Source organism: Streptacidiphilus sp. EB129 (assembly GCF_041262645.1).
Classification (GTDB): Bacteria; Actinomycetota; Actinomycetes; order Streptomycetales; family Streptomycetaceae; genus Streptacidiphilus.
This window is the reverse complement of the sequence record NZ_JBGCCS010000001.1, coordinates 280,150-337,820: the sequence shown is the minus strand read 5'-3', so window position 1 is coordinate 337,820 and position 57,671 is coordinate 280,150. Positions and strand designations below refer to the sequence as shown.

Here is a 57,671-nt window from a genome sequence, read left to right as displayed (position 1 = left end):
GCCCTGGCTCACGGTGGCGCTGACCAGGTCGTACCGTCCGGCGAGCGAGGCGTGTACGGCGGCGTCGACGGCCAGACCGGCCGCCGCCGCGACCCGCAGGACCAGGTGTGCGACTGCCATCGCCGGCTCTCCTCAGCTCACCGTGAGCATGCCGTGCATGAACGGGTGGATCGTGCAGATGTAGGGGTAGCTGCCCGGCTTGGTCGGCGCGGTGAACGTTCGGCCGGCTCCGGCGTCGACCCGACCGGTGTCGAACGCTCCGGCGGTGGTCGAGGTGACCGTGTGCGTCGTGGAGTCGTGGTTGACCACCGTCACCTTCTGCCCCGGGGAGACCGTCAGTACGGTCGGCTGGAACGCGAAGTTGCTGATCACGATCTGCGCCGCCCCGGACGGCAGCACCGTGCCCGACGACTGAGTGCCCGGCGACTGGGCACCCTGAGCGCCGGCACCGGTACTCCCGGCGGGAGCAGGTGCGCTGCTGGAGCAGGCCGAGAGTGCCGCCGCCACCAGGACTGCGGTGAGCGCGGCACGCAAGGGGGACGATCTCACCGGCTGTTGCCTCCGATCGGCGGTGGGTGGTGCGGCGTTGGAGTTCGGTGGCGCAGAGAGGACGCGTCCTGCCGCCGCCGTGGGCCGGCCTCGTTCGGACGGTGCCGGCCCGGCTGCTGTCACACCGTCAGCAAGCTGGGGGACGCGGCCTTGTCGACGGGCAGGAAGTCGTCCGGCACCGGGTACTGGCCCAGCACGAAGTTGAGGATCGCCGAATGCATCGCCTCGACCGGCGCGATCGAGGCGGCGGTGGCGATCCCGCCCGGGCTGGTCACGTTGTAGGTCGCGAACAGGTACGTCTGCGCGCCCTGGTCCTCCAGCTGCAGGGCGAGCCCGGCGACACCGGCGACGTCGGTCACCGCACCCAGCGCCTTCAGCACCAAGGGCTGGTTGGACAACGGAACATTGGTGATCGCGGGCTTACCGGCCCCGATCAGCACCGCGTTCCAGGCCTTGGCGTGGTCGGCGTGCTGGGCCATCACGGTGGTCGCGAAGGTCGCCACCGCCGGCGGCACCGTGCCCAGCCTGCCCGCCTTCGCCGCGGCGAGCGCCGCCGCATAGGCGCCCACGGCCTGGTTCTCCAACGCCGTGGCCAGCGCCACCAGCTGAAGGTCGCCGGTGTACATGCTGCTGGAGGAGGCCGAAGCGGCCGTGCTGCCGGCCCCTGCCCCGCTACTGGCCCCGGCCGCAACCGCGCTCTTCGAGGACGAGGCGCTGGAGCAGGCCGCCAGCGCGAACGCCGCCACCGCACCTCCGACCCCCAGCAGGACCCGGCGCCGCGAGGCCGCCGGCACGAACGGGGCGGGACCGCCGTGCTGCTGCTCCCGGATCTGCTCGACCAGATCGGCGGCGGAGGTGTTCATCACCGGCAGATACGCCTGGTGCGCCTGGTCCAGGTCCCTGGTCAGCCGGGTGAGCTCGTGCTCGCTGATCGGCAGCTCCCAGCCGCCCTTGCGCTGCGTCACTTGACCGCTCCTTCGCTGACCGGGGAGGCGTTCTTGGTCGGGTAGAACGTGTCGGGGAAGGCGACACTGCCGGCCGCGGCGGGAAGCTTCGCGACATCGGGCGGGAGGACGATCAGCTCCGGGTGGCCGCCCGCGAGCAGCGCCTGCACCGCCAGCAGCGTCGCCCGGTGCTGCGCCTCCACCGGCGCCACCGAGGCGAACAGCTTCCGCAACTGCGGGCTGCTGACCTGGGAGACGTTCCTGGTGTACGTCTGCGCGGCGACGTCCTCCAGGGTGATCGCGAGGTTCACCACATCGGCCGGGCTCTTGATGGAGGGCAGCGTCTGCTTGACGATGGCCGCGTACTTGGGGTCCGGGTTGTTCTGCGCCGCACCACCCGCCTGGGTGGCGGCCGCGTTGAAGGCCTGCCCGTGCGCGGTGTGCTGAGCCGTCGTCTTGGTGATGAACGCGGCGACCGTCTTGTTGCCGTCCTTGATGAACGGCAGCGCGGCCGCGGTGGTGTACACGCTCACCGCCAGGTTCTCGATCGACGCCGCGGTCTGCAGTGCCATCACGTCCACGCTGTTCGCGGCCGCCGTCGCCCGCACCGTACCCAGCAGCGCCGCGCCACCCGCCATCGCCGCCAGCGTGCCACCGCGCTGCCACCAGCGCCGCTGCCCCGCCTGCTCGGTGTAGTCCTCCAGCGCCTCGCGGGTGATCCGCAGAGCATCGCTGTTGAGGTCCTGCGACTGCTCGGTCAGCTCGTCGAGCAACCGGGTGTCGATGCGCTCCTGGCCCATCACGCCCCATCTCCGTCCAGGTCAGCCCGCACCATCGCGGGCATCTGCACCACCATTCGGGACGGAGGGCCGAGGAGACGGGTCGCAGCGCCGGAGGCGTGGTCCCAGTTCACCCGGGTGGGCGAGCACCCGGGTGGGCGAGCACCCGGGTGGGCCAGCGCGGCGCCCCGGTCGCCCGGCGGACCCGCCGCGTCAGGCGAGGAGGCGGCGCAGGTCGGCCTGGGCGCGCTCGACGAGACTTCGGGCGGTGTGGCCGGACACGCCGAGCTCGCGGCCGATCTGCCGGAACGAGCGCTCCGGCTGGTCGTCCAGGCCGTAGCGGAGCACCAGCGCGTCGGCCTGGCGCGGCTCCATCCGTGCCAGGGCGGCGCGGGCCGCGCCGATGAAGTCCCCTGCCACGGTGGCGTGTTCGGGGTCGGTGAGGGTGTAGCCGGGTGCGGGCAGTTCCTCGTCCTCCTCGGGACCGGTGGTCCGCAGTTGCCGGTGCAGCCCCGCGACGGTGGCGGGTGAGATGCCCAGGGCGGCGGCGGCCAGGCTGAGGCTGTCGGAGTGTTCGTCCAGCGCGCGCCGCAGGGCGACCGTGCGCCCGACGAGGTCGGCGGGCAGGACGGCGGGGAACTCCTGCTGGGAGATCGCGCGCTGGATCTCCTTGCGTACCCAGGTGTGCGCGTACGCCCCGAACGGGACGGCGCGCTCGGGTTCGAACCGGGCCGCCGCGATCAGCAGCCCGAGGATCCCGGCCTGCCGCAGGTCCGCCCGGTCGAGATGCCAGGTTCGGTAGCGGGCGGCCTCACGTTCGACGAGGTGGCCGTGCCCGGCGACGAGGCGCTCACGCTCCACGACGTCCGGGTCGGCCGGATGGCTGCTCACCGCTTCGCCCTCCTGGGGTTCGATGCCGGTCCGGGTGCACTCGCTCTACCGATACCGGGCCGCCCACCGAATGCGAGGTTCGCATCGCCCGCTCTCGCCGGTATCAATCCCGGAGACCGAGCACCACCCCACTCCGGAAGGCCGGCTCATGTCCGATGTCAGCAGCTCCCCCTGGCAGGCGATCCACCTCGTCCCGTACGGGGCGATCCTGCATGTTCCGGCGGGATGGGAGGCGCTGCCTCCCGTTCCGGCCAACGGGCCCGAGATCATGCGGGCGACCGGCGGTCCCGGCCGGAACCTGATCGTCTTCAAGGTCCCGGCCCGGGACCTGACCGCGGCGGGCGTCGCCGACACGGCGCAGGAACGGCTCTCCGCCCACGGGTACGGCGACTTCACCCGCACCGAGGTCCGCTTCGCCGACCGTCCGGGCGTGGCGCTGGACTTCGTCACCCGCAGCAGCAAGGGCACCGTCATCTACCGGACCCGGGAGTACTTCGCCGTACGCGACAACGCGGCCTTCGTGTTCGGCATGGGAAGCGCGACCTGGGAGGAGCACCTGCCGTTGATCGAGGAGATCGCGGCGCGCTTCGAACTCGTGGACTGAGCCGTACGGAGCAGCCGCCGCGATCCGCGCCGGGAGGCGCCCGTCGCCAGCGTTGCGTCAATGCCGCCCCCGTCCCTGTCAACGTCGCGTCAGGGAGGGCTCCGGCCTCTGGATCATGGGGTTAGCGTCAGTCCCGTGCCCCGGCGGAACGTTCCGGACCGGGGCCCCGATCCTGCCTCAGCAAGGAGACCGCCATGGTGGCGCACCTGTACGGAGACGACCCGGAGCCCGACGAACCGTGCCCGGCCGGAATGCTGCTGGTGCCGGTCCGGTCGGGTCCCGCCGGGTTCGTGGCCCGGGTGTTCCGCACGCCCCTCGGCGAGCGGACGGCGGTCGGCTTCACCACCCGTACCCGGCTGGCGGCGACGCTGGGCCCGGACCAGGCCTGGCTCCCGCTGTCCGAGGCGGCACTGCGCGACCTCACCGTGCCGCTGGGCGTCGCCACGCTCACCGTGGACCCGCAGTTCGCCGCGTCCCCCGTGACCCCGGTCCCCGCGCCCGCCCCCTGGCCGGCCCACGGCACCCGACCCGCCGGCGCGCTCCGCGCGCACGCGGCCTGAGGAGAAGGCATGATGGCTGTTCCGCTGACCGCGCCCCGCACCGAGCCGCACGCCGTCGACAACTCGCGGGTCCACAACTCGCGGGTCGACAACTCCCGGCTCGACAGTTCCCCGGCCGACGACTCCCTGTCGGTCTGGCCCGCCTCCGCCCGCCCGGCTCCGCACGGCGACGTCACCGTGGCCGGTGTGGCACTGACCGAGATCGCCGACCGCTTCGGCACCCCCGCCTACGTCCTGGACGAGGGTGAGGTGCGCCGCCGCTGCCGGCAGTACCGCCAGGCCTTCCCCGACAGCGACGTGCTCTACGCCGCCAAGGCCTTCCTGTGCCGGGCGATGGCCAACTGGGTCGAGGACGAGGGCCTGGGCCTGGACGTCTGCTCCGCGGGCGAACTGGAGCTCGCCGTCATCGCCGGATTCCCGCCCGAACGGATCGTGCTGCACGGCAACGCCAAGAGCCCCCAGGACCTGGACGCCGCGCTGCGGCTGGGCGTCGGGCGCATCGTCGTCGACAGCGCCGGCGAGATCGCCCGCCTGGCCGCGAACGTCGCGGACGGCACCCGGCAGAAAGTCATGGTGCGGGTGGTTCCGGGCCTCGCCGCGGGCAGCCACGCGGCCCTGCGCACCGGCACCGAGGACCAGAAGTTCGGCCTGTCGATCACCGACGGCTCGGCCCAGCACGCCGTGACGCGGATCCTGGAGCAGCCCCGGCTGGAACTGGTGGGCCTGCACTGCCACCTGGGCTCGCAGATCACCACCGCCAAGCCGTACCTGCTCGCGGTGCGCCGGATGGTCGGTCTGATGGCACGCATCAGGGACCAGCACGGCGTGGCCCTGCCGCAACTGGACCTCGGCGGCGGGCACGCGGTCGCCTACCGCCCCGGGGAGGAGGCCCCGGACATCGCCACCCTGGGCGCACGGATCCGCGCCGAGCTCACCGCAGGCTGCCTGGCCGCCGGGCTGCCGGAACCGCGCCTGGCCATCGAGCCCGGCCGTGCCATCGCCGGCCCGGCCGGGGTGGCCCTGTACCGGGTGCTGGCCGTCAAGCACACCGGCCACCACACCTTCGTCGCCGTGGACGGCGGCATGAGCGACAACCCCCGCCCTGCCCTGTACGGAGTCCGCTACGCACCCCGCGTGGTCGGCCGACCCGTCACCGCGACCACCACCGTGACCGTGGTCGGCCGGCACTGCGAAGCCGGTGACGTCATCGCCGCCGACGTCCCGCTTCCGGCCGACACCCGCCCCGGCGACCTGCTCGCCGTACCCGTCGCGGGCGCCTACCACCTCTCCATGGCCTCCGGCTACAACCTGGTCGGCCGCCCGCCCGTCGTCGCCGTCGACAAGGGCCGGGCCCGGCTGCTGATCCGGCGTGAATCGCTGGCCGACATCCGCAACCGCGACGTCGGACTGTAGCGAGGCGCTCGGCCCGCCTCACACGCCGGCGGGCTCGTTGCGGGCGTCGACGCAGGCAGGGGTGGCGGCGGCCGCCGGCTGCCAGGCGTGCAGGGGGCCGACCCACACGGCGGTGACGGCGCTGATGTAGCGGGCGCCGCAGCTGTCGGTGGGGACCACGAGCTGCGGTCCGGTCGCGTCGAGCGGACGGCCGTCGATGCTGGTCGCCAGCAGGAACTGCTGGCCGCTGAACTCGGGGTCGATCTCGGCCCAGGACAGCAGCGCGAAGTGGCCGTCCGCGCCGGTGACGGTCAGCAGGTGACCCAGTCTGGCCTTGCGCGTGGCGGACTCGGGTCTCGGCCGGGTGGTGTGCAGGACGTCCCAGAGCCGGGGCCCCTCGAAGGTGTGGTGCTGCGGCCAGCTGGTGCGGCAGTCGAAGGTGACCCGGGCGTGGTGGGAGGGCAGGGCGCGCAACTGCTGCACCGTCAGCTCCGCGGGCTGGTCGATGTGGCCGTGCCAGCGGACGGCGGGGGTGGAGCGGTTCATGGCGGGACCCCTTTCCAAGCGGCACGTTCCGAGGTGGCACGCAGCACGGCTGTGGATGCCGTACCCAGCCAGGGACAGCGTGAACCGCATCCCGTACGGCAGCAGGGGCAAATCCCTCGCACATGCCAGGCCAGACGGGCTTCTTGCCCTGCATCCGCCGCCACCGGTCCGCCGGGCCACCGCGCCACCGCGCCACCGGGCCACCGACGTCACCGCGCCGCCGGCCCCGGCCCAGGGTGTCCTGGGCGGGGCCGGCGGCGCATCGGAAGGGACGCGGGACCGGTTCAGCCGCTGCGGCGGGTCAGTCCCAGCCGGGAGCGGGTGAGGCCTGCGGCCAGCAGCCAGGCGAGCAGCGGCAGTCCGACCGCCATCAGCACCAGATCCGTCCAGGGCACCACGAGGGGCTGGGTCCCCAGTTCGATGGCACCGCTCGTGTCGAAACTCGCCATGGTGCCGAGGTTCTGGACCCGCTGGATCGCGACCGCGGGCACGAACCCGGCCAGGACCCCCATCACCGCGCCCATCGCCGCGATCACCCCGCACTGGAACCCGGAGAGCCTGCGCCGGATTCCCGGCGCCGCACCCACCGCGGCGAGCGTGGCCAGGTCGCCCTGGGAGTCCGCCGAGGCCAGCCCGGTCGCGATCCCGGCCGCCGCGACCGCCACCACCGAGGCGATGACGGCGAGGCCCAGCACGATGGCGCTCCTGTTGCTCGCCTGATACCCGCGCTCGACGCTCACGGCTGCGTTGTCGTTGATCCTGGCGACCGCTGCCGAGGCCCGCTGCTCGTCCGCCGAGGACGGCACCGCGGCGGGCAGCCACACCGAGTCGTCCGCCTCGACCGTCAGACCCGACGAGGCGGCGAGGGACGCGGGCAGCACCGCCTGCACGAACGGCAGCTTCGCGTCGACCGCGACTCCGGGCACGTCCAGCGTGCTGGACTTGTTGCCCTCCGGCCCGGTGGCGCCGAATCGGATGAGCGCCAGGGTCACCCTGCCGTTGTTGAGGAAGCGCGGGTCGAAGACCACGGCCTTTCCTGCGGCGAGCGCCCGGACGGCGGCCGGGTCGTCCACGCCGAGCAGGTTGTGCAGCACGGTCGCGTCGCCGGTGATCAGCGAGTCCATCGCCGTGGACACCGCCCGGCTCGGCCGGCAGCGCGGGTCGGTCGCCAGCAGCCGCTTCGCCTCGTCGGTCGGGAGCGTCCCGGAGATGTAGCCGTTCGTCTGTTCCGTCCCCGGACACATGGCCGCGTCGGCCACCTTCAGCGACGCCGACCCGCAGGAGCCGCCCGGCGTCCCGTCGCACTTTCCGTAGGTGAGTTCCTGCAGGTCGGCACGCCGCCCCAGGCCGGGTATGGACTGCTCCACCGCCGACCGGAGGGAGTCGGCACGACCGCTGTGGTCGATCAGGGTCACCGCCCCGGGCAGAGCCGAGGGCGCGTAGTTGGCCCGGCTGGCGGCGTCACTGCTCGACTGGAAGATCAGCACCGCGACCGCCCCCGCGACGGCGGCGAGCACGGCGGCCACGGCCGGCGCGGTGCGGCCACGGTTGCGGGTCGCGTCGCGCAGGGCCAGCCGCGGGCCCAGCGGCAGCAGCGGGCTGAGCCTGCCGAACAGGCTCACCAGGAAGGGGGTACAGGCGACGAGGCCGAGTTCCGCGAGCATGGAGCCGGCCATCACCACCCGGCTCCGCTCCCCGGCGACCGCCCCGAGCAGTGCTAGCGCCGTGCCGCCGGCGAAGGCGACGATGCCGAGCAGGGTGAACCACTTCGCCGGCGGCCGGGTCTTGCCGCGCCCGGTCAGCGCCAGGACCACATTCTGCCGCGCCGCCTGGATCGCCGGGACGATCGCCGCCAGCATGCCGGTGACGACGCCCAGCGCGACGACCGCCACCAGGTCGCCCGGTGCCAGTACGAAGCCGCCGAAGCGCGACCCGGCCTTGGTCTCCAGCCAGTTCCGCCCCAGCGCCACCGCGACGGCGCCGAGCACCATCCCGACGCCGGCTCCGGCGACGCCCAGCACGACGCCGCCGCCGAGGACCACCCCGCGGATGTGCGCGCGATCGCCTCCACCCGCCGCGATCAGGCCGAGCTGCCGCCGGGAGCGGCGCGCGCCGACCGCGAAGGCGGGACCGGCCAGCAGGACGATCTCCAGCAGGGCCATGCCGACCACGGTGCCGAGGATGGTCTCCGTCTTGCTGCTCATCAGGCCGGAGTCGTTCAGCAGGCCGGGCTGTGTCCGGTAGATCGGAACGGCGCTCTGCGGCGGCGGATCGGCGAGCACCGCCCGGGAGGCCACCATGAGCCCGTAGGAGTTGGCCTGCTGGACCTGGCTCCAGCTGAAGGCCGCGTGGCCGGGGAGGGCGACCAGCCACGCCTGGGCGGCACCGTCACCGCCGGGCGCGGCGGCAGCGTTGCCGCCGGCACCGCCGCCGGGGCCCGACGCGGTCGGCGAGGCCGAACCGTTCGGGCTCTGGGCGGCTGCGGAGCCGCCCTTGCCCGCGGCCCCGGCGGCGAGCAGTCCGGCCAGTTCGCCGGGCCGGCCGACCAGCCGCACCGTGCTCAGATCGCCGGGGAACTCGATCTCCGCGGTGATGGTCAGCGCCTGGGTGGTGCCCTGGAGGGTCGTGGTCTGACCGACCTTCAGGCCCGACTTGGCCAGGAACGCCGAGGTCGCCGAGATCTCGTAGGGCGCCTTCGGCCAGGCTCCCTGACGGAGCGTGACCAGACCGCTCGCGGCCGGATCGGCCAGGTCCACGCCCTCGGTCTCCACCCGGTCCTGGCCGTAGGACGTGCTCGTGGTGGCCATGCCGCCCGGCGGGTCCACCGGCAGCAGCCGGGCACCGGTCGGCAGCGCGGCGTTGAGCAGCTGGTCCAGCGGCATCTTCGCCCGGGCCGCCTCCTCGGCGGTGGGCTTGGGCTGCGGGCCCTTCTCCGACAGGTAGTCGATCGAGATGGTCGGATCAGGCGTCTGCTCCAGCCGCCAGCCGGGCCGCGAGCCGACGCTGACGTAGGCGTCGGCCGCACCCATCTTCCGGGTGGCCACCTCCTGCGCTGACAGGCTCGTGCTGCGGGCGGTGACGTCGGCGGCGGTGACCCCGAGGACCGGAATCGCGATCATCGCGACGACCAGGGCGCTGCGCCCCTTGGCCCGGAGGGCGTCGCGGCGCGCGATGCGCAGGGCGACGCGTAGTGCGGAGAGCTTCACCGGCCGTGCCCTCCGTGGGAGCGCGGCGGCACGACGCTGAGCAGCGCCTCGGCCGGCTGCGGCGCGGACTCGTCCACGAGCCGGCCGTCGCGCAGGAAGACCACCCGGTCGGCCCAGGCCGCGTGCCGCGCCTCATGGGTCACCATGACCACCGCCGCCCCCGCGTCACAGCGCGTGCGCAGCACCGACAGCACCGCCTCTCCCGTGGTCGAGTCGAGCGCACCGGTCGGTTCGTCCGCGAGCAGCAGGCGCCGCTCGCCGATCAGGGCGCGGGCGATGGCGACCCGCTGCTGCTGGCCACCCGACATCTCGTCGGGGAACCGGTGGGCGAGGTCGGCGATGCCGATCTCGCCCAGGGCCGCCAGCGCTTCGGCGCGGGCCTTGCGCCCGGACAGCCCGTCCAGCTCGCGCGGCAGCGAGACGTTCTCCGCGGCCGTGAGCGCCGGTATCAGGTTGAAGTCCTGGAACACGTAGCCGATCGCGCGGCGGCGCACCGCGGCCAGGCCCTTGCGCGACAGCGTCCCCAGGTCCTGCCCCTCGACCAGGACCTGGCCGGAGGTGGCGCCGTCCAGCCCGCCGGCGATGGTGAGCAGTGTGGACTTGCCGGAGCCGCTGGGCCCCATCACCGCCACGAACTCACCCGGGAGCACCCCCAGGTGGATACTGCTCAGCGCGTGGACCGCGGCCTCGCCCTGCCCGTGCACCCGGGACACGTCCTGCAACCGCAGGATCGCTCCCCCTGTTTCCCGCTTCTGTGTGCTGGTCGTGCTCATCGTCCCTTGGTTCCCTTTCGTATGGCCCCGGACCTGGTACGGGTCAGTGCGGCGGGCTCGGCGGCCTGGGCGGCCCCGGCGGCCTGGGCGGGAGCGTCCCCCGCCTCCGACGCGGCTCGCGCTCTCCCTGCCAGACCCGCGTGTCGAACGAGCCGGGTCTCGCAGTGATCCAGCCAGCGGACCTCTGCCTCCGCCTGGAAGATCAGCTGGTCCAGGACCAGCAGCCAGGCCAGGTCGCGGCTCTCCGCGGCCGGGTCCTCCAGCTCGGCCAGCGCGCGCGCCTTGAGCCGGGTGTAGTCCTGCAGGGCGTGCACGGTGTGGACGCGCTGGGCCTGGACGACCGCGGCGACGTCGACGCCGGGCACGGTGACGGCCATCGCGAGTTTGATCGCGAGCTCGTCGCGCGGCGGGTTGTCGCGCCGGACCGGGGTGTCGAACCAGCTGTGCAGTTCCCTGCGTCCCTGGTCGGTGATCGTGTAGTAGACGTGCCCCTCGCCGTCCTCACCGGACGGGCTGACCAGGCTGTCGCGTTCGAGGCGCCCGAGGGTGGTGTAGACCTGGCCGACGTTCAGCGGCCAGGTGGCACCGGTGCGGGCCTCGAACTCGGTTCTGAGCTGGTAGCCGTAGCGCGGCCCCTGGTCGAGCAGCGCGAGCAGGCCATGACGGATTGACATACTCAGTATGTATACCCGGTATGCACGCCCATCACAAGCGAGGACCCCGGGCCGGAGCCGATCGGGTGGCCCGGGGCGCGTGCTCGCCGGAATCGGCGGCCGGTCTGACTAGCGTGGGCCCGGTGACGACGGCTGCGGCGTACCAGGGGCATCTCGGTCGGCTGGGACGGTTCTGCTACCGACGGCGCCGGCTGGTGCTGCTGCTGTGGGTGATCGGAACCATCGCGGTCCTGGTCGTCGGGTTCGCGTTCGCGGCGCCCGCCGACAACGACTTCGCCGGCGGCCGCTCCGAGTCGGCGCAGGCGCAGAACCTGATCAAGCTTCACTTCCCGGCGCAGAAGGGCAGCTCGCTGGTCCTGGCGATCCGGGCCGGAGCAGGAATCGCCGACCCGGCGGTGCAGAGCCGGGTGAACGCCCTGGTGGCGCAGCTGGCGGCGGCGACGCACATCACCGCGGTGCAGTCGCCGTACACGGCGCCCGGGCAGATCTCCCGCGACGGCACCGTGGCGTTCGCAGGGCTGCAGTCCGACACCAACCCGCTCTCCGCGAACGAGGTCAAGCAGCTGATCCGGCAGACCCGCGACGCCACCGGCGGCGGTGTCACCTTCGCGCTCGGCGGCGCGGACGTGGTCGCCGCGGAGACCCCGTACGGCGGCGTCTCGGACGGCATCGGGGCGCTGGCGGCGATGCTCGTCATCCTGATCGCCTTCGGCTCACTGCTGGCGATGGGCCTGACCATGCTCACCGCTCTGATCGGCATCGGCAGCGGCCTGGCGCTGACCTTCCTGCTCGGGTACCTCTTCCCGGCGCCGTCCTTCAGCCCGATCGTGGCCACCCTGCTCGGTCTGGGCGTCGGCATCGACTACGCCCTGTTCATCGTCACCCGCTACCGCGAGGCCCTCGCCGACGGGCTGGAGCCGCAGGAAGCCGTGGTGGTCTCGATCGCGCGGGCCGGACGCTCGGTGCTGTTCGCCGGGGCGACCGTGGTGATCGCGATGCTCGGCCTGTTCGTGGTGCAGCAGCGGCTGCTCAACGCCACCGCCGTGGCGGCCTCGGTGACCGTGCTGATGACGATGATCGCCGCCATCACCCTGCTGCCGACACTGCTCGGCTACGCGGGCCGGGGCATCGACCGCTTCCGGCTGCCGTATCTGGGCCGTACCGGCTCACGCAGCCCGATGGCCGAGCGCTGGGCCCGGGTGATCCAGCGGCGCCCGGTCACCGGGCTGGTCACCGGAGCCACCGTCATGATCGTGCTCGCCATCCCGGCCTTCTCGATGCGGCTGAGCTTCGAGGACAACAGCACCGAGCCGCGCGACACCAGCGGCTACGCCGCGCACCAGATCCTCAGCCAGGGCTTCGGCCCCGGCTTCGACGCGCCCTTCGTGGTGGTGGCCGAGCTGCCGCCCGGCGCTTCGGCCGCGGCACTGGATCCGCTGACCGCCGCGGTGGCGCGGACCCCGGGCGTCGCCGCGGTCACGCCCGTGCAGACCAGCCAGGACGGCCGGGCCGCGCTGTTCGTCGCCTATCCGACCACCGCGCACCAGGACGCCGCCACCCCGGGGCTACTGAGCCGGCTGCGGAACCAGGTGATCCCGGCCGCCGTCCAGGGCACCGGGGTGCCGGGCGGCAGCGTTCAGGGCGGCGGCATCCAGGGCAGCGGCATTCAGGTGCATGTCGGCGGCCCCACCGCGGGCGATGCCGACTTCGCGGCGGAGGTCTCCGCGCGCCTGCCGTACCTGATCGCGGCCGTCATCGGGCTTTCGCTGGTGCTGCTGCTGGTCCTGGTGCGGTCGGTGGCCATCGCGATCAAGGCCGCGGTGATGACCCTGCTGTCCGTCGGCGCGGCGTTCGGCGTGCTGACGGCGATCGTGCAGTGGGGCTGGTTCGGCTCCGCGCTCGGCTTCCCGACCACCGCGCCGGTCACCGCCTGGGTGCCGCTGTTCATCTTCCCGATCCTGTTCGGGCTCTCGACCGACTACGAGGTCTTCCTGGTGTCCCGGATCCGCGAGGAGTACGACGCGGGCAACGACACGCCCGAGGCGGTCGCGCGGGGCCTGGGCCGGACCGCGCGGGTCATCACCGCGGCTGCGGCGATCATGGTGACCGTCTTCCTCTCCGTGCTCGCCACCCCCGACATCGCGGTCAAGGAGTTCGGCCTGGGCCTGGCGGTCGCGGTCTTCCTCGACGCCACCCTGGTCCGGATGGTCCTGGTCCCGGCGATCATGCAGCTGCTCGGCAGCGTGAACTGGTGGCTCCCCGGTCCGCTGGACCGCCTGCTGCCGCAGATCGGCTGACGCGACCGGGGACACCACAGTGGCCAGGGGGTACGGCGCCGGTCGGCGTCATCCGGCCGCCGGGACGCCGAGGGCGGTGCGGTAGGCCTCCAGCCGCTCGACGAGTTCCCGCGGACGGGACAGGGCCGGGAGGTGGCCGCCGTCCATCTCGTCCGGGGTGAAGCCCAGCCGCTCCCGCACCACGCGGCGCTGGAACTCGGCGGGGAAGAAGCGGTCCTGACGGCAGAGCAGAAACCTGGTGGGCACCGGCGGCCAGCTCCGCAGCGGCCAGGGCTTGAGGAAGGGCACCTCGGCCTGGCCGCGCGGCGTGGCCTCCATCATGGTGGCGACCAGGTCGACCGGAAGGTCGTGCAGGAAGGTGACCCGCGGATCGAACTCGGCGTCGGGGTCGCGTCCCTCGCGCTGGTCCAGCTCGCGCCGGGCGGCGGGCTGACCGGTATTGGCCCACCAGTCCCCCGGCGTCTCCCCCGGCACCGGGACCATGGCCGCCACCAGCACCATCAGCCGCACCGGCAGCCGGTCGCAGACCAGCGGGGCGGTCAACCCGCCCATCGACTGCGCCACCAGCACCAGGTCGTTCCGGTCACCGACGGCGTCCACCACCGCCTCGGCGTACTCCGCCAGCCCCGCCTCCTCGTCCTCGCACGGCAGGTCCACCGCGACCACCTCGTGTCCCCGCGCACGCAGCAGCGGCACCACCCGGTGCCAGTACCAGGCGTCCGAGCCGGCACCGTGGATCAGCACATACGTCGCCATCGTCAGTCCTCACCGCCCGGCGGCCCGCCGATCGAGCCGCTCTCCACTGTGGACGCTGCGGCGACCCGAAACTCATCGCCCCTCCGGCGCGCGGGTGGCCGGCGCGCCGGGTGGGCCGGACGGTCTCCCGGCCCACCTGCGCAGCCGGCCCAGAGGCGTCAGTAGTGGGCGCCGAAGCCGTGGCCGCAGGACTGGCACTGCTGTGTGCCGTCCCCCCGGTAGCCGTGGCAGCCGCAGAGGTTCCAGGACCGGCAGATGCCGTACCCGAGGGTGCGCGTCCCGGGGGCGGAGGTCCCGGGGAGAAAGGCTCCGGGGGGAAGGGTTCCGGGGACGGGGGTTCGCGAGGGGGTTCGGGTCAGCCGGGCGGAGCCGGCGCGGTCGGCGCCGGAGAGTCGCGGGTAGTCGGGAACGAGCATGTCAGCCGCCTTTCCGAAGCCCGGAAGCACGGGCGGATCAGGACCGTGCGGGGCACTTCCGACAGGTGCGCTTCATGGTTTCAGCGGGCTGTACGGCTGTCGATCCTCGGGGGCCCGCAGCCGTCGCCGGCTGGATCGAAGGCGCGCGTCCGGCGCATGGCGCCGGACCCCACGCCGGTGGACGGCGCCGTGCGCACCCGGAGCGCCGCGACCCACCGTGGTCCAGGACACCCACCGTGGTCCGGGACAACCGCCGGGTCCAGTCCAACCACCGGGCTCCAGGACGCCGCGCAGCCCCCGCGACCCGGGCGGCATCCGGGGGCGGGGGCTGCGCGATGCGGCGGTCAGTCCGTCGCGATGGCCTTCAGGACGTTCATCCGTCCGGCGCGGAAGGCCGGGAAGAGGGCGGCCAGCAGTCCCACCACCGCGGAGCCCAGGAAGACGACACCGATCGTGGTCCAGGGGATGCTGAGCACACCCAGCCCCGCCAGGGCCAGCAGCTTCTGGGCGGCGATCCCCCAGCCCATGCCCAGGGCCACCCCCAGGACCGCGCCGAACAGGGCGATCACCACCGACTCCAGACGGACCATCCGGCGCAGCTGGCGGCGGGACATCCCGATCGCGCGCATCAGCCCGATCTCCCGCGTGCGTTCGACGACCGAGAGGGCGAGGGTGTTCACCACGCCGAGGACGGCGACGATGATGGCGAGCGCCAGCAGGGCGTAGATCATGTTGAGCAACTGGTCCAGCTGCTGCTGGATCATGTCCTTGTACTCGGCCTGGTCCCGGATCTTGACCTGCGGGTACGCGGCCGTGGCCGCCTTGAGCGCGGCATCGGCCTGGGCCTGCTGGCCGGGCACCGCCGCGGCGAACATCATCACGTTCTCCGGGAACCTGTCGGCCGGGAGGTACTTCCTCGCCTCGGCGATGTTCGTGTACATCGCGCCCTTGTCGAAGACCGTGTCGTCCGAGGTGATCGCCCGGACCGTGAGCCGGGCCGTGGTGCCGCCGGTGAAGGCGACGTCGAGCCGGTCTCCGAGGGTGACCTTGTGGTCCTTGGCCCAGCCCGCGGGGACCGACATCGCACCGGGTGCGTAGGCGTCGATCAGTTGTCCCTGCACGGTCTTGGCCTGGAGGTCGTCGGTGTAGGAGGGCGTGGCCGCCGCGATCTCCGTCTTGTCCACGGTTCCGTCGGGCGCCGTGACCGTGGCGGCCACATCCGTGCGGTCGGTGACGTGGGACAGGTGGCCGGCCGAGTGGACGGCCCTGGCCGCGGCCGGGCTGATGGGCTGTCCGTTGCCGGCCTGGATGATGAAGTCGGCGCCCACGGACGTGTTCATCTGGGCGGTCGCCGAGGCGACCATGGAGTCGCCGACCACCGACAGGCCCGCGACCAGCGCCAGGCCGATCATGAGCGCGGCGGCGGTGGCGCCGGTGCGGCGCGGGTTGCGCAGCGCGTTGCGCTCGGCCAGGCGGCCCACCGGGCCGAACATCCGCAGGGTGACGGCGCCCAGGACCCGCACCACCAGCCCGGCCAGCAGCGGTCCGACCACGACGAAGCCGACCAGCGTCAGCAGGACGCCGATGGCCAGCGGTCCCGCGCCGGCCGAGGCCGAGGCCGAGGTGGCGGCCAGGGCGAGGGCGGTCCCGCCCGCCGAGGTGAGCAGGATGCCGATCGCCGCACGGATCCGTCCGGCGCGGGCGTCGGCGGGGGTGCCGGCGTCCCGCATGGCGGCCATCGGCGAGATCGCCCCGGCACGGCGGGCCGGCAGCATCGCGGAGACGACGGTGACCACGACGCCGACGGCCAGGCCGATCAGCGGAGTCGCGGGCTTGATGGTCAGGCTGGCGGTGTCCAGGTGCATCCCCAGCGCGCCCATGACCTTGATCAGGCCGACGGCGAGCCCGATTCCGGCGCCGATCCCGGCGAGCGAGCCGACCACCCCGAGCAGCACGGCTTCGACCAGCACCGAGCGGTTGACCTGCCGGCGGCTGGCGCCGATGGCCCGCATCAGCCCGATCTCGCGGGTGCGCTGGGCGACCAGCATGGAGAAGGTGTTGACGATCAGGAAGATGCCCACCAGGACGGCGATGCCGGCGAATCCGAGCAGCACGTACTTCATCGGGTCGAGGAAGGAGCCGATGTCCTTCTGGTTCTGGGCCGTCACCTCGGCGGCGGTCTGCACTTGGTACGTCCCGCTGCCCAGGGCCGCGGTGACCTGCACCTTCAACTGGTCGTCGCTGACTCCGGGCCTGGCGGCGAGGGCGTAGTCGGTGTAGGCGTCGTGCGAACCGAGCAGTGCCCGCTGGGCGGTGGGGGTGTCGAGGTAGACGACGGCCGCGCCGGGGTTGGTGGTCCTGAACGTGGCGATGCCGCTGATGGTCACGGTCACGTCGCCGGGACCGGCGATGACGCGGAGCCGGTCGCCGATGCCCAGGTGGTGCTTGGCCGCGGTGTCGGCGTCGAGCACGGCGTCGCCCGGGCCAAGCGGAACATGGCCCGAGGTGATGTCGACGGACTTGGTCTGGGTCGGGTTCCAGTTCGCCACGATGGTGGGCGCGCCGGTGCTGGAGCCGACGTCCTGGTTGCTGCTGTCGGCGACCGTGGCCAGCTGGCTGCTGACCTCGGGGACCACCCCGGCGACGCCGGGGACCTGCGCCAACCGGGCCTGCAGCGACGCCGGAAGGGAGTCCGGCGTCCCGGTCTGCTGCGCGTTGTCGACCTTCTGGGGGCTGACGGTGACGTCGGAGGCGGTCGTCGCGAAGAGCTTGTCGAAGGTCGCGTTCATCGTGTCCGTGAAGACCAGCGTGCCGCAGACGAACGCCACGGACAGCAGTACCGCGACTGCGGAGAGGGCCATCCGGCCCTTGTGCGCAAGGAAGTTGCGCAGTGAGGTCCTGAGCACGGTCATGACGTCCGACCCCGGGAGTCGAAGGACTTCATCCGCTCCAGCACGGCGTCGGCCGTGGGGGCGTGCATCTCGTCGACGATCCGGCCGTCGGCGAGGTACAGCACCCGGTCCGCGTAGGAGGCGGCGACCGGATCATGCGTCACCATGACGATGGTCTGGCCCAGTTGGTCGACCGAGTGGCGCAGGAAGCCGAGGATCTCCGCCCCGGCGCGGGAGTCGAGGTTGCCGGTGGGCTCGTCACCGAAGATGATCTCGGGACGGGCGGCGAGGGCGCGGGCCACGGCGACGCGCTGCTGCTGACCGCCGGAGAGCTGCGCCGGGCGGTGCTTGAGGCGTCCCGCCAGTCCCACCGTCTCCACCACCCGCTCCAGCCACTCCCGGTCGGGGGTGCGGCCGGCGATGTCCATGGGCAGGGTGATGTTCTCCAGCGCGGTGAGCGTGGGCAGCAGGTTGAACGCCTGGAAGATGAAGCCGATGCTGTCCCGGCGCAGCCGGGTGAGCTTCTTGTCCCTGAGCTTGGTGATCTCGGTCCCGCCGACCCAGATCCGGCCGCCGGAGGCGGTGTCCAGTCCGGCCAGGCAGTGCATCAGCGTGGACTTGCCGGAACCGGACGGACCCATGATCGCGGTGAACCGGCCGCGGGGCATGTCCACATCCACCGCGTCGAGGGCGACCACGCGGGTCTCACCGCTGCCGTACGCCTTGGTGAGTCCGCGCGCGCGGGCGGCCACTGCTGTGTGTGCTCCACTGCCCTGGGTCTGGGGACTCGATACGGACGTGGTCACTGGCGTTCTCCTGATGCTCGACACGGGCGTGCGTCCTTGTAGCACCAGCCTGCTGGAGCGACGCATCAGGAAACATGGGGTACGTCACCATGTCCGCGGTGGGGGTAACCCCACCATCAGCCCGTCTCCGGGCGGGCCCGCGGAGCGGGGATCGGACGCGCGCGGACGCCGCGCTGCGCCGCCTTGCGCGCGGTCCGGCCGTAGAGCGCCCGAAGGCCGTCCTCGACCAGCCGGACCTGTTCGAGCATGGCCCGGGCCCAGTCCCGCTCCCGCGCGTAGAGCTCCAGTTTCTGCTCCAACGGGCCCGGACGGACGTAGGACTGCGGCAGCGCGGGCGCGGACCGCAGGCTCGCCTGCATCGTGGCGACGGTGGACTCCAGGCGCAGCCGGATCATGTGGGCAAGTTCCGCCGGGTCGTGGTGGAACACCTCCTCGTACCACCAGCGTGCCGGCGCCAGTTCGAACAGCCAGGTCTTGGCCGACTGTTCGAACTCGGGCGACGCGGGGCGACGCACCGCGCCGGGCCACTGCGCGGGCGTCGCGGCGGAGGGCGTCGGCGCGGCGGAGGGGTCGGGCTGTCCGCGTCCGGGCTCCGGGGACGGCGGCTGGCCCGCCGCCGGGGGAAGGGAAGGCGCCACGTTCGCTCCTCTTGCTCGTTTCGTGCTCGTGTGCGTGCTCATTGCGACGACGGGACCCGGGGAAGAAGGATCGATCCGTCGTGCGAGGGCGCAGGCCGGGCAGTGGACGGGAGAAGCGGTGGGTGGCCGCGGATACCGGGCTCAGCAGCGCCGTCGGGTGGCAGCCCGCCGATTCCGACCTGCGGGCTGCTTTGAAGACGAAACGTACACATCTCCCGATATCCGCACAAGAGCCGGGTCAGTCCGGCAGTGCGTAGGCCCCGGCGGCGATGTCCTCGAAGAGCGTCGGACCCGTCGGTGTCCAGTCGAGCAGTTCCCGGGTGCGGTCGTACGACGCGGTGACGTCCATCCCGAAGAAGCGTCCGATCCAGCCGAAGTGGGCCTCGGCGTCCTCCGGCGCCACCGACACCGTCGGCAGGCCCAGGTACGCGCCGATCGCGGCGGCGATGTCGCGGGAGGGCAGGCCGGTCTCGGCCACCGCGTGCACCCGCGAGCCCGCCGGGGCCTGCTCCAGCGCGAGCCGGACCATCCTGGCGGCGTCGGAGCGGTGCACGGCCGCCCAGCGGGTCGAGCCGTCGCCGATGTAGCCGGCCGCCCCGTGCTCCTTCGCGATCTTCGTCAGCGTCGCGGTGAAGCCGCCGTCGCCCATGCCGTGCACGGTCGGGGAGAAGCGCAGCGCCACCGGGCGGACCCCGCGACCGGCGTAGGACAGCGCGAGGTTCTCGCTGCCGCCGCGCATCGAGTCGGCACCGTGGAACGGCGACGGGTCGTCCTCGGTCAGCGGCCTGCCGGTGACGCCCGAGGCCAGCCCGGAAGCCAGCAGGAACGGCCGGTCGCTGCCGTCGAGGGTGTCGAGCATCCGCTGGACGGCGGCGTGCTCGCTGCGCCCGGCGCCGACGTAGTCGGAGAAGTCGTGCTTGAAGGCGAGATGGATGACGCCGTCTGCAGCGGCGGCGGCCGAGGCGAGGCTGTCGACGTCGTCGAGGCTGCCGCGGTGGGCGGTGGCGCCCTTCGCGTCGAGCGCGGCGGCCGCCGCGTCGGAGCGGGCGAGGCCGACGACCTTGTGGCCGTGGGCGAGGAGTTCGTCGGTGACGGCCGAGCCGATCCAGCCGGAGGCACCGGTGACAAAAACGCGCATGACGAGCACCCCTTCTACGGGTATGTCAGTGACTGACATAAAGCTAGCACGTCATGTCAGCGACTGTCATGGCTACAATCCTCGACATGGGTCGCTGGAAGCCGGACGCGCGGGGGCGGATGCTCCGCGCCGCAATGGAGCTGTTCGCCGAGCGCGGCTTCGAACAGACCACCGCCGGCGACATCGCCGAGCGCGCCGGCGTCACCGAGCGCACCTTCTTCCGGCACTTCGCCGACAAGCGCGAGGTCCTGTTCGACGGTTCCGGGACCCTGCTGCGGACCGCGCAGGACGCGATCCTGGCCGCGCCGGACAATCTCTCCCCGCTCGACGCGGCGCTGGCCGGAATGGCCGCGGCCGCCGGTCTGCTGGCGGACATCCACGACCACGCCGTCCGCCGCTCCCGGATCGTCGCGGACAACCCGAGCCTGCAGGAGCGCGAGCTGCTGAAACTGGCGTCGCTGGTCGACGCGACGGCCGAGGCGCTCCGCACCCGCGGCGCCGGCGAGCCCGCCGCCAGCCTCGCCGCCCACAGCGCGGTGACGGTCTTCCAGGTCGCCTTCGCCCGCTGGGTCTCGGCGGCGGAGCCCCCCGGCTTCACCGCCTGCATCGCCGAAACCGCCGCGGCGCTACGCGCCCTCATCTGACAAGTGCGGGCGAGGGCCTTGAGCTGCACGGATGCGACGTCGCAATCGGATCCGTGCAGGTCAACGGCATCGTTCACTGACTCGTCGTCAGATCGCCCTCAGGGACTGGGTACCCGGGTCGACGTGTCCGTCGTTGCTTGCACGGGCCGCTTGCGCAGGTGCCGGTGTCCCTCGTCCGGGAACTTCGGCGGCAGCGGCGGAAGCACCGAGTCCAGGACGTACCCGCACTTCTGCGCGACGCGGCAGGAGCCCTCGTTGCCGACTGTGTGCAGCTGCTCGACCTCGTCGGCGGGCATGAAGTCCTGCCCGCCGAACAGCCATTCCGTCGCGGTCTCGACGCAGCGCGAGGCGATGCCCCTGCCGCGGGCCTGGGCCACCGTCCAGTAGCCCACGCCGGTCGCGAGCATCACCGGCGGGTTGGCCGCCTTGATGACGAAGCAGCCGACGACGGCGCCGTCCTCTTCCACAGCCCAGCTCAGAAGGGTGTCGTCCGCCCAGCCCCGGTGCTGGTCGGCGAGCCAGGCGCGGGCCTCGTCCTCGTCGTTGATGGGGCGCATCAACCAGCGGCGCATCGCCTCGTCGCGGTGGGCGGCAACGATGGTGGGGACGTCCGAGTCCCGCCAGGGACGGAGAGTAAGGGCCGGCGCGGTCGGAGTGGGTTCCACAGGGTCATGGGCGACGTCATGCGGACCATCCAACATCATGATCGCCCGCTGCGCCGGACGAATTCTCCGGCGCAGCGGGCGGCTGTCCGCCCGCTCGCCCCAGCGCCCTGCACTGATGGAGCGGTCAGCCCTTGACGCAGACCAGCTGCTTGAGCTGGGCGACGACCTCGACCAGGTCGGTCTGCTGGGCCATGACCTTCTCGATCGGCTTGTAGGCACCCGGGATCTCGTCGACCACGCCGGAGTCCTTCCGGCACTCCACGCCCCGCGTCTGCTCCTCCAGGTCGCGCACGCCGAACTTCCGCTTCGCCGCCGACCGGCTCATCTTCCGGCCGGCCCCGTGCGACGCCGAGTTGAAGGCCGCCTCGTTGCCGAGGCCGCGCACGATGTACGAACCGGTGCCCATCGAACCGGGAATGATGCCGTAGTCCCCCGAGCCCGCCCGGATCGCACCCTTCCGGGTGACCAGCAGTTCCTGGCCCTCGTACGTCTCCTCGCTGACGTAGTTGTGGTGGCAGGAGATCACGTCGTCGAAGCTGACCTTCGCCCGGGTGAACTCCTTCCGCACCACGTCCTGGAACAGCTTCATCATCACGGTCCGGTTGAGCTTGGCGTACTCCTGCGCCCAGAACAGGTCCTGACGGTAGGCCGCCATCTGCGGGGTCTGCGCGATGAAGACCGCCAGGTCGCGGTCGACCAGGCCCTGGTTGTGCGGAAGCCCCCGGGCGATGCCCATGTGGTGCTCCGCCAGTTCCTTGCCGATGTTGCGCGAGCCCGAGTGGAGCATCAGCCACACCGAGCCGGACGTGTCCGTGCAGAACTCCACGAAGTGGTTGCCGCTGCCGAGCGTGCCCATCTGCTGCATCGCCCGCTCGCGCCGCCACTTGACCGCGTCCGCGATCCCGTCGAAACGGGACCAGAAGTCGTCCCATCCCGCCGTGGGGAAGCCGTGCAGGCTGCGCGGGTCGACCGGCTGGTCGTGCAGGCCACGGCCCACCGGGATGGCCTGCTCGATCCTGGAGCGCAGCCGGGTGAGGTTGTCCGGGAGGTCACGGGTGGTCAGGGAGGTCCTGACCGCGCTCATCCCGCAGCCGATGTCCACACCGACCGCGGCCGGACAGACCGCGCCCTTCATGGCGATGACGGAACCGACGGTCGCGCCCTTGCCGAGGTGGACGTCCGGCATCACGGCGAGGCCGGCGATCCACGGCAGCGAGGAGATGTTCCGCAGCTGCTGCATGGCCTGGCCCTCGACGGCGGCCGGGTCGGTCCACATCCGGATGGGGACGTTGACGCCGGGTACTTCGGTGTACGACATGGTTACTCGACCTCCGGGGTCGGGAGAGATGAAACGAAGTCTGGGACGGGGCGCCGCGAACGGCGGCGCCACCTCACGGATCGGCGCGGACGCGGGATCCGCACGAACGGGGATCGGCGCGAACGGGGATCAGCGCGGGCAAGGGGCAGTGGAGGGGGATCGCCCGGGGGAGGCGCAGGCGCAGGAGCGCCCGCATTGCTTCTCGACCCGCATGGTGACCGCCTCCTCTCCACTGCCTCGGGGACCGGTGTGTGCGCCGGTCACAGGATCACTCTAGCCACGGTGGACCGGGCTGTCGCAAGGGAATATCGGGCCCCCGGAAGCAGCGCCGCCGCAGGTCCGCCCGTCGGCCGAACGTGTCGATTCCCGTCGCCGACCCGGGGTGCCAACGGCGGCCTGTAGCCTCGGCCGTCAGAACGCCGCCCCCCACTGGCCCACACCGAGCCGGTCCGCCGTGCTCGGACGACCGGAGACTCGGACGACTGGAGGAACGCCCATGACGCCCCGGTACGGCGACTACCAGCTGGAGATCTACCTCAACGGCCTCGACGGAGTCCTCCCCGACCTCCCCATGACCTTCGCCGGGCTGCACCGGCGGGCCGCCGAGGCGCTCCCGCCGTCGGTCTGGTCGTACGTGGCCGGCGGCGCGGGCAACGAGCAGACCCAGGACGCGAACGTGGCGGCCTTCGCCCAGTGGGGCCTGTATCCGCGTATGTTCGTGGGCGCCGCCGACCGCGACCTGTCGGTCGACCTGTGCGGGATCAGCCTGCCCTCCCCGCTGCTGATGGCACCGATCGGCGTACTCGGCCTGTGTGCCCAGGACGGACACGGCGACCTGGCCGCCGGCCGGGCCGCCGCGGTGACCGGGGTGCCCATGATCGCGTCGACGCTCTCGGTCGATCCGCTGGAGGACGTCGCCGCCGGGTTCGGCGACACCCCCGGACTGTTCCAGCTCTACACGCCGACCGACCGCGACCTGGCCGCCAGCCTGGTCAACCGCGCGGAGGCGGCCGGGTACCGCGGCATCGTGGTCACCCTGGACACCTGGGTCACCGGCTGGCGGCCGCGCGACCTGGCCACCGCCAACTTCCCGCAACTGCGCGGGCACTGTCTGGCCAACTACACCAGCGATCCGGTCTTCCGGGCCCGGGTCGGGGCTCACGCGAGCACCCAGGACGTGGTCAGGGTCTGGACCGGCCTCTTCGGTAACCCGCTGACCTGGGACGACCTTCCCTGGCTGCGATCCCTCACCACGCTGCCGCTGATCGTCAAAGGCATCTGCCACCCGGACGACGCCCGCCGCGCCGCCGACGGCGGTGTCGACGCGATCTACTGCTCCAACCACGGCGGCCGCCAGGCCAACGGCGGTATCCCCGCCCTGGACTGCCTCCCCGACGTCGTCGCCGCCACCAGCCTGCCCGTCGTCTTCGACTCCGGCGTGCGCTCGGGCTCCGACATCGTCAAGGCCCTCGCGCTGGGAGCGACCGCGGTGGCCGTCGGCCGCCCCTACGCCTACGGCCTGGCACTCGGCGGCACGGACGGGCTCGTGCACGTGCTGCGCTGCCTGCTCGCCGAGGCCGACCTGCTCATGGCCGTCAACGGCTACCCCACCCTGGCCGATCTCACCCCGCGATCGCTCCGGCGGGTGGGCCGGGCCCTGGACCTCCCGTAGCCACGGACCGCCGACGGGCCCCAGCGAGGTGGTCTAGCCGTCGAGGAGGTCGGCGGCGACCGCGGCGCGTACGGCCTCGGCGGACGGCGCGGTCAGGAAGAAGTGACCGCCGTCGAACATCCGCTGGGTCCAGCCACCGCGCGTCGTCGCGCCCCAGCGGGCGAGGTCCGCCGCCGTGTAGGCGTCGCGGTCGCCGCCGAACACGGAGACCGGGCAGTCGAGGAGTGCGCCTGCGGGGGCACGGAACGAGTCGCAGAGCGCGTAGTCGGCGCGCAGCGTCGGCAGGACGAGGGCGAGCAGGTCGGAGTTGCTCAGCACCTCCTCCGGGGTTCCGCCCATCTCGCGCAGGTCCGCGACCAGCTCGGCGTCCGTCCAGGCGGGGCGGCCCGGCTTGCGGGGCTCGCCGCCGGGCCCCTGGCTGCCGCTGAGGAAGAGCCGGACCGGCGGCCGGTCACCGTGCCGCATCGCGGCGACGGCGACGCCGTAGGCGAGCAGCGCGCCCATGCTGTGGCCGAAGAGCGCGTACGGGCGGGTCAGGTACGGGCGCAGCGCGGCGTGCAGGGCGGTCACCGCCTCCTGATGGCTGGTCAGCGGTGGTTCGGTGAACCGCGACTCGCGGCCGGGCAGCTGCACCGCCAGCACCTCGACGTCATCGGGCAGCAGGGTCGCCCAGTCCCGGAAGAAGGCGGTGCCGGCGCCCGCCGGGTGGAAGCAGAGCAGTCGCAGGCGCGCCTGCGGACGCGGGGACCAGAGGCGGACCCACGGCTGGGCCGCGCCGGTGCTCGCCGTGGTCAGGGGGTGGGTCGACATGGCGCGGGCGGGCCGTCCTGTTCGTGGCCGGGTGCGGCTGGGGCGTGGCGGCCGGTGCGACCGCCGGTGCCGCGGGAAGCGGGCGGACGGGCCCGGGGCTTCGGCCCGGGCCGTCCAGGGGTGGTGCGGCCGCAGCCTACTCGGCCTCCGCCATCGCCCGGATCAGGCTGGCGGGGCGCATGTCGGTCCAGTTGGCCTCGACGTAGTCGAGGCACGCCTGGCGGCCGTCGGGGCCGTGAGCGGTGGTCCAGCCCGCCGGGACCTCGGCGAAGGAGGGCCAGAGCGAGTGCTGGTTCTCGTCGTTCACCAGCACCAGGAAGGTGCCGTCCGCGTCTTCGAACGGGTTCGCCATGGGGTGTTTCCTCTCTGAACGGTGGTCAGCCTCGTCGCCGCGCAGCGCCTGCCTGCGGGCAGGCGCTGCGGTGTTCACCAGGTGCCCGGTGCAGTGATCCCGCCGCACCCTGGTCGGTGGGCGCGGTCTCGGCACGACCATGATCGGCCGCGACGAACGGCGGGGCGCCGTGGAACGTCATCGGGGTGAACTTGCCCGGCAGTTCGGTGTTCGTGGGTGAGTTCGCGGGTGAAGGTGTCCACGATAGCGGCAACGCGGCCCGCCGCTGACGGGCCGTCCGGGGCGGCGACCCGTCGTTCGGGCCACCGCCGTCCGGGGCGACCCGCCGTCAGCGGCCGTGCGCGGCGAGGATCTCGGTGACCGCCGGGCGGGCGCGGTCCGCGTCGGCCGGGACCAGGCCGATCCGGGTGCGGCGGTCGAGGACGTCCGGGACGTCGAAAGCGCCCTCGCGGGTCACCGCGTACTCCACCTCGGCGCGGGTGACGTCGATGCCCTCGGCGATCGGCTCCAGCGGTCGCTCGACCGTCGCCGTGTCGACCACGGCCCGCGCCGCGCCGCCGTGCCGGGCGACGAGTGAGGCCGGAAGTCCGGTCGACGGCCCGGTGTCCCGGTGCCTGGGGGCGCCGATCAGCGGGAGCGCGTCGGTACGGCAGGGACCGGCCGCCAGGCCACGGGCGCGCACCGCGGCGTCGACGGCGTCCTGGGCCATCCGCCGGTAGGTGGTGAGCTTGCCGCCGACCACGGTGATCACCCCGGAGGGCGCCTCCAGCACGGCGTGGCGGCGGGACAGGTCCGCGGTGTTGCCGCCGCCGGTGTCGATCAGCGGCCGGAGCCCGGCGAAGGCGCCGCGGACGTCGGCCCGGGTCAGCTCCGTGCGCAGGGCGGTGTTGACCGTCTCCAGCAGGAAGGCGATCTCCGCGTCGGTGGGCACCGGCTCGTCCGGGACCGGACCCGGCGCGTCCTCGTCGGTGAGGCCGACCACGACCCGCCCGAGCTGCTGCGGAAGGGCGAAGACGAACCGGCTGGTCGAGCCCGGCACCGGGACGGTGAGCGCGGCGCGCGGACTGCCGAGCAGCGCCGCGTCGACGACCAGGTGGGTGCCCCGGCTGGGCCGCAGCCGGACCGAGGAGTCCACCTCACCGGCCCACACCCCGGTCGCGTTGACGACGGCCCGGGCCGACACCGTGATCGACTCGCCGGTGAGCGCGTCGGTCAGCCGCGCCGAGGTCCCGGTGACCTGCTCGGCCCGGACCCGGGTCAGCACGGTCGCCCCGAACTGGGCGGCGGTACGGGCGACCGCCAGCACCAGGCGGGCGTCGTCGATCAGCTGACCGTCGTGGGCGACCAGCGCGCCGGCGAGGCCGTCGGTGCGGACCTCCGGGACCAGCTCCACCGTCTCGGCCGGGCCGACCCGGCGCACCCGGGGCAGCACCGCGGCCGGGGTGCGGGCGCTGACCCGCAGCGCGTCGCCGGCCAGGAAGCCGACGTGCACCAGCGCGGCCTGCCCGCGTCCCATCGAGGGCAGCAGCGGCACGAGTTGGGGCAGCGCACGGATCAGGTGCGGGGCGGTGCGGGTCATCAGGATGCCGCGCTCGACGGCGCTCTCCCGGGCCACCCCGATCCGGCCGGAGGCGAGGTAGCGCAGGCCGCCGTGGACCAGCTTGGAGCTCCACCGGCTGGTGCCGAAGGCGAGGTCACGGGACTCGACCAGCACGGTCCGCAGACCCCGGGAGGCCGCGTCCAGCGCGACACCGGCGCCGGTGACCCCGCCGCCGATGACGAGCAGGTCGATGCCGTCGCCGCTGTCGGCGAGTGCGGCCAGTTCCCTGGCGCGGCGGGTCGCGTCGAGGGTGGTGCTGCCGGCGTACGGCGGTGACACGGGGCGAGAGGTCAGGCGAGAGGTCATGGGGCGAGGTATCCGTTCAGGGCGGTGGACAGTTCGCGGCGCCAGGCCTGCTCGGGCAGCAGCTGCGCAACCATGCGGTGTGACTGGACGGTGGACTGGGCGATGAGCAGCACCATCGCGGCCAGCTCGGTCGGCTCGCCGGACCGGATCGAGCCGTGCGCCTGCCCGCGCCGGATGGCGGTGCGCAGCGCGTCCAGCATTCCGCGCTGGCTGGTGCCGAGCCGGTCGACCACGTACTCGAACAGGGTGTCGGAGTCGGAGTGCAGCAGGGCGCCGAGCACGGCGTGGTCGCGCAGCCGGACGGCGACCTCGACGACCCAGGCCACGAAGGCCTCCCGGTCGTCCCCGGCGAGGTGGGCCTGCTCGCGGGTCGCGCTGAGCTCCCGGGTGAGCAGCGCGCCGATGACCGCGCGCACGTCGGGCCAGCGCCGGTAGACCGTGGGCCGGCTGACCCCGGCGCGGCGGGCGATCTCGGCCAACTGCGTGCGCTGGACACCGAGCTGGACGATCAGCTCCGCAGCCGCGTCCAGGATCGCGTCGTCGACACTGCGCGGTTCATCGTTACGACTTGACATGATGCGTAATACTGTAACGCATGGGATCTGAGACGCAATCGGGCCAGACAGCGATGCCCCAGACGGCGATGCCTCTGGCGGCGCTGCCCCTGCCTCCAATGAAGTGGGACGCCTGGGGCGACCCGGCGCTGGCCAAGCCGCTGTCCGAGGACATCAAGGGCCTGCTGGCGGCCGTGCTCGGGGTCTCCGGCGAGGTCGTGGCCGGACCGGCGGCCGACAAGGTCGTGCTGCGCCCCTCGACGCTGGCGGACGACGACCTCAAGGCCCTCGCCGCGATCGTCGGAGCGTCCTGGCTGAGCACCCGGGACGCGGACCGGCTGCCCCGGTCCGGCGGCAAGTCGACCCCGGACCTGCTGCGCCGCAAGAGCCGCGAGCCCCAGGACGCGCCCGACGCCGTCGTACTGCCGGGCAGCGAGGAGGAGATCGCCGCCGTACTGGCGCTCTGCGCGGAGCGGCGGATCGCCGTGGTCCCCTTCGGCGGCGGCACCAGCGTCGTCGGCGGCGTCGACCCGATCCGGGCCGGCTTCACCGCCGTGCTCTCGCTCGACATGCGCCGCTTCGACCAGCTGCTCACCCTGGACGAGGTCTCCGGCGAGGCGGTGCTGGGCGCCGGTCTGGCCGGTCCGCAGGCCGAGGCACTGCTCGCCGCCCGCGGCTACGAGCTCGGGCACTACCCGCAGAGCTTCCGGTTCGCCACCATCGGCGGCTTCGCCGCCACCCGCTCCTCCGGCCAGGACTCCGCCGGCTACGGCCGGTTCGACGAGATGGTCCGCGGGCTGCGCGTGATCACCCCCGCCGGCATCCTGGACCTCGGCCGCGCCCCCGCCTCGGCCGCCGGGCCGGACCTGCGCGAGCTGTTCCTCGGCTCCGAGGGCGTCTTCGGCGTGATCACCGCCGTCCGCCTGCGGGTCCACCCCCTGCCCGCCGTCCGCGAGTTCGAGGCGTGGAGCTTCCCCGACTTCGCCACCGGCGCGGCCGCTCTGCGCGCGGTCGAGCAGCAGGGCACCGGTCCGACCGTGATCCGGCTGTCCGACGAGACCGAGACCGCCGTCAACCTGGCGATGACGGACCAGATCGGCGGCACCCAGGTCACCGGCGGCTGCCTGGCCGTCACCGTGTTCGAGGGCGACGCCGAGCAGGTCGCCGCCCGGCACGCGCTGACCCGCGCGGCGCTGCTGGCCGCCGGCGGCACCTCGCTGGGCGAGGCGCCCGCGCGGGCCTGGGAGCACGGCCGCTTCAACGCCCCGTACCTGCGTGACGCACTGCTGGCCGGCGGCGCGCTGTGCGAGACGCTGGAGACCGCGACCGGCTGGGCCCAGCTGGACGGCCTCAAGGCCGCGGTGTCGCAGACGCTGCAGTCCGCGCTGCAGGACACCGGCAGCGCCTCGCTGGTGATGTGCCACATCTCGCACGTCTACCCCACCGGCGCCTCGCTGTACTTCACCGTCGTCGCCGCCCAGCAGGGCGAGCCGATCGAGCAGTGGGCCGGGGTCAAGCACGCCGTGGGCGACGCGATCATGGCCAACGGCGGGACCATCAGCCACCACCACGCGGTCGGCGCCGACCACCGCCCGTGGATGGACCAGGAGATCGGCGAGCTCGGCACCCGGATCCTGCGCGCGGTGAAGGACGCCGTCGACCCGGCCGGAATCCTCAACCCGGGCAAGCTCATTCCTTGAGGACGTTCGCCGCTCGACGGGCCGCCACTCGACGGTCCGTCAGCCGACGGACCATCAGCCGACTGATCATCAGAAGCAGCGCGTGGCACGGGTCCCGCGCCGATCGGACAGGGGTACGGGCATGAGTGGGGAGAGCGGCCGCAGGGCCGTCCGCAACGTCGTGGTCCTCACCAACCCGGCTGCGGGCGGCGGCCATTCCGGACCGGCCGCGGCCCGCGCCGTCGCCCGCCTGCGCGAGCGCGGCGTCGAGGTGCTCAGCATCGAGGGCGCCGACCCGCAGGACGCCCTGCGGCTGGCCCGCGAGGTCGTGGCCCGCGGCGTGGACGCCCTGGTCGTCGTCGGCGGGGACGGCATGATCAACCTCGCGCTGCAGGCGCTGGCCGGCAGCTCCGTACCGCTCGGGCTCATCCCGGCCGGGACCGGCAACGACCACGCCCGCGAGTACCGGCTGCCGCTGGGCGACCCCGAGGCGGCGGCGGACGTCGTCGCCGACGGAAACGTCACCCAGGTCGACCTCGGCCGGATCTCGGCCGAGGACGGCACCAGCCGTTACTTCGGCTCGGTGCTCGCCGTCGGCTTCGACTCGCTGGTCAGCGACCGCGCCAACCGGCTGACCTGGCCGCGCGGCCGGATGCGCTACAACCTCGCCATCCTGGTCGAGCTGGCAAACCTCCGGCCGCTGCCGTTCCGGCTGGTGCTGGACGACGGCAGCGTGATCGAGCGCGAACTGACCCTCGCCGCCGTGGGCAACACCCGCAGCTACGGCGGCGGGATGGCCATCTGCCCCGGCGCCGACCACGCCGACGGGCTGCTCGACCTGACGCTGGTTCAGGCCATGCGACGGCGCACCCTGGTGCGCTTCTTCCCCACAGTCTTCAAGGGCACCCATGTGCGGCGCGCGGAAGTCGAGACCCGCCGCACCACCACCCTGCGGATCGAGTCCCCCGGCATCAACGCCTACGCGGACGGCGAGTTCATCGCCCGTCTCCCGGTCGAGGTCGGCATTGTGCCGCAGGCCCTCGGGATCCTCGTACCCGCATGATTCCACCCCCCGGAGCGGGTGCCGACCGGCGACACGGCCCGGGCCCGGCCGACGACTGGAGCGCACTGCGGCGACAGGTGCCACTGGCAATCTTGCCATGAGCATGCAATCTTGTCTTAACTCGGCGGACTCTACCGACTAGTAGCGTCTGTCGCGCATCGCCCGTCAACCCCGGCGCACCCGCGCCGAGGGGCGACCCGGCATGCCGCGAGCCGCAAGCCATCACTTCCCGACTGCGCCACAACGCACCCCGGAGAGCATATGAGGCCCACGTCGCCGCCGGCCGATCTCGTCATCGGGATCACCCCGTTCCAGGAACCGGACGCCGGACTCGCCGCAGCCCTGTGCCGCGCGGGCGCTCTGGGCGTACTGGACCTCGGCGCCGGTGACCGCAGGTCGCGCGAGGCGCTCGCCGCGCTCGGCGAGTCCGCGCCCGGCCCCTTCGGTGTCCGCATCGGCGGCGCCTGCCGGATCACCCCTGAGGAGCTGTTACGCCCCGGCCGGACGTCCCCGCACACCGTGGTACTGGCCCCGGACGCCACCGACTGGGCACCCGGGGATCGGGGCCCCGGGCCAGAAGCCGACTGCCGCGTCCTGGCCGAGGTGACCGACCTGGAGCAGGCCCTGCGGGCCGTCCGGGCCGGCGCCCGGGGCCTGATCGCACGCGGCAGTGAAAGCGGCGGCCCGGTAGGCGAGTTGAGCACCTTCGTGCTGCTGCAGCAGCTCCTGGCGGCACCAGGGATCGAGGTGCCGGTGTGGGCCTGCGGCGGGATCGGACCGCGTACCGCCGTGGCGGCGGTGGTCGGCGGCGCGGCCGGGGTGGTGCTGGACAGCCAGCTCGCCCTGCTGGCCGAGTCGACGGCGCCCCAGGACGCCGCCGCGTCGGTGCGCGGCATGGACGGGTCCGAGACAACCGTGGTCGACGGCCGCCGGGTGCTGGCGCGGCGCACCGGCCCGGACCGGCCCACTCCGTTGACGGTCGGTCAGGATGGCTTTCTGGCAGAGCGGTTCGCCACCCGCTGGGGCACCGTGGGCCGGGCCGTGCGCGGCGTGAGGGAGGCGGTGTCGGACGGGTTGCGCACTGCCGCACAGCGCGGCGCGGCGGCCGCGCTGCTCGGTCCCGAGGCGCCGCTGAGTCGCAGCCTGGGCACCGAACTGCCGGTGGCGCAGGGCCCGATGACCAGGGTCAGCGACCAGCCGGGGTTCGCGGCGGCGGTCGCCGCGGCGGGCGCGCTGCCCTTCGTCGCCCTGGCGCTGGCCGGCCCGGAACAGACCCGCGCGCTGCTCCGGGAGACCGGCCAGGCCGTCGGCGAACTCCCGTGGGGCGTGGGCGTCCTGGGGTTCGCGCCGGAGGAGGTGCGCAGCGCCCAGCTGGCGGAGGTGCTCGCGGCGGCCCCCAGCCACGCGATCATCGCCGGAGGCCGCCCCTCGCAGGCGCGGGTGCTGGAGCAGGCGGGAATCCGCACCTTCCTGCACGTGCCCTCTCCCGGGTTGCTGCGGCAGTTCCTGGAGGACGGGGCGCGCCGCTTCGTGTTCGAGGGTTCGGAGTGCGGCGGCCATGTCGGCCCCCGGTACAGCTTCCCGCTCTGGGAGGCGCAACTGGCGGTCCTGGAGGACTTCCTGGACGCGGCACCAGCGGCCGCCGACCGGCCCGACCGGCCGGGCGGTCCTTCGGCACCGCAGATCGAGGTGCTGTTCGCCGGCGGGGTCCACGACGAGCGCTCGGCGGCGATGGTGGCGGCGATGGCCGCATCGCTGGCCCCGCGCGGAGTCGCCGCGGGCGTGCTGATGGGTACGGCGTACCTCTTCACCGAGGAGGCGGTGGCCTGCGGGGCGGTGCAGCCCGCGTTCCAGCGCCAGGTGCTGGCGGCGGAGCGGACCGAGCTGCTGCAGACCGCGCCCGGCCACGCCACGCGCTGCGTCCCGAGCCGGTTCACCGTGGAATTCGCCCAGGTACGGGAGCGGTTGGGCGCGGAGGGCGTGCCGGACCGGGAGGCCTGGGAGCAGTTGGAGCGGCTGAACGTCGGCCGGCTGCGGATCGCCGGCAAGGGGATCGACCGGGTGGCGGGCGCGCTGACGCCGGTGGACGAGCAGGGCCAGCTGGAGCGCGGGATGTTCATGGCCGGGCAGGTCGCCGTGCTGCGCGCGGCCCCCACGACGCTGGTCGAGCTGCACCACGCGGTCGGCATCGGAGCTGCTGCCTATCTGGCCTCCAGGGCAGCTGAACTGACGGACAGTCTGGAACTGTCGGACGCCGCCGGCCCGGGTCCGCAGGCGGCACCGCTGGAGATCGCGGTGATCGGCATGGCCTGCATGTTCCCGCAGGCGCCGGACCTTCCCGCCTTCTGGGCCAACGTGGTCGGCGGGGTGGACGCGGTGACCGAGGTGCCGCCGGAACGCTGGGACCCGGAGCTGTACTACGCGGCCGGGGACGGCGGCCCGGGCACCACCCCGTCCAAGTGGGGCGGCTTCCTGCCGCGCATCCCGTTCGACCCGCTGGCCTACGGCATCCCGCCGTCCGCGCTGGGCAGCATCGAGCCGGTACAGCTGCTGGCGCTGGAGGCGGCCCGCCGGGCCCTGGTGGACGCCGGCTACGACGGCGGCGGCGCCGAGGGCGGACGCCCGTTCGACCGCTCGCGCACCAGCGTGGTGTTCGGCGCCGAGGCCGGCAGCGACCTGTCGAACGCCGGGGTGCTGGGCGCCGTACTGCCCGCCTACCTGGGCCGGGTGCCCGACCCGATAGCGGAGCAGCTGCCCAGGATCACCGAGGACTCCTTCCCCGGCATGCTCGCCAATGTCATCTCCGGGCGCATCGCCAACCGGCTCGACCTGGGCGGATCCAACTTCACCGTCGACGCGGCCTGCGCCTCGTCGCTGGCGGCGCTGGACGTGGCCTGCCGGGAACTGGCCTCGGGCGGCAGCGACCTGGCCCTGTGCGGCGGGGCGGATCTGCACAACGGCATCAACGACTTCCTGCTCTTCGCCTCGGTGCACGCCCTCTCACCCACCGGCCGGTCCAGACCGTTCGACGCGGCGGCGGACGGGATCGCCCTGGGCGAGGGCGTCGGCTGCCTGGTGCTCAAGCGGCTCGCGGACGCGGAACGGGACGGCGACCGGGTGTACGCGGTGGTCCAGGGCATCGGCAGCGCGAGCGACGGCCGTTCGCTGGGCCTGACCGCGCCCCGTCCCGAGGGTCAGCGGGCGGCGCTGGAGCGCGCCTACCGCAGCGCCGGGGCCGACCCGGCCGCGGTCGGTCTGCTGGAGGCGCACGGCACCGGGACGGTGGTCGGCGACCGTACCGAGCTGGCCACGCTGAGCGCGGTGTTCACCGAGGCCGGTGCGGCGCCGGGGAGTTGCGCGCTCGGGTCGGTGAAGTCGCAGATCGGCCACACCAAGTGCGCGGCCGGGGTGGCGGGCCTGATCAAGGCGTCGCTGGCGCTGCACACCGGCGTCAAGCCGCCGACCCTGCACCTGGAGCAGCCGAACCAGGCCTGGCAGGCCGACAGCAGCCCCTTCGCCTTCCACACCGAGGCGCGACCGTGGGCCGTCCCACCGGCCGAACGGATGGCCGGAGTCAGCGCGTTCGGCTTCGGCGGGACCAACTTCCACGCGGTGCTGCGTGGTTACGACGGCCCCGCACCGGTGCACGGACTGCAGGAGTGGCCCGCCGAGCTGTTCACCTTCCGCGGCCAGGACCGGGAGCGGGCCCTGCGCGGAGTCGCGGAGCTGCTGCGGATCGCCGACGACGGCACGGACGCGGACGGTGACGGTGACGCGAGCAGCGGCGCAAAGGCCGGCACCGACCCCGCCCCCAACCCCGGCGCGAACCCGGGCAGGGCGCACGGCTCGCGTCCCGGCAGCTCGCCGTGGCGGCTGCGTGACCTGGCCCTGGCCGCGTCCCGGCGGGCGGAGTCCGGCCACGGGCCGGTGCAGGTCGCCGTGGTGGCCTCGGATCCGGCGCAGCTGCGCACGCTGCTGCGCCGCGCCGTGGCCGGCGAGCACGACCCCGCGCGCGGACTGCACCTGGCCGACCCGGACGGCGGACCCAAGGGCGAGGTGGCGTTCCTGTTCCCCGGACAGGGCAGCCAGCGGCCGGGGATGTTCGCCGAACTGTTCGCCTCGTTCCCGCAGCTGCAGCGGCACCTGCGACTGGGCGGGGACCACGTGGACGCGCTGTACCCGCCCGACGCCTTCACCCCGGAGGCGCGGGAGCAGCGGCGGGCCGCCGTCACCGACACTCGGGTGGCCCAGCCCGTGCTGGGGATGACCGGTCTCGCGGCCTTCGAGCTGCTGGCGCTGGCCGGGGTGCACCCCGCGCTCGCGGGCGGCCACAGCTACGGCGAGCTGGTCGCGCTGTGCGCGGCGGGCGCACTGGCGGCCGAGGACCTGCCGGCGCTCAGCGCCCGGCGGGCCGGGGCGATCCTGGACGCGGTCGGCGCGGGCGCGGACCCCGGGTCCATGGCCGCGGTGGCCACCGGGGCCGAGGAGGTCGAGCGGCTCCTCGGCGAGGCCGGCCTGGCCGGGCGGGTGGTGGCGGCGAACCGCAACGCGCCGCAGCAGACGGTGATCTCCGGCGGGACCGAGGAGGTCACCTCGGCGGCGAAGGTGCTGCGGGACGCCGGGCACGGGGTGAAGCGGCTCCCGGTCGCCTGTGCCTTCCACAGCCCGGTGGTCGCCGGCGCGGGCGCACGCTTCGCCACGGTCCTGGCCCGATGTACGGTCCGCACGCCGGAGTTCCCGGTGTGGTCGAACCGGACCGCCGCCGCCTACCCGTCCGCACCTGACGCGGTACGCGCGGAGCTGGCCGCGCAGATCGGCGCGCCGGTGCGCTTCGCCGAGCAGATCGAGGCGATGTACGCGGCCGGTGCCCGGGTGTTCGTCGAGGCGGGGCCCGGATCCGTGCTGACCAAGCTGGTCGCGGCTGTGCTCGGCGACCGGCCGCACCGCGCCGTACCGGTCGAGCGGCGGCGTGCGGGCCTTCCCGGCTATCTCGACGCGCTGGCCGAACTGGCCGTGGCCGGGGTGCCGGTGCGCACCGAGCGGCTGTTCCGCGGCCGTGACGCGGTGGACGCCGGCCGCACGAGGCCGCCGCGCCGCCCCGGCTGGACGGTGGACGGGCAGCTGGTGCGCACCGCTGCCGGAGACCTGTTACCCGGCGCGCTGGCGCCGGCCCGACCCGTTCCGGAGACCCTGATGACAGCTCAAGGACCCCACCCCGACGGCCGTCAGCAGGCGGCCGGCGAGGCTCTGGTCGCAGAGTTCCTGCGCAGCAGCAGAGACATGATCGCCGCTCAGCGGGATGTGCTGATGACCTATCTCGCCGCCACCGGGGCCACCGTACCGGCCCTGCCGGCTCCCCCGTCGGCGGTCGCCCCGCTCGCGGTCGCGCCACTGGCGTCGCCGACGGCACTGCCGGCACTGCCCACGCCGGTCGCCGTCGCTCCGGATCACCCGACCGCGCAGGGGCAGTCAGTCGCGCAGGGGCAGGCGGCCGGGACGGAGCAGGCGCTCTCCGAGGAGGACGTGCTGCGCGCGGTGGTGAAGGTGATCAGCGAGCGCACCGGCTACCCCGCCGACATGATCGAGCCCGACCTCGACCTCGAAGCCGACCTGAGCATCGACTCCATCAAGCGCACCGAGATCATCGGCCAGCTCGCCCGCCGCCTGGCCACCGGGGCGCAGACCGACCTGGCCGCGCTGGAGGACGACGAGCTGGAGCAACTCGCCGGGGCCCGCACCGCGGGCGCCATCACCGCCTGGCTCACCGCCCGGATCGCAGATCCCGCCGCGTCGGCCACGACCGACGCCGGACCGGACACCGCCCCCCTGGACTCCGCCCCATCGGACTCCACCCCATCGGACTCCGCTCCACTGGACGCTGGGCCGGACGCCGCCGCGCCGTCCCCGTCGCTGCCACCGGCCGACCACCGGTCACCCGGCGCACCGCCGGTCGAGGCGGTGCCCGTCGCCGGGCGGGAGCCGGTGCGGATGCGGTTCACGACCGTCCCGCTCGCGGACCGCGGCGGGTCGCCCGACTCGCTGGCGGGCAAGCGCTTCGCCCTGCTCGGCGCGGACCAGGGCAGTTCCGGTGGCGGCGGTGCCGGTGGCGGCGTCGCCGAGGCCCTCTCGGCGCGGCTCGCCGCGCTCGGGGCACAGCTGCTAACCCTCGGCGCGACGCACGAACTCTCGCCGGACGACGGCCCGGTGGACGGCGTGCTGCTGCTGGACCCGCTCGCCGCCCAGGGCGCCCCGGTGCTGCCGGGCTGCGTACCCGCACTCCAGGCGGCCCTGGCCCGCGCACCCCGCCGGCTGCTCGCCGCCTCGCTGTCGACCGGCGACCGGGCCGACGGGCTGCGCGGGCTGTTCCGCACCCTGGCCCGCGAGTACCCGGACGTCATGACCCGGCTGGTCGAGTTCGACGGCCCGGATGCCCTGACCGACCCGGCCGAGGCGGCGGACGCGCTGATCGGCGAGCTGCTCGCCGAGGACCGCGAGCCGGTGGTCCTGCGCGGTGCGGCCGGGCGCCGGGGGCTGACCCTGGAGCGGTCCGCACTCGGCGTACTGGGCAGCACCGGCGCGGGGCCCGCCGGTGACGGCGCGGCCGAGGCCGAGGCGCTGGGGCTGGACCGCGACGCCGTGGTCCTGCTGGTCGGCGGAGCCCGGGGGATCACCGCGCGGTTCGCGGCGACGCTCGCCTCGGCGTCCCGGGCCCACCTGCAGCTGCTGGGCCGCACCGCTCCGCCGGAAGGGCCCGAGGACCCGGTGACGACGGTCGCCCGCGACCGGTCCGCGCTGCGGTCCGCGCTGGCCGGGCAGGGCGTGCCGCTGCCGCAGATCGAGCGCGCCGCCGCCCGCCTGCTGGCCGCCCGCGAGGTCCGGGCGACCCTGGACGAGCTCACCGCCCTGGGGTCGCAGGCCCGTTACCAGGCCGTGGACGCCACCGATCCGGCCGCCCTGCGGCAGGCGGTCAAGGAGGTGCACGCCGAGTACGGCCGGCTGGACGGCGTCGTCTACGCCGCCGGTGTGATCGAGGACAAGGTGCTCGCGGAGAAGGATCCGGAGTCCTTCCGGCGGGTGTTCGCCACCAAGGCGGACGGCGCCCGCGCGCTGCTCGACGCGCTGTCCGAACTCCCCGCCGGGCCACGGTTCACGGTGCTCTTCGGCAGCATCGCCGCGGCCCTGGGCAATCGCGGCCAGGCGGACTACGCGGCGGCCAACGACGCCCTGGAGGCGCTCGGCACGCGCTGGTCCCGCCGCACCGGCCGCCGGGCGCTGACCGTCCACTGGGGCCCCTGGGCACCGTCGGGCGGCCACGGCGGCATGGTCTCCGAGGAGCTGGCGCGCGACTACGACCGGCGCGGCGTCCACCTGATCGACCCGGCCGCCGGCACCCTCGCCCTGCTGCGCGAGCTGGCCTGGGGCGACGAGTCGGAGCGCGCCGTCGTCTACACGGCGTCGGGCTGGTGACGGCACCGGTGGCGGCGGTGGGACAGCACCCCTCGGGCACCGGCCCACCGCCGGTGGCCGTGGTGGGCATGGCGGTCCTCCTGCCCGGCGCACCCGATCTGGCGGCCTACTGGCGCAACCTGGTCGGCGGGGTCGACGCGATCACCGAGGTGCCCGAGGGCCGCTGGGACGCGGACTACTACGACCCCGGCGCGGCGTCGGGGCCGGCCGCACCGGATCGCCTCTACTGTCGCCGCGGCGGTTTCGTCGACGACTACGCGCAGGTACAGCCGACCCGTTTCGGCATCATGCCGAGCTCGGTACCGGGCACCGAGCCCGACCAGCTGATCGCGCTGCAGGTCGCCGCGGCCGCCATCGCCGACGCGGGCGGCCCGGACCGGCTGCCCGACCGGGACCGGATCGGCGTGGTGCTGGGCCGCGGCGGCTACCTGACACCGGGACTGGTCCGGCTGGACCAGCGCGTTCGCAGCGCGCACCAGCTGGTGCGCACCCTCGGTGAGCTGCTTCCGGAACTGACGTCGGATCAACTCCATCGGGTCCGGCACGCGTTCACCGACCGACTGGGCCCGGACCGCCCGGAGTCGGCGATCGGCCTGGTGCCCAACCTGGCCGCCTCCCGGCTGGCCAACCGGCTCGACCTGCGCGGCCCCGCCTACACGGTGGACGCCGCCTGCGCCTCCTCGCTGGTCGCGGTGGACCAGGCGGTCGGCGAACTCGCCTCCGGCCGCTGCGACGCGGTGATCACCGGCGGGGTGCACCACTGCCACGACGTCACCCTGTGGAGCGTGTTCGCGCAGTTGCGGGCGCTCTCGCCGAGCCAGCGGATCCGCCCGTTCCACCGGGATGCCGACGGCATCCTGATCGGCGAGGGCACCGGCGTGGTGGTGCTCAAGCGCCTCGCCGACGCACAGCGCGACGGCGACAGGGTCTACGCGGTGATCCGCGGCACCGGCGTGGCCGGCGACGGCCGCACGGCCGCTCTGGCCAACCCCGACCCGGGTGGTCAGATCAGGGCGGTACGCGCGGCCTGGCGGGCGGCCGGACTCGACCCCGCCGCACCCGGCGCGCTGGGCCTGCTGGAGGCGCACGGCACCGCGACCCCCGCCGGCGACGCCGCCGAACTGGCCACCCTGGCAGAGGTGTTCGGACCGGCCCGGGCCGGGGTCGGGGTCGATGTCGGGGCCGGGGCCGGGACGGGTGCCGGTGACGGGCGCGCGGTGCTCGGGTCGGTGAAGTCGATGATCGGCCACACCATGCCCGCCGCCGGTGTCGCCGGGCTGGTGAAGGCGGCCCTGGCGGTGCACCACGGGGTGCTGCTGCCCACGCTGCACTGCGACGACCCGCACCCGGCACTGGCCGCCACCCGCTTCCGCACCGTCCCCGAGGCGCGGCCCTGGGAACCGGACCCGAGCGGTTCGCCGCGCCGCGCCGGGGTCAACGCCTTCGGCTTCGGCGGCATCAACGCCCATGTGGTGCTGGAGCAGGCGCCCGACAGCGGCCGCTCCCCCGCCTTCCCGGCCCCGAGGCCCGGAGCGACTGCGACCCGGCCGCCAAGTACCGCCCCAGCCCCGCGCGTTGCCGCCGTGACCGAACCCGAACGGGTGCTGCGGCTGGCCGCCGACCGGCCGGACCGGCTCGCCGCACTGCTGGCCGCCGACGACTCCGCGCTGCTCGCCGCGGGCCTGCCGGAGCACGGCGGGCCCGCGCCGCGCTGCCGGCTGGCGGTCGTCGACCCGACGCCGAAACGCCTGGCACTGGCCCGGCGCACGGTGGCCAAGGGACAGGCCTGGCGCGGACGCAACGACGTCTGGTTCGCACCCGAGCCGCTGCTCGGCGCGGAACCGCGCCGGTCCGGGACCGGACGTATCGCCTTCCTCTTCCCGGGCCTGGAGGGCGAGTTCGACCCCCGGACGGACGATGTCGCGGACCACTTCGGCCTGCCGCGACCCGCCTCCACCAGCGACACCGGGTCATCGGCCGCCCAGGTGGCCCAGGTGGCCGACATCGGCCGGCACGGGGCCGGGGTGGTCGCCGTCGGGCGACTGCTCGACGGCGCGCTGCGCCGGATGGGCGTGACACCCGACGCGGTCGCCGGGCACAGCGTCGGCGAGTGGACCGCGATGATCGCCGGCGGCCTGTACTCGGGGACGTCGGTGGACTCCTTCCTCACCTCCTTCGACCCCGACGCCCTGCACGTTCCGGGTCTCACCTTCGCCGCCCTGGGCCTCTCCGCCCAGCGGGTCGAGGAGGCGCTGGCCACCCTCGACGGCATGTCCGAGGTGGTGCTGTCACACGACAACGCGCCGCAGCAGTCCATCGTCTGCGGCCCCGAACCGGCGGTCGTGGAGCTGGTGCGCTGGTTCCGCACGCAGGGGGTGCTCGGCCAGGTACTGCCGTTCCGCTCCGGGTTCCACACCCCGATGCTGGCCCCGTACCTGGCGCCGATCCGGCAGGCCGCCGACAGCTTCGAGCTGCACCGGCCCACCGTGCCGGTGTGGTCGGGGACGACCGCCGCTCCGTTCCCGGAGGGCGAGGCGGAGGTCCGGGCACTGTTCCTGCGCCACCTGCTGGAGCCGGTCCGCTTCCGTCCGCTGATCGAGGCGCTGTACGCGGCGGGCTTCCGGGCCTTCGTCCAGGTGGGTACGGGACAGCTGGCCTCGCTCGTCAGCGACACCCTGCACGGCAGGGACCATCTGACCATCGCCGCCAACTCCCCGCACCGCGACGGGCTGGCCCAGCTCCGACGGGTCGCGGCCGCCCTGTGGACGCACGGAGCGGAGCCGGATGCCGGCGTGCTCGCCGCAGCCCCGGAGCCGGGTGCCGTCCCGGCCGCGGCCCCGGAGCGGGTACACCCGAGCGTGCGGCTGGACCTCGGCGGCGCGCTCGTCTCACTCGACTCCCGGACGCTGCCCGCGCTCCGCGCGGAACTGCGGCCCGCCCCGGCCCGCGCGGCAGCCACCGGCAGGGCCTCAGCACTGACCTCGCTGGCCGAGAGCTTCCCGCTGGCCGCCGAACTCGACGCGCTGCTCCGCGACACGGAGCAGGTCGCCGCCGAGCTGGTCCACGCCGAACTGATCCACGCCGGACGGCGGAACGGAGCGGGACCGGCGCTTCCCCCCGCGCCGGCCTGGCCTCCGGTCGCCGCCTCCGCCACGACGGCGGCTCCACCACCCACCCGTGCCCCCGCCGCCACACCCCCGGCGACGTCGGCCCCGGCCCCGGCCGCGGCACCATCCTCGGCACCGCACGGCGACACGCTGCGTGTCTCCGTCGAGGCCATGCCATACCTGCTCGACCACTGCTTCATCCGCCAGCGCGCCGGCTGGCCCGACCTCACCGACCGCTGGCCCGTCGTTCCGGCGACCACCATCGTCCAGCACCTGATGGACGCCGCCGAACGCACCGCCCCCGGACGGGTGACCACCGCCGTACACGGACTGCGCTTCGGCCGCTGGGTTCCGGCGGCGGAACCGCTGGATGTGCAGATCACCCTCCGCGACGCCGGGGACGGGCAACTCGTGGCGGCCTTCGGCGACTTCGCCAGCGGAACGGTCGAGCTGGCGGGGCGTCACCCGACACCCCCGGCCCCGTGGCCGGTGGATCCGGCGGCCGAGCGCGCGCCGGAGCACACCGCGTCCACGCTCTACCAGGAGCGGTGGATGTTCCACGGCCCGGCGTTCCAGGGGCTGACCGAACTCACCGCGCTCGGCGAGTCGCAGGTACGCGGAGTGATCACCGCACCGTCCGCGCCCGGCGCCCTGCTGGACAACGTCGGTCAGCTGCTCGGCTACTGGATCATGGCCACCCGTACCGAGCGCACCGTGGTCTTCCCCGTCGGCCTGAGCGAACTCCGCCTCTACGGCCCCGCGCCCCGGCCCGGCACCGAGGTCCACTGCCATATCCGGATCACCGCGCTGACCGGCGACGCCCTTGAGGCGGACGTCCAACTCACGTGCGGCGGAACCGTCTGGGCGGAGGCGATCGGCTGGCGGGACCGCCGCTTCGACAGCCACCCGGAGACCAGGCCGACCGAACGCTGTGTCGAGCGCAACACCCTGTCCGCGCCGCAGCCGGGCGGCTGGAGCCTGGTGCACGAACGCTGGCCCGACCTCGCCACCCGCGACCTGGTGCTGCGCAACCACCTGGGCTCGGCCGAGCGCGCCCGCTACGAACAGCAGCCACCACGCGGCCGCCGGGCCTGGCTGCTCGGCCGGATCGCAGCCAAGGACGCGGTGCGCCAGTGGCTCTGGGCGCAGGGCGAGGGGCCGGTGTTCCCGGCCGAGATCGAGGTGCTCAACGACCCGGGCGGAAGGCCCCGGGTGCGTGGTGTCCACGGCCGGACCCTGCCGGACCTGGACATCTCGCTCGCCCACCGGTCCGAGATCGCCGTGGCCATCGTCCGACCGTCCGACGCCGCCAGCGGCGTTCCCGGCGGCGGTCCGAGCGTGGGACCTGGCGTGGGCATCGACATCGAGGAGGTCGTCGAGCGCGAGCCCGAGACGATCGCGGTCGCACTCGGCCCGGCCGAACGCGCCCTGCTGGCAGCCTGCCGCGCGGCGTCCGACCGCGCGGCGTCCACCAGCGAGGCCCCCGACCGTGACCGCCCGTCCACCGATCCGGCCGAGGAATCCGAGGCGCTCTGGTTCGCCCGGTTCTGGGCCGCCAAGGAGGCGGTGGCGAAGGCGCAGGGCACCGGGCTCCAGGGCCGGCCGCGCGCCTTCGAGGTCGTCGCCGCCGACCCCACCCGGCTGCTCGTCGCCGTGGCCGGGCCCGACGGCACCCGCACCATCCGCCTGCACTGCACCCAGCTCAGCAGCCCCCCGGACCTGCCGCCCCGCCGCTACGTCGTGGCCTGGACCGCGGACGGAACCGAGGGCACCGCCCTCACCGACATCAGCACCGCCGACATCACCACCGCCGACATCAGCACCTCGAACAGCGAGAGGACAGTGGCGAAGTGACGACCACCCAGCCGACCGTGGAGCCGCACGCCCCCTCCGAGCAGGAGGTCCTCACCGAGATCACGGGCATGCTGGCCGCCCTGCTCGACGACTGCGGTCTCGACGAGGCCGAGGTCACCATGGAGTCCCGGTTCATCCAGGACCTGGAGCTGGAGAGCATCGACCTGGTCACCCTCGCCGGGCAGCTCCAGGCGCGCTGGGGCGAGGGGGTCAACTTCGCCGAGTTCGTCGCGGGTCTGGAGCTGGACGAGATCATCGATCTGACAGTGGGTCGGCTGGTCGTCCATGTCGCGGACAGTCTGCGGACGGCCGGACGGAGCTGACCATGGCCTTCCTCGACCTCGACGGGCTCCGCTGCCATGTGCAGCGCCTCGCCCCCTCGGACGGGCGCCCGCCCGCCGCCACGGCGGTGCTGGTGCACGGGCTGCTCACCGACAGCCTGGCCAGCTACTACTTCACCCTCGCCCCCGCGCTGGCCGCGGCCGGCCTCGAAGTGCTGATGTACGACCAGCGCGGGCACGGGCGCAGCGAGCGGCCGCCGACCGGCTACCGGCTGGAGCAGTTCGTCGACGACCTGGGCACACTGCTGGACCGCAGCCGACCGGCCGGTCCGGTCCATCTGCTGGGCAACTCCTTCGGCGGCACCGTGTCCTTCGGACTCGCGGCCGAGCGCCCCGATGAGGTGTGCAGCATCCTGGCCATCGAGTCCGAGCCCGCCTCCCCGGCCTGGGCGGCCAAGCTGGACGACATCCTGCGCCGGGCCGAGGCGCAGCTGCGGCACGAGGAGACCCTGGCCTGGGTCACGCAGCGGCACGGCGCTCACACCGCCCGGCTGGCCCGCTCGGCCGGCCGGCTGCTGGCGGGCACCACACTGGCCCGCGACATCCCCGCCAGCCTGCTGCCCACCGAGGCGGAGCTGCGCGCGATCCGCTGCCCGGTGCTGGCGGTCTACGGCACCGAGTCGGACCTGGCCGAGCAGGCGGACCTGCTGGACGAGCTGCTGCCGTCCTGCCGGAGCTGCTTCGTCCCCGGGCAGGAGCACTCCGTGCTGGTCGAGGCCCCCGACACGGTGCTCGAACTCACCCTGTCCTGGCTGCGGGAGCAGGGCACCGAACTGCGCGGCCCGGCAGCCGGGGAGCTGTGCCCCGGCCGGTACGCGGGCCGGTTCGCCGACCGGATCATCCACACCCGGGAGAGTGTCCGTTGAGCCGATTCCTCTTCGTGGTCCCACCGTTGGTCGGGCATGTGAACCCGACCCTGGGGGTCGCGGCCGAACTGGCCGCCCGTGGGCACGCCACCGCCTGGGCCGGGCACCCCGAGCTGGTCGGCCGGCTGGCCGGCCCGGACGCCGAGGTCCACCCCTGCGCCATCGCCACCGGTCCGGCGGCGGACGAGCCGGTGCGGCGGCCCCCCGATCTGCGCGGACCGGCCGCCCTGAAGTTCCTGTGGGAGAGCTTCCTGGTGCCACTCGCCGAGGCGATGGCCCCCGGTGTGGCGGCGGCGGTGGAAGCCTTCGGCCCGGACGTCGTGGTGGCGGACCAGCAGGCGGTCGCCGGGGCGCTGGTCGCGGAGCGGCTCGGACTGCCGTGGGCCACCTCCGCGACCACCCCGGCGGAGTTCACCGGAGCGCTGGACGGCATGCCCCTGGTGGAGGCCTGGATCGGCGGCCTCCTCGGCGACCTGCGCAAGCGCATCGGCGACCCGGAGTCGACCGCCGATCCGCGGTTCTCCCCGCGCCTGACCCTGGCCTTCACCACCCCGGAGCTGACCGGTCCGGCCTCCACTCCGGCCTCCACTGCGGCATCCAGTTCGGTGGACGTTCCAGGGGGCGCTCCAGGGGACGTTCCGGGGGCCGCCGTCGCCGGTCGGCCGATCGCCTTCGTCGGGCCCTCGATCGCGCCCCGGGCCGCAGACCCGTCCTTCCCGTGGCAGTGGCTGGACCCGCGGCGCGCGCTGGTGCTGGTCAGCCTGGGCACCGCCAACAGCGACGCCGGCGCCGCGTTCCTGACCTCCTGCCGGAACGCGCTGCGGGCCCGCGCCGACCGGTTGCAGGCGGTGATCGTGGATCCGGACGGTCTCCTCGGCTTCCCGCCGCCGGACCCCGACGTCCTGGTGCTGCCGTCCGTGCCCCAACTGCCGCTGCTGGCCCGCACCGCCGCCGTGGTCTGCCATGCCGGACACAACACGGTGTGCGAGGCGCTGTGGCACGGCGTGCCGCTGGTGGTCGCCCCGATCCGCGACGACCAGCCGGTGGTGGCGGGCCAGGTGGTGGCGGCCGGTGCCGGCGTCCGGGTGCGCTTCGGCCGCACCGACGCGGCGCGGCTGGGCGCGGCGGTGGACACGGTCCTCACCGACCCCGCCCACCGGGCGGCGGCGCAGCGCGTCGCCGCCTCCTTCCGCGCGGCGGGCGGCGCCGCGGCGGCCGCCTCACACCTCGAACTGCTGCACCACCCAGCCCCGCAGCCGACGGGCAGGCGCTGACGATGACCGCAGCCGAGACCGACGCCACCGGCACCCCCGGCGCCACCACGGCGCAGCCGCAGCACGCCGGGGCCACGCTTCCCGCACGGATCGCCGCCCTCCGTCCGGTCTACCAGGACGACCTGGCCAACGGCACCGACCGGTTCTTCGAACCGCGCCGCTCCGACTGCCCCTGGTGCGGATCCGCCCGTCTGCGGCTCCGGCTGCGCACCGGCGACCTGCTGCAGCACAAGCCCGGACGATTCGTCCTGGACCAGTGCGTGGACTGCGCGCACATCTTCCAGAACCCCCGACTGTCCATCCCCGGACTGGAGTTCTACTACCGCGACTTCTACGACGGCCTGGGTGAACAGCGTCTCGCCGGAGTCTTCGGCACCCGCGCCGGAACCTACCGGAACCGCGCCCGGTCCGTCGCCCCGTTCGCCGCGTCGCCGGCGAACTGGCTGGACGTGGGCACCGGGCACGGCCACTTCTGCGAGACCGCGCGCGAGTTGTTCCCGCAGACCTCGTTCGACGGCCTGGACCTCAGCGAGGGCGTGGAACTGGCCCAGCAGCACGGACGGCTGGCCCGCGGCTTCCGCGGCTCCTTCCCCGAACTGGCGCCCACCCTCGCCGGACAGTACGACGTGGTGAGCATGTTCCACTACCTGGAGCACAGCCGGGATCCGCACCGCGAGCTGGCCGCCGCCCGGGAGGCGCTCCGACCCGGCGGGCTGCTGCTGATCGAGGTGCCCGACCCGCAGTGCCGCTATGCCCGGTTGCTGGGCCGGTGGTGGCTGCCCTGGCTCCAGCCGCAGCACCTGAACCTGGTGCCGGTGGCCAACCTGCGCGAGCGCCTGGGGACGCTGGGCTTCACCGTCGTGCTGGAGCAGCACCGCGAACCGCACGACCCGATCGACCTGCTGGCCGCCTGTTGGCTGCTCTTCGACGCGCTGGCGCCCCACGAGGACGCGCCCTGGCTGCGCGGAGCGCCTCCCGGCCGGCTACGGCGCTCCGCACGCGGCCTGCTCCTGCTCGCCGCCGCCCCGGCCCTGCTGCTCGCCACCCTGTTCGACCGACTGACCGCCCCCGCCGCCGCCCGGGCCGGCACCGCCAACGCCTACCGCCTCCTGGCCCGCCGCGACAGCTAGGGCCACCTCGGCCCGATGACGTGCCCTGGCTGCGCCTCAGCTGAGGTCTGCGACCGCCGCGCGGAGTTCGTCGAAGGCTGCTCGGGTGAGGGCCGCCAGCTCGCCGGGGTCGTCGTCGCGGGCCGGGTCCGCCCACCGTGCGTATCCCAGCCTGAACGCCAGCACCCCCAGTTCGGCGGCCACCTGGGCCGTGGGTTCCGCAACGTCCCGCCGCTTCAGTGCGTCGACCATCGCCGCGGCCATGCCGACGCTCTTCAGCACCTCGCGACTGCGCAACTCCTCGTTCGCCTCGATCGCCGCGTGCAGCAGCGGACCGAGCGAGCGGTTGAACGCCGTCATCTCCCCTGACGCGCGCTCCAGGCCGGCCGCGACGGCCGTCATCGGCGTCGCCTCCTCGGGAGCGGCGTCGATGCCCTCTGCCAGCAGTCGGCTCAGGGCCTGCTGCCCCGCGGTGAGGATCTCGCGCTTGTCCGCGAAGTGGCGGAAGAACGTGCTGCGCGTCAGTTCGGCGCGCTCGGCGATCTGCGCGACCGTCGTCTCGTCGTAGCCCTGCTCGGCGAACAGCCCGAGCGCCGCCACGACCAGACGCTGACGCGCATTCGGCTTCCATCTCGGCATGCCGCCATCCTAGCCGACGGGACATGTGTCGCATCATGCGCTACGGTGATGGGACACCAGTCGCATCACTGCTTGGAGCTCGTCATGCGCGTCTTCATCACCGGCGGAACCGGCCTCATCGGCTCGGCCGTCGTCGCCGAACTGCTCTCCGCGGGACACTCGGTCACCGCCCTCGCCCGCTCCGACGCCTCCGCGGCGCAGGCCAAGGCCGCCGGCGCCGAGGTGCTCAGCGGCGCACTCGCCGACCTCGCCGTGCTGCGCGCCGGCGCGGAGCGGGCCGACGGCGTCATCCACCTCGCCTTCAGCAACGACATGAGCTCGCCCGACGCCCTGGCCCAGGGCGTTGCCGAGGAGGCCGCCGCGCTGGCGACGCTCGGCGACACCCTCGTCGGCACGGACCGCCCGCTCGTCATGGTGGCCGGCACGCCCTACCTGCCGGGGCGCACCTCCACCGAGGACGACGCCCTGCCGACCCAGGGCCCGGTCGCCGGCCGCAGCCGGTCGGTGACCAGCGCGCTCGCACTCGCCTCGGAGGGCGTGCGCAGCTCGGCGGTACGGCTTCCGCGCACGGTCCACAACCAGGGCCGGGGCGGGTTCGCCGGACTGCTCACCGACATCGCCCGCCGTACCGGCGTCGCCGGCTACCCCTCGGACGGCGCGCAGCGCTGGCCGGCCGTCCACGCGCGGGACGCCGCCGTGCTGTTCCGGCTCGCCCTGGAACAGGCCCCGGCCGCAAGCTCCTGGCACGCCGTCGCCGACGAGGGGGACGCGGTCCGCGACATCGCCGCGGTCATCGGCCGACGGCTCGGCCTCCCCGTCGAGTCGGTACCGCAGGAGAACTTCGGCCCCCTCGGCCCGATCTTCGCGGCCGACCAGCCCGCGTCCAGCGCCCACACCCGAGCCACCCTCGGCTGGCAGCCGACCCACCCGAGCCTGCTCGCCGACCTGGAACACATCGAAGCCTGAGACGCACGAGAGGACCAGGTCCCATGACCTACGGACCGCACAACCCCGAGGCGACCTACGTCACCCACGACTACCCCGAGCACGCCTTCGACACCGGCGAGGTCAGCCTCAACTACGCCACGACCGGATCGCCCGACAACCCCGCCCTGCTGCTCATTCCCGCGCAGGGCGAGTCCTGGTGGGGCTACGAGGCGGCGATGAAGCTGCTCGAAGACGACTTCGAGATCTTCGCCGTCGATCTGCGCGGCCAGGGCCGCTCCACCCGCACCCCCGGCCGCTACACCCTCGACAACATCGGCAACGACCTGGTCCGGTTCACTTCCGGGCGCATCGGACGCCCGGTCGTCGCCTGCGGCCTGTCCTCCGGCGGCGTCATCGCCGCCTGGCTCTCCGCCTACGCGCCGCCCGGCATGCTGCGCGGCGCGTACTACGAGGACGCACCGCTGTTCTCCTCCGAGATCCAGCCCGCCTTCGGCCAGGGCATGAACCAGGTCATCGGCCCCTGGTTCGAGCTGATGCACAAGCACCTCGGCGACCAGTGGTCGGTCGGCGACTGGCCGGGCCTCAAACGAGCCATGGCCACCGATCTGCCGCCGGCACTCGCGCGAGGCCTGGCGGCGATGGGCGACTTCCTGAGCGGGGACGAACCACCCCAGACGTTCAAGGAGTACGACCCCGAGTGGGCCCGCGCCTTCGCCAGCGGCTCGGCCAGCGCCTCGGTCGACCACGCCCGGATGCTCGCGGCAGTGAAGGTCCCGGTGCTTTTCACCCACCACTTCCACCACGTCGACGAGGAGTCGGGCCGACTCCAGGGCGCCATCTCGGACCTGCAGCTCCGGCACGCACGCGAGCTGATCACCGGCGCCGGCCAGCGGTTCGACTACAGGACGTTCCCGAAGGCCGGCCACGTCATGCACCGCAGCGATCCACAGCTCTACAGCCGGACCCTGCACGAGTGGATCTCGACACTCGACGGCTGACCCCACCACGGCAGAACAGCACCACGGCGATCCCCGGTCACCGACGGCCGGGGATCGCTTGACCCAATTAGTTATACGACACATAATCATTGCTATGTCTACAACTAACTCAGAGTCTCGCTTCGGTCTGCCGCCCACCGCGAGCAGGCGCGTGCTGCTGATCGGCGCGTCTCGCGGTCTGGGCCTCGCGCTGGCCCGGGAGTGGGCGACGGACGGACGGCACGTCACGGCCACCGTGCGCGGCTCGGACCGGACCCCTCTGCACGACCTCGCCGACACCTGCCCCGGACAGGTCGAGATCGAGACCGTCGACATCACCGAGCCCGCAGAGATCACAGCGCTGGACACCCGCCTCGCGCACCGCAGGTTCGACCTGCTCTTCGTGAACGCCGGCGTCGCCAACCAGCCGGAAGGAACGGTGGCCGAGACCTCGACCGACGAGTTCACCCGGGTCATGGTCACCAACTCGCTGGGCCCGCTGCGCGTGATCGAGACGCTCCAGGACCGGATCGAGCCCACCGGCACGATCGCGGTGATGTCCTCGGGCCAGGGCAGCGTGGCCAACAACACCAACGGCGGCCACGAGGTCTACCGCGGCAGCAAGGCCGCGCTCAACACATTCATGCGCAGCTACGCCGCACGGCACCACGGCGAGCCCCGGACTCTGGTCCTCATGGCCCCCGGCTGGGTACGCACCGACATGGGTGGCCCGGACGCCCGGCTCGGCATCGACGAGAGCATCCCCAACGTGGTCAGGACGCTCGACGCCCTCCAGGGCCGGCCCGGGCTGCACTACGTCGACTACCTCGGCCAGACGGTAGCGTGGTGAACGCGACATCACAGCAGGCCGGGAACACGACGCGGCGGCACTGACCGCGCAGCACGAGGGACGCGGGAGAGATCACCGATGGCAGCCACCTCGCCGAGACGGTCGGACGATCCTGTCCGGCAGGCCTGGGCCCTCATGCATCGGTTCGTCGAAGCCCACAACCGCCGGGGCGAGCTCGCCGACGCGCTCGGATTCCGCCTCGGCGGCGGCCGAGGCAAGATCCTCCTCCAGCTCCGCGACGGGCCGATGACGCTGAGCCAGCTCGCGGCGGCCAACGGCCTCGACGCCCCCTACGCCACCCTGGTCGTCGACAAACTGGAAGCCCACGGGCTCGTCGAACGCCGGCCGCACCCCGACGACCGGCGTCGCAAGCTGGTGACGCTCACAGCCGCCGGGCACAACGCCATCGCGACCGCCGACGCCATCCTGCTGCGCCCGCCCCCGGCCATCACCACCCTCTCGGCCGACGACCTCGGACAGCTCACCGGACTTCTCACCCGCCTCCTCGACGCCGACGCGACCAGAGCCGAGGAGTGACGCAGGCCGACGGGTGCACCCGGAGCGCCCGGCCCCACGGTGTACTCCGGGGGCGGCCCTCAGCCGATGGCGGCCATCTTCTCGAACAGGGCCGGGTCGTGGGCGGAGATGATCGCCAGGTCAGGCTCCGCGCGGCGGTGGAGCTCGGCCAGGCCGAGTTGTCCGCCATTCTGCCCGACGCGCCGTCAGTCCGGCCGTCTCCCCCTGCCACGCGAGCCGACTGCCATCCGAGCCGACTGCCACGCGAGCCGAACGGCTATACGGCCGGCTGCTGCTGGGTGACGCAGTGGATGCCGCCGCCGCCCGCGCCGAGGGCGTCGATGTTCAGCTGTTCGACGACCCGGCCGGGGAACAGGCCGGCCAGCGTCGCCGCGGCCGCCGCATCGGCGCCGGTGTCCCCGAACTGGGCGGAGATCACCGCGCCGTTGCAGACGTAGTAGTTGGCGTAGGAACCGACGAAGTTGGGGTTGGTCGACCGGATCAGGTTGTAGTCGGGGCCCTGGAGCGGGCTGACCCGGATCGGGAGCCCCTGCGCGTCCGTCGCCGCGGACAGGGCCTGGTACTGCTGCCGCTCGTCGTTGGACCAGATGTCCGTGTCCGTCGCGAGCGGCAACTGGACCAGCCCGGTCGCGTCGGCGAGGAACCTGGACGTGGCGTCGACGTGGTCGTCGGTGATGTCCTGGCCCGCGATCCCGGTGAACCAGATCACCTTTGACGCCCCGTACGCGGCGCACATCGCCGCCTCGATCTGCGCCTGCGTCAGGCCGGGGTTGCGGTCCGGGTTGATGATGCTGCTCCGGGTGGCCATCAGCGTCCCGTCGCCGTCGGTCTCGATCGCGCCGCCCTCACTCACCAGCCCGGCGGCGGTGAAGGGCAGCCCCAGATAGGCCGCGACCCGGCGGGCGACCAGGGCGTCGCGTGCGTGCGTCTGATGGTTGCCCCAGCCGTTGAAGTTCAGCCCGACCGTGTCGAGGCCGCCCGCGCCGTTGGTACGGAAGACCGGGCCGGTGTCGCGCATCCAGCAGTCGTCGACCGGTATCGACCCGATCACCGTCACCCCGGGGCCGCACGCGGCCTGCGCCTTGGCGACGCTGGCGGGGTTCGCGCACATGACGACGGGTTCGTACTTCGCGATCGTCCGCGCGACCAGCGCGATGTTGCCCTGGACGCCGGCCAGTTGCCGCCTCCAGATGGTGGTGCTGTCGGGCCAGGCCATCCAGGTACGCGTGTGCGCGCCGGTGTCCAGCGGGACGGCGAAGGCCGGACCCGACGCGGCGGCGGCCGACCGAGCGGCGGGCCCCGCCGTCGCGCCTGCGGCTGTGCGTGCTGCGGCCAGGGCGGTACCGCCGGTCGCCGCCCAGGCGGCGGCCCCCGCCGTCAGCCCTGCGGCGGCCAGAAAGCTCCTCCTGCCCAGCGCCCGCTCTCGCTCCGTGCCGGACGGTTTCGGGGTTTCAGCGTGAACGTTGATCTCGGCCTCCTGCGAATCCTCGGTGGGCCCTCCATCGATGGGCTGGAAGCTATAACTGACCAAGCGCTCGGTCAATACGTAGAACACGGCTGCGCCGCTCCGGATCACGGCGGCGGACGCACGGCCCACCGCCGCGCGCCCACTCACTAGAGTTCAGGCGTGGCCACGCCTGCGAACGACATCCCACCCGCCGCTCCCCCGGCCGAGCCGAACTCCGGCCCGGTCCGCCCCGGCCCCAATCCCAGTCCCGGCTCCAGTCCCGGCGCCGGCCCCGGCCCCGGCGGCAGGTCACGTACCTCCGCCAAGGGAGAGCAGACCCGCGCCCGCCTGATCGCCGCCGCGCGCACCCTGCTGGCGGGGGACGGGCTCGCCCCGTTCACGACCCGCAACGTCGCCTCTCTCAGCGGCGTGACCCACGGCATGTGCCACTACCACTTCCAGAACCGGACCGACCTGATCGTGGCGGTCGTCGAGGACATCCGGCCCGAGTGGATCACGCCGATGGAGGAGGCGGTCGACGCCCCCGGGTCCTTCGCCCAGCGGGCCGACCGGGTCATCGGGCTGCTCACGCAGCCGGAGCGGGAGGACCTGTCGCGGCTGCACTCCTCCCTGCACTGGTTCGCCCTCAACGACGACCGGGTGCGCAGCAGTCTGGAGGCCGAGTACCGGCGCTGGCGGGCCTGCTTCGTCCGGCTCTTCCAGGTGCTGGCCGACGAGCGCGGCGACGGGCTGGACCCGCGCCCCCTGGGCGAGGCGGTGGCCTCCGCGGCCGACGGCCTGGCCGCGATCGAGTCCCTGGACGCCGGGGTGGACGCCGAGTCGGTGATGCGGACGCTCATCCTCGGACTCGCGGCCGCGGCCGGGGCAGCCGGCACCACAGCCCTCAGAGCCGCAGCCCCCGGAGCCGGAGGCCCCGTCGGCTGACCACCACCCGGACGGCCGCAGCGGCCGGGGAGTCCCCGGGCTGCGGCCGCAGAGGCGGCAGCATCAGCGCTTCCGCTTCAGTCGGAGAAGTCCTGGGTCATCCAGACGGTTCCCTGGGCGTCGCGCTCGATGGCGATGCCGATATGAGTGAACGTGCTGCTCAGGATGTTCCGGCGGTGGCCGTCGTCGGGCGGCTGCTCGTTCAGCATGCTCTGCGTCAGACCGACCGCCATGGAGGCGATGTCGCTGGTGGCGGTGCTGACCGGTCCGCCCTCGCCGATGTTCTCCCCCGCCGCGCCCCACTGAACGCCCGCGGCGGTCTCCCGGGCTCCCAACTCGTCCTCGCCCGGGCACTGGTGCGACAGCCCGCAACCGCCGGCCATCACCTGGTTGTGCGCCGTCGCGCTGCGGGTGAGCCCGGCGGTGATGGTGTACGGGGACAGCCCCTGGGCGGCTCTGGCCTTGTTGATCAGCGCCAGCACCTGCTGGACCTCCTGCGCGGTGGCGCTGCTCTGCCCGGCCGCCATGGCGGCGGCTCGTGGCGCCGGCGTGGCGGCGTGGGTTCCGGTCGCGCTGGGCGCGGCGGTCCGCCTGCTGCTCGCGGCGGCCGACGCCGCTGATGCCGCCGGCGTCGCCGCCGAGGACCTGGCGGCCGAGGACGACGCGGCGGCCGCGTCCCCGGACTGCGGCGCACCGGTCGCGGACGCGCCGGTGACCCCGAGCGCCGCGACCGGGGCGGCCGCCGACGGGGTCGTCCCGCCGCCCTGCTGCGGAACGCTGCTGTAGACGGCTCCGGTGACGACCACGATCGCCACGACCCCGGCGGCGACACCGGCGATCTTGCGTCGGCTCCCCTGCCGGTGCCGGCCGGACCGGGTGCCACTCTTGCGCCGATGGCCGGCCGGCCGGGCCCGGTGCCCGCCACCTTGGCTCCCGGCCCGCGCCGCCTGCCCGTTCACATCCGCCCCGTGCTCACCGTTCACGCCTGTCCACCCTCTTCTCCTCGGCTGTACGTACCGAACACCTAGGTAGATCCCGGACGTGCCCGTCGGATAACAGGAAAAGTGGGGCCACTTTCCGACTGCACAGAATAGGCGCGCGACGAAGCCCGCAGCACCCCTCAGCCCAGGACGCTCTTGTGGTAGTTGGCCCGGTCGAGGTCGCGTACCTCGACCGTCAGCTGAACGGTCCGACCGGGCACCGGCGCGAGATAGCGGCCGGCCGTCTCCAGGGCGAGACGGCCCAGCTCCCGCTTGGTCTCGGGGGTGCGGCCGGACAGGATCGCCAGATCCACGTGGATCATCGCGCCGTCCCCGGCGTCCATGCCGATGACGCTCTCCCCGATGGCGTAGAACCTGGTCTTGAAGTCCCCCGGCGAACTCTCCAGCAGCTCAGCCGCGGGCGCGTGCAGGGCGAGGGCGAAACCTCGCCGGTCGAAGGCGTCGGCCAGTTCGGCGGAGTACTCGACGGTGATCTGCGGCATGCGGGACTCCCGGGAGAGCTGGGCTTCAAGGGGCTGACCCCGCGCAGCATAGCCAGTACCGGTGACGGCCCCGTCGGCGGTTGCCGGCCGTTCATACGCTCCGGGTGCGGTTGGTGCCGACAAGCAGGCTGGTGGCGCGCGGGGTCTGCTCGTACAGCACGCGATGCCGGGAGCGGGTGCGGGTGACCAGCCCGGAGCGGTGCAGGATGCCCAGGTGGTACGAGACCGTGCTGGCGGACAGCCGGTGGCGCTCGCCCAGCTCGACGGTGCTGCGGGGGGACCGCAGATCGGAGAGCAGGCGGGCGCGGGTGACCCCGAGCAGCGCGTGCGCGGCCGGGAGGGCGGGTCCGCCGGGGTCCGCACTCTCCGGTCCGCGCAGGGCGGGGTAGCCCAGCATGGGCTGGCGGGGCGCCGGGCCGTTCATCGAGTCGATGGTCATGTGCAGGTCCGTGTTGAACACCGACGGCGTCAGCACCAGGCTGGTGGTTCCCGGGATGCAGGCCTCGAACCGGCTGAGCAGCCGCAGGTGGTCGCCCTGCCACACCACCCGGGGGTGCAGGCTGGTGAGCATGGCGGACATGCCGTGCCCGACGATGGTGCGGGAGCGGCGCGCGATGTCCGCCTCCAGGCGGGCGCGCAGCCCCACCCAGTGCGGGCCGATGGCCGCGCGCCACACCTGGTCCAGTTCCGCGGCCACGCGTTCGGCGAGTGCGCTCTCGCCCTGCTCCAGGACGTCCAGCACGGCCCTGGGCGCCGGACGGCCCGCGAGACGCTCCGCCGGGTTCCCCCGGATCATGGTGTCGAGCTCCCAGCGCAGGCGCTCGCTGCCGACGCCGACCACCGCCTGCAGCTCGTCCTCGAAACCGGACTCGGGAGCCTGCGGCTGCGGTGTCACGAAGTCCGGGACGTAGTCCCAGGAGCCGCCGAACAGCGATCCGAGCAGCGAGAGTCTGCGGTCCCGGACGGTCTCCAGGACCAGTTCCCGCCATGCCCCCGCGCCGGCCGGCGCGGTTCCCTTGAGCAGCCACAGCGCGTCCACCGTGGTGTGCAGCGGCGATATCGCGAACCGCGTGTTCGCAAGTGCCGCTCCGTCCATGTCGATCCGCAGCACGACAACCCCCTGACGGTCCTGCCGACGCGCGGCGGGCAGTCCACTCGGACCGCCTTCGAACCTCATCGAATCATTCGACGCCGGACATGACACCAGGGTTTCCTGGATTCAGACCGGAAGCCCGCACAGGGCGACCGGCAGGAGCCGGGCGGTACGGGGGTCCGCCCGGCTCACCTCCCCACCCCCCTGCCCCACAACGTCCACGGCCCCACAACGTCCACGGCCCCACAACGTCCGGAGTGCCCGCGGCGGCAGGCACTCCGGACGCACCACGTTGACGTCAGCGGGCGGTGGGGGCGGTGGGGGCGGTGGGCCCGATGGGGAGTCCGGCGTAGTTCTCGGCAACCTCGGCGGCGGCGTGCCGGGAGGAGGCGAGTCGGTCCAGTTGGGAGAGCTGCAGCCGGGTCGCGAACGGGCTCTGGTCGGGATCGGTGTGCAGGGTGCTGGTCATGAACCAGGAGAAGTGCTCGGCGCGCCAGACCCGGCGCAGGCAGGTGTCGGAGTAGGCGTCCAGCAGGTCGGCCGACCCGGTCTCCTGGAACCGGGCGAACGCCTCGGCCAGCACGACCACGTCGGCGGCTGCCAGGTTGAGCCCCTTGGCCCCGGTGGGCGGCACGATGTGGGCGGCGTCGCCGGCCAGGAACACCCGGCCGTGGCGCATCGGCTCGGTGACGTGACTGCGCATCGGCAGCACGGACTTGGCGGTGATCGGGCCGCGTCGCAGGGTCCAGTCGCTGTCGAGCGCGAAGCGGGCGTCGAGTTCGTCCCAGATCCGCTCGTCCGGCCAGTCGGCGGGATCGGTGCCGTTGGGAACCTGGAGATACAGGCGGCTGACGGTGGGTGAGCGCATGCTGCCCAGCGCGAAGCCGCGCGGCGAGTGGGCGTATATCAGCTCGTCGTACGAGGGCGGGACGTCGGCGAGGATGCCCAGCCAGGAGTACGGGTAGGCGCGCTCGTAACTGCGCAGCACGCCGGCCGGGAACGCGTGCTTGGCCACCCCGTGGAAGCCGTCGCAGCCCACCACGTAGTCGCAGCTCAGGTCGGCCTCGCGGCCCTGGTGGGTGTAGCGGATCAGTGGCCGCCCGCCGTCGCCGTCCTCGACCGCGCGGACCTCGGCCTCGAACAGCAGTGGTCCGCCCTCGGCGAGTTGAAGCGCCACCAGGTCCTTGACCACCTCGGTCTGCGCATACACCATCACGCTGCGGCCGCCGGTGAGCGCGGGGAAGTCCAGGCGGTGCGAACGGCGGCCGAAGCGCAGCTCGATGCCCTCGTGCACCAGCCCCTCGCGGTCCATCCGCGCCCCGGCACCGGCCGCGCGCAGTACGTCGACGGTGCCCTGCTCCAGGATCCCGGCCCGCTGGCGCTGTTCGACGTAGGCACGGTCCCGGCTCTCCAGGACGACGCTGTCGATCCCGGCGTTGTGCAGCAGGCGGGCGAGAAGCAGGCCGGCGGGTCCGCCGCCGACGATGCCGACAGTGGTGTGCTGCATCAGGTCTCTTCCTCACGAAGGATGCGGTCCGCGATGGCGAAGGCGGCGTTGGCCGCCGGGACTCCGCAGTAGACGGCGCTTTGGAGCAGGACTTCCTGGATCTCGTCACTGGTCAGGCCGTTGCGCAGAGCGGCACACAGATGCATGGCCAGCTCCTCGTGGTGGCCGCCGGCCACCAGGGCGGTCAGCGTGACGCAGCTGCGGGTACGGCGGTCCAGGCCCGGACGGGTCCAGATCTCGCCCCAGGCGTAGCGGGTGATGAAGTCCTGGAACGGCGCGGTGAAGCCGGTGCTGCGGGCGGACGCCCGGTCCACGTGGGCGTCGCCCAGCACGGCCCTGCGCACGCGCATCCCGGCGGCGTACCGCGCACCGTCCCCACCATCCCCGCCGACCCCGCCGTCCGGAGCGGCCAGCTGGTCCAGCAGGGCGGCCAGGACCGGCCCGGGTCGCTCGACCCCGGCCAGGTGCGCGGCCCCGGCGACCTCGGTCAGGCTCGCGGCGGGGATGCCGTCAGCCAGTTCCCGCGCATGCGCGGGCGGGGTGGCCGGGTCCTCACGTCCGGCGACGACCAGCGTGGGGACGGTGACCCGGTGCAGATCCGCGCGCAGGTCGTAGCCGGCCAGGGCGTCGCAGCAGGCCGCGTAGCCGACCGGGTCGGCGGCCCGCAGGTCGTCGACCAGTGCTGTGGCGATGCCGGCGGTAGA

General features: G+C 73.7%; 47 protein-coding genes (2 of these 47 only partly in view). 19 read left to right on the top strand and 28 right to left on the bottom strand.

All coding sequences use genetic code 11. The features are described 5' to 3' along the window. From ABH925_RS01575 to ABH925_RS01555, 5 genes are all read right to left on the bottom strand, one after another. Window positions 1-120, bottom strand: the 5' end (the start) of a protein-coding gene (locus tag ABH925_RS01575) for a hypothetical protein (protein WP_370144774.1). 291 nt of this gene lie to the left of the window's left edge; 120 of the gene's 411 nt are visible here — the first part of the coding sequence; it begins with the start codon at window positions 118-120; its stop codon lies beyond the left edge, outside the window. A 12-nt stretch (window positions 121-132) separates the two neighbouring features. Further along, on the bottom strand, window positions 133-549 hold the full coding sequence (locus ABH925_RS01570; RefSeq protein ID WP_370144773.1) for a cupredoxin domain-containing protein: 417 nt from the start codon (window positions 547-549) through the stop codon (window positions 133-135). A 119-nt stretch (window positions 550-668) separates the two neighbouring features. Next, entirely contained in the window at window positions 669-1,514 is an 846-nt protein-coding gene (locus ABH925_RS01565) for a ferritin-like domain-containing protein (protein ID WP_370144772.1), read from the bottom strand. After that, window positions 1,511-2,293, bottom strand: coding sequence for a ferritin-like domain-containing protein (locus ABH925_RS01560; protein WP_370144771.1), 783 nt, complete (start codon window positions 2,291-2,293; stop codon window positions 1,511-1,513). Before ABH925_RS01560 ends, ABH925_RS01565 begins: the two co-directional genes overlap by 4 nt. A 192-nt stretch (window positions 2,294-2,485) precedes the next feature. After that, entirely contained in the window at window positions 2,486-3,163 is a 678-nt protein-coding gene (locus ABH925_RS01555; protein ID WP_370144770.1) for a sigma-70 family RNA polymerase sigma factor, read from the bottom strand. Window positions 3,164-3,311: 148 nt separating this feature from the next. Between ABH925_RS01555 and ABH925_RS01550 the strand changes: the two genes are divergently transcribed. The 3 genes from ABH925_RS01550 (at window position 3,312) to lysA (ending at window position 5,740) form a co-directional block, all read left to right on the top strand. Continuing rightward, complete coding sequence (locus ABH925_RS01550) at window positions 3,312-3,767, top strand: hypothetical protein (RefSeq protein WP_370144769.1); 456 nt, start codon at window positions 3,312-3,314, stop codon at window positions 3,765-3,767. A 194-nt stretch (window positions 3,768-3,961) separates the two neighbouring features. After that, complete coding sequence (locus ABH925_RS01545; RefSeq protein ID WP_370144768.1) at window positions 3,962-4,327, top strand: SAV_915 family protein; 366 nt, start codon at window positions 3,962-3,964, stop codon at window positions 4,325-4,327. 9 nt (window positions 4,328-4,336) lie between these two features. After that, a complete protein-coding gene (gene lysA, locus ABH925_RS01540) occupies window positions 4,337-5,740 on the top strand; it encodes a diaminopimelate decarboxylase (RefSeq protein WP_370144767.1) in 1,404 nt (467 codons plus the stop codon). A gap of 18 nt (window positions 5,741-5,758) precedes the next feature. Here lysA and ABH925_RS01535 read toward each other — a convergent pair whose 3' ends face one another. The 4 genes from ABH925_RS01535 to ABH925_RS01520 all read right to left on the bottom strand — a co-directional run bounded on the left by ABH925_RS01535 (window position 5,759) and on the right by ABH925_RS01520 (window position 10,918). Further along, complete coding sequence (locus ABH925_RS01535) at window positions 5,759-6,265, bottom strand: molybdopterin-dependent oxidoreductase (RefSeq protein WP_370144766.1); 507 nt, start codon at window positions 6,263-6,265, stop codon at window positions 5,759-5,761. Window positions 6,266-6,549: 284 nt separating this feature from the next. Further along, window positions 6,550-9,471, bottom strand: a complete 2,922-nt coding sequence (locus tag ABH925_RS01530; protein WP_370144764.1) for an FtsX-like permease family protein — start codon at window positions 9,469-9,471, stop codon at window positions 6,550-6,552. Continuing rightward, window positions 9,468-10,244, bottom strand: a complete 777-nt coding sequence (locus ABH925_RS01525; protein WP_370144763.1) for an ABC transporter ATP-binding protein — start codon at window positions 10,242-10,244, stop codon at window positions 9,468-9,470. The genes ABH925_RS01530 and ABH925_RS01525 overlap by 4 nt, the downstream gene beginning before the upstream one ends. After that, entirely contained in the window at window positions 10,241-10,918 is a 678-nt protein-coding gene (locus ABH925_RS01520) for a PadR family transcriptional regulator (RefSeq protein WP_370144762.1), read from the bottom strand. The genes ABH925_RS01525 and ABH925_RS01520 overlap by 4 nt, the downstream gene beginning before the upstream one ends. Before the next feature lie 122 nt (window positions 10,919-11,040). Between ABH925_RS01520 and ABH925_RS01515 the strand changes: the two genes are divergently transcribed. Continuing rightward, window positions 11,041-13,215 (top strand): MMPL family transporter, encoded by a 2,175-nt coding sequence (locus tag ABH925_RS01515; protein WP_370144761.1) that lies wholly within the window; start codon window positions 11,041-11,043, stop codon window positions 13,213-13,215. A 48-nt stretch (window positions 13,216-13,263) separates the two neighbouring features. Here ABH925_RS01515 and ABH925_RS01510 read toward each other — a convergent pair whose 3' ends face one another. From ABH925_RS01510 to ABH925_RS01485, 6 genes are all read right to left on the bottom strand, one after another. Continuing rightward, entirely contained in the window at window positions 13,264-13,971 is a 708-nt protein-coding gene (locus ABH925_RS01510; RefSeq protein ID WP_370144760.1) for an alpha/beta fold hydrolase, read from the bottom strand. Between the two features lie 158 nt (window positions 13,972-14,129). After that, window positions 14,130-14,387, bottom strand: a complete 258-nt coding sequence (locus tag ABH925_RS01505; protein WP_370144759.1) for a hypothetical protein — start codon at window positions 14,385-14,387, stop codon at window positions 14,130-14,132. Window positions 14,388-14,731: 344 nt separating this feature from the next. Then, window positions 14,732-17,299 (bottom strand): ABC transporter permease, encoded by a 2,568-nt coding sequence (locus tag ABH925_RS01500; RefSeq protein ID WP_370144758.1) that lies wholly within the window; start codon window positions 17,297-17,299, stop codon window positions 14,732-14,734. Then, complete coding sequence (locus ABH925_RS01495; RefSeq protein ID WP_370144757.1) at window positions 17,296-18,084, bottom strand: ABC transporter ATP-binding protein; 789 nt, start codon at window positions 18,082-18,084, stop codon at window positions 17,296-17,298. Before ABH925_RS01495 ends, ABH925_RS01500 begins: the two co-directional genes overlap by 4 nt. Window positions 18,085-18,200: 116 nt before the next feature. Beyond that, window positions 18,201-18,722 (bottom strand): hypothetical protein, encoded by a 522-nt coding sequence (locus ABH925_RS01490; protein WP_370144756.1) that lies wholly within the window; start codon window positions 18,720-18,722, stop codon window positions 18,201-18,203. A gap of 238 nt (window positions 18,723-18,960) precedes the next feature. Continuing rightward, on the bottom strand, window positions 18,961-19,860 hold the full coding sequence (locus ABH925_RS01485) for an SDR family oxidoreductase (protein WP_370144755.1): 900 nt from the start codon (window positions 19,858-19,860) through the stop codon (window positions 18,961-18,963). Window positions 19,861-19,946: 86 nt separating this feature from the next. Between ABH925_RS01485 and ABH925_RS01480 the strand changes: the two genes are divergently transcribed. After that, window positions 19,947-20,504 carry a TetR family transcriptional regulator gene (locus ABH925_RS01480; protein WP_370144754.1) on the top strand — a complete coding sequence of 186 codons (558 nt, stop codon included), beginning with the start codon at window positions 19,947-19,949 and terminating at the stop codon, window positions 20,502-20,504. Window positions 20,505-20,602: 98 nt separating this feature from the next. Here the strand turns inward: ABH925_RS01480 and ABH925_RS01475 are convergent, their stop codons facing one another. Both ABH925_RS01475 and ABH925_RS01470 read right to left on the bottom strand, forming a co-directional pair. Further along, window positions 20,603-21,169, bottom strand: a complete 567-nt coding sequence (locus ABH925_RS01475) for a GNAT family N-acetyltransferase (protein WP_370144752.1) — start codon at window positions 21,167-21,169, stop codon at window positions 20,603-20,605. A 124-nt stretch (window positions 21,170-21,293) separates the two neighbouring features. Further along, window positions 21,294-22,487 (bottom strand): RtcB family protein, encoded by a 1,194-nt coding sequence (locus ABH925_RS01470; protein ID WP_370144751.1) that lies wholly within the window; start codon window positions 22,485-22,487, stop codon window positions 21,294-21,296. 496 nt (window positions 22,488-22,983) lie between these two features. On the opposite strand from ABH925_RS01470, the gene ABH925_RS01465 reads away from it, so the two are divergent. Continuing rightward, window positions 22,984-24,159 carry an alpha-hydroxy-acid oxidizing protein gene (locus ABH925_RS01465; protein ID WP_370144750.1) on the top strand — a complete coding sequence of 392 codons (1,176 nt, stop codon included), beginning with the start codon at window positions 22,984-22,986 and terminating at the stop codon, window positions 24,157-24,159. Window positions 24,160-24,192: 33 nt separating this feature from the next. On the opposite strand, the gene ABH925_RS01460 is transcribed toward ABH925_RS01465, so the two are convergent. From ABH925_RS01460 to ABH925_RS01445, 4 genes are all read right to left on the bottom strand, one after another. Continuing rightward, window positions 24,193-24,969 (bottom strand): thioesterase II family protein, encoded by a 777-nt coding sequence (locus tag ABH925_RS01460; RefSeq protein ID WP_370144749.1) that lies wholly within the window; start codon window positions 24,967-24,969, stop codon window positions 24,193-24,195. 136 nt (window positions 24,970-25,105) lie between these two features. After that, window positions 25,106-25,321, bottom strand: coding sequence for an MbtH family protein (locus ABH925_RS01455; RefSeq protein WP_370144747.1), 216 nt, complete (start codon window positions 25,319-25,321; stop codon window positions 25,106-25,108). A gap of 328 nt (window positions 25,322-25,649) precedes the next feature. After that, entirely contained in the window at window positions 25,650-27,227 is a 1,578-nt protein-coding gene (locus ABH925_RS01450; protein WP_370144746.1) for a glycerol-3-phosphate dehydrogenase/oxidase, read from the bottom strand. Then, complete coding sequence (locus ABH925_RS01445) at window positions 27,224-27,802, bottom strand: TetR/AcrR family transcriptional regulator (RefSeq protein ID WP_370144745.1); 579 nt, start codon at window positions 27,800-27,802, stop codon at window positions 27,224-27,226. The genes ABH925_RS01450 and ABH925_RS01445 overlap by 4 nt, the downstream gene beginning before the upstream one ends. A 98-nt stretch (window positions 27,803-27,900) precedes the next feature. Between ABH925_RS01445 and ABH925_RS01440 the strand changes: the two genes are divergently transcribed. The 8 genes from ABH925_RS01440 to ABH925_RS01405 all read left to right on the top strand — a co-directional run bounded on the left by ABH925_RS01440 (window position 27,901) and on the right by ABH925_RS01405 (window position 46,562). Further along, window positions 27,901-29,481, top strand: coding sequence for an FAD-binding oxidoreductase (locus ABH925_RS01440; protein ID WP_370144744.1), 1,581 nt, complete (start codon window positions 27,901-27,903; stop codon window positions 29,479-29,481). A 121-nt stretch (window positions 29,482-29,602) separates the two neighbouring features. Next, window positions 29,603-30,523, top strand: a complete 921-nt coding sequence (locus ABH925_RS01435; protein WP_370144742.1) for a diacylglycerol kinase — start codon at window positions 29,603-29,605, stop codon at window positions 30,521-30,523. A 261-nt stretch (window positions 30,524-30,784) separates the two neighbouring features. Continuing rightward, a complete protein-coding gene (locus ABH925_RS01430; RefSeq protein ID WP_370144740.1) occupies window positions 30,785-37,990 on the top strand; it encodes an SDR family oxidoreductase in 7,206 nt (2,401 codons plus the stop codon). Window positions 37,991-38,058: 68 nt separating this feature from the next. Beyond that, complete coding sequence (locus tag ABH925_RS01425) at window positions 38,059-42,951, top strand: beta-ketoacyl synthase N-terminal-like domain-containing protein (protein ID WP_370144935.1); 4,893 nt, start codon at window positions 38,059-38,061, stop codon at window positions 42,949-42,951. Continuing rightward, window positions 42,948-43,274 carry a phosphopantetheine-binding protein gene (locus tag ABH925_RS01420; protein WP_370144738.1) on the top strand — a complete coding sequence of 109 codons (327 nt, stop codon included), beginning with the start codon at window positions 42,948-42,950 and terminating at the stop codon, window positions 43,272-43,274. The genes ABH925_RS01425 and ABH925_RS01420 overlap by 4 nt, the downstream gene beginning before the upstream one ends. 2 nt (window positions 43,275-43,276) lie before the next feature. Then, the gene (locus ABH925_RS01415; RefSeq protein ID WP_370144735.1) at window positions 43,277-44,158 is read left to right on the top strand and encodes an alpha/beta fold hydrolase; all 882 of its coding nucleotides are present in this window, start codon (window positions 43,277-43,279) and stop codon (window positions 44,156-44,158) included. Next, complete coding sequence (locus ABH925_RS01410) at window positions 44,155-45,432, top strand: glycosyltransferase (protein ID WP_370144733.1); 1,278 nt, start codon at window positions 44,155-44,157, stop codon at window positions 45,430-45,432. The genes ABH925_RS01415 and ABH925_RS01410 overlap by 4 nt, the downstream gene beginning before the upstream one ends. A 2-nt stretch (window positions 45,433-45,434) precedes the next feature. Further along, entirely contained in the window at window positions 45,435-46,562 is a 1,128-nt protein-coding gene (locus ABH925_RS01405; RefSeq protein ID WP_370144731.1) for a class I SAM-dependent methyltransferase, read from the top strand. A gap of 36 nt (window positions 46,563-46,598) precedes the next feature. On the opposite strand, the gene ABH925_RS01400 is transcribed toward ABH925_RS01405, so the two are convergent. Beyond that, window positions 46,599-47,180, bottom strand: a complete 582-nt coding sequence (locus tag ABH925_RS01400; RefSeq protein WP_370144729.1) for a TetR/AcrR family transcriptional regulator — start codon at window positions 47,178-47,180, stop codon at window positions 46,599-46,601. Between the two features lie 84 nt (window positions 47,181-47,264). On the opposite strand from ABH925_RS01400, the gene ABH925_RS01395 reads away from it, so the two are divergent. The 4 genes from ABH925_RS01395 (at window position 47,265) to ABH925_RS01380 (ending at window position 50,492) form a co-directional block, all read left to right on the top strand. Further along, the gene (locus ABH925_RS01395; protein ID WP_370144727.1) at window positions 47,265-48,146 is read left to right on the top strand and encodes an SDR family oxidoreductase; all 882 of its coding nucleotides are present in this window, start codon (window positions 47,265-47,267) and stop codon (window positions 48,144-48,146) included. A gap of 23 nt (window positions 48,147-48,169) precedes the next feature. Beyond that, window positions 48,170-49,126 (top strand): alpha/beta fold hydrolase, encoded by a 957-nt coding sequence (locus ABH925_RS01390; protein WP_370144725.1) that lies wholly within the window; start codon window positions 48,170-48,172, stop codon window positions 49,124-49,126. Between the two features lie 94 nt (window positions 49,127-49,220). Continuing rightward, complete coding sequence (locus tag ABH925_RS01385; protein WP_370144723.1) at window positions 49,221-49,955, top strand: SDR family NAD(P)-dependent oxidoreductase; 735 nt, start codon at window positions 49,221-49,223, stop codon at window positions 49,953-49,955. A 135-nt stretch (window positions 49,956-50,090) separates the two neighbouring features. Further along, window positions 50,091-50,492 carry a MarR family winged helix-turn-helix transcriptional regulator gene (locus ABH925_RS01380; RefSeq protein ID WP_370144721.1) on the top strand — a complete coding sequence of 134 codons (402 nt, stop codon included), beginning with the start codon at window positions 50,091-50,093 and terminating at the stop codon, window positions 50,490-50,492. Between the two features lie 256 nt (window positions 50,493-50,748). Here ABH925_RS01380 and ABH925_RS01375 read toward each other — a convergent pair whose 3' ends face one another. Continuing rightward, entirely contained in the window at window positions 50,749-52,047 is a 1,299-nt protein-coding gene (locus ABH925_RS01375; protein ID WP_370144720.1) for an agmatine/peptidylarginine deiminase, read from the bottom strand. A gap of 72 nt (window positions 52,048-52,119) precedes the next feature. Here ABH925_RS01375 and ABH925_RS01370 point away from each other — a divergent pair, with 72 nt between their 5' ends. Next, entirely contained in the window at window positions 52,120-52,884 is a 765-nt protein-coding gene (locus ABH925_RS01370) for a TetR/AcrR family transcriptional regulator (protein ID WP_370144719.1), read from the top strand. Between the two features lie 77 nt (window positions 52,885-52,961). On the opposite strand, the gene ABH925_RS01365 is transcribed toward ABH925_RS01370, so the two are convergent. The 5 genes from ABH925_RS01365 to pcaC form a co-directional block, all read right to left on the bottom strand. Beyond that, entirely contained in the window at window positions 52,962-53,867 is a 906-nt protein-coding gene (locus ABH925_RS01365; RefSeq protein ID WP_370144717.1) for a CAP domain-containing protein, read from the bottom strand. Window positions 53,868-54,004: 137 nt separating this feature from the next. Next, entirely contained in the window at window positions 54,005-54,367 is a 363-nt protein-coding gene (locus ABH925_RS01360; RefSeq protein WP_370144715.1) for a 5-carboxymethyl-2-hydroxymuconate Delta-isomerase, read from the bottom strand. Between the two features lie 91 nt (window positions 54,368-54,458). Beyond that, window positions 54,459-55,544, bottom strand: coding sequence for a winged helix-turn-helix domain-containing protein (locus ABH925_RS01355; protein WP_370144713.1), 1,086 nt, complete (start codon window positions 55,542-55,544; stop codon window positions 54,459-54,461). A gap of 214 nt (window positions 55,545-55,758) precedes the next feature. Then, window positions 55,759-56,967, bottom strand: coding sequence for a 4-hydroxybenzoate 3-monooxygenase (locus ABH925_RS01350; protein WP_370144712.1), 1,209 nt, complete (start codon window positions 56,965-56,967; stop codon window positions 55,759-55,761). Continuing rightward, window positions 56,967-57,671 carry the 3' portion of a 4-carboxymuconolactone decarboxylase gene (gene pcaC / locus ABH925_RS01345; RefSeq protein WP_370144711.1) on the bottom strand. The gene runs 582 nt beyond the window's last position, so 705 of the gene's 1,287 nt are visible here — the last part of the coding sequence; its start codon lies off the right edge, out of view; it ends in the stop codon at window positions 56,967-56,969. The genes ABH925_RS01350 and pcaC overlap by 1 nt, the downstream gene beginning before the upstream one ends.

Excerpts from the sequence above, each read along its gene's own strand:
- ABH925_RS01560 (WP_370144771.1), bottom strand. The coding sequence starts at position 2,293 with ATGGGCCAGGAGCGCATCGACACCCGGTTGCTCGACGAGCTGACCGAG.
- ABH925_RS01550 (WP_370144769.1), top strand. The coding sequence starts at position 3,312 with ATGTCCGATGTCAGCAGCTCCCCCTGGCAGGCGATCCACCTCGTCCCG.
- ABH925_RS01545 (WP_370144768.1), top strand. The coding sequence starts at position 3,962 with ATGGTGGCGCACCTGTACGGAGACGACCCGGAGCCCGACGAACCGTGC.
- lysA (WP_370144767.1), top strand. The coding sequence starts at position 4,337 with ATGATGGCTGTTCCGCTGACCGCGCCCCGCACCGAGCCGCACGCCGTC.
- ABH925_RS01535 (WP_370144766.1), bottom strand. The coding sequence starts at position 6,265 with ATGAACCGCTCCACCCCCGCCGTCCGCTGGCACGGCCACATCGACCAG.
- ABH925_RS01525 (WP_370144763.1), bottom strand. The coding sequence starts at position 10,244 with ATGAGCACGACCAGCACACAGAAGCGGGAAACAGGGGGAGCGATCCTG.
- ABH925_RS01520 (WP_370144762.1), bottom strand. The coding sequence starts at position 10,918 with ATGTCAATCCGTCATGGCCTGCTCGCGCTGCTCGACCAGGGGCCGCGC.
- ABH925_RS01510 (WP_370144760.1), bottom strand. The coding sequence starts at position 13,971 with ATGGCGACGTATGTGCTGATCCACGGTGCCGGCTCGGACGCCTGGTAC.
- ABH925_RS01505 (WP_370144759.1), bottom strand. The coding sequence starts at position 14,387 with ATGCTCGTTCCCGACTACCCGCGACTCTCCGGCGCCGACCGCGCCGGC.
- ABH925_RS01500 (WP_370144758.1), bottom strand. The coding sequence starts at position 17,299 with ATGACCGTGCTCAGGACCTCACTGCGCAACTTCCTTGCGCACAAGGGC.
- ABH925_RS01485 (WP_370144755.1), bottom strand. The coding sequence starts at position 19,860 with ATGCGCGTTTTTGTCACCGGTGCCTCCGGCTGGATCGGCTCGGCCGTC.
- ABH925_RS01480 (WP_370144754.1), top strand. The coding sequence starts at position 19,947 with ATGGGTCGCTGGAAGCCGGACGCGCGGGGGCGGATGCTCCGCGCCGCA.
- ABH925_RS01470 (WP_370144751.1), bottom strand. The coding sequence starts at position 22,487 with ATGTCGTACACCGAAGTACCCGGCGTCAACGTCCCCATCCGGATGTGG.
- ABH925_RS01465 (WP_370144750.1), top strand. The coding sequence starts at position 22,984 with ATGACGCCCCGGTACGGCGACTACCAGCTGGAGATCTACCTCAACGGC.
- ABH925_RS01460 (WP_370144749.1), bottom strand. The coding sequence starts at position 24,969 with ATGTCGACCCACCCCCTGACCACGGCGAGCACCGGCGCGGCCCAGCCG.
- ABH925_RS01455 (WP_370144747.1), bottom strand. The coding sequence starts at position 25,321 with ATGGCGAACCCGTTCGAAGACGCGGACGGCACCTTCCTGGTGCTGGTG.
- ABH925_RS01450 (WP_370144746.1), bottom strand. The coding sequence starts at position 27,227 with ATGACCTCTCGCCTGACCTCTCGCCCCGTGTCACCGCCGTACGCCGGC.
- ABH925_RS01445 (WP_370144745.1), bottom strand. The coding sequence starts at position 27,802 with ATGTCAAGTCGTAACGATGAACCGCGCAGTGTCGACGACGCGATCCTG.
- ABH925_RS01440 (WP_370144744.1), top strand. The coding sequence starts at position 27,901 with ATGAAGTGGGACGCCTGGGGCGACCCGGCGCTGGCCAAGCCGCTGTCC.
- ABH925_RS01435 (WP_370144742.1), top strand. The coding sequence starts at position 29,603 with ATGAGTGGGGAGAGCGGCCGCAGGGCCGTCCGCAACGTCGTGGTCCTC.
- ABH925_RS01430 (WP_370144740.1), top strand. The coding sequence starts at position 30,785 with ATGAGGCCCACGTCGCCGCCGGCCGATCTCGTCATCGGGATCACCCCG.
- ABH925_RS01425 (WP_370144935.1), top strand. The coding sequence starts at position 38,059 with ATGGCGGTCCTCCTGCCCGGCGCACCCGATCTGGCGGCCTACTGGCGC.
- ABH925_RS01415 (WP_370144735.1), top strand. The coding sequence starts at position 43,277 with ATGGCCTTCCTCGACCTCGACGGGCTCCGCTGCCATGTGCAGCGCCTC.
- ABH925_RS01405 (WP_370144731.1), top strand. The coding sequence starts at position 45,435 with ATGACCGCAGCCGAGACCGACGCCACCGGCACCCCCGGCGCCACCACG.
- ABH925_RS01400 (WP_370144729.1), bottom strand. The coding sequence starts at position 47,180 with ATGCCGAGATGGAAGCCGAATGCGCGTCAGCGTCTGGTCGTGGCGGCG.
- ABH925_RS01395 (WP_370144727.1), top strand. The coding sequence starts at position 47,265 with ATGCGCGTCTTCATCACCGGCGGAACCGGCCTCATCGGCTCGGCCGTC.
- ABH925_RS01390 (WP_370144725.1), top strand. The coding sequence starts at position 48,170 with ATGACCTACGGACCGCACAACCCCGAGGCGACCTACGTCACCCACGAC.
- ABH925_RS01385 (WP_370144723.1), top strand. The coding sequence starts at position 49,221 with ATGTCTACAACTAACTCAGAGTCTCGCTTCGGTCTGCCGCCCACCGCG.
- ABH925_RS01380 (WP_370144721.1), top strand. The coding sequence starts at position 50,091 with ATGCATCGGTTCGTCGAAGCCCACAACCGCCGGGGCGAGCTCGCCGAC.
- ABH925_RS01360 (WP_370144715.1), bottom strand. The coding sequence starts at position 54,367 with ATGCCGCAGATCACCGTCGAGTACTCCGCCGAACTGGCCGACGCCTTC.
- ABH925_RS01355 (WP_370144713.1), bottom strand. The coding sequence starts at position 55,544 with ATGAGGTTCGAAGGCGGTCCGAGTGGACTGCCCGCCGCGCGTCGGCAG.
- ABH925_RS01350 (WP_370144712.1), bottom strand. The coding sequence starts at position 56,967 with ATGCAGCACACCACTGTCGGCATCGTCGGCGGCGGACCCGCCGGCCTG.